Raw genomic sequence first — 55006 nt, 5'->3', positions numbered from 1 at the left:
GTCCGGAGGTGGCGGGGGCGGTCCCGGCAGTAGTTCGGGCGGCACGATCCCCTCAACAGGCCGGGAGCCCCCACAAGGGGTTCCCGGCCACCGCCGGGCCGCACACAGTGCTTGCTTATCTCATCCGGCGCCTGTTCGCCGTAGTCATCATGGTGCTCGTCGTACTGCTCGCGACGTTCGTCATCTTCTTCATGCTGCCCAAGTGGGCGGGTCAGGACGTCGCAGTCCTCTTCGCCGGCAAGGCCACGGGTGTCGAGCAGCTCCAGGGCATCCGGATCAAACTGGGTCTCGACGACCCCCTCCTCGTCCAGTTCTGGGACTTCGTCAAGGGCATCCCGATGGGACGCGACTACGCGAACGGTGCCGATGTCACCCACTGCGCGGCGCCCTGCTTCGGCTACTCCTTCCGCACGGAGGTCCCGGTCTGGACCACGCTCAAGGACGCGCTGCCCGTCACCGGCGCGCTCGCCGCGGGCGCCTGCGTCCTGTGGCTCCTCGGCGGCGTCGCCACCGGTGTGGTCTCCGCGCTGCGGCGCGGCAGCATCTGGGACCGTGCCGCGATGACCACCGCGCTCGCCGGTGTCTCGCTGCCGATCTTCTTCACCGGCATGGTCGCCATGGGCCTGTTCGTCCACAACTTCGGCTGGGTGAAGATCGCCGACAACCTCTCCACGGACGACGGCATCGGCACCTGGTTCCAGACCCTGATCCTGCCGTGGATCGTGCTCGCCTTCCTGAACGCGGCGATGTACGCCCGCCTCACCAGGGCCACCATGCTCGAAGTGCTCGGCGAGGACTACATCCGCACCGCCCGTGCCAAGGGGCTGGGCGAGGGCACCGTCATCACCCGGCACGCCCTGCGGTCCGCGATGACGCCGATCCTCACCGTCTTCGGCCTCGACATCGGCGTGCTCCTCGGTGGTGCCGTCCTCACCGAGTCCACGTTCAACCTGCCCGGTCTCGGGCTCGCCGCGGTCCAGGCGATCAGCAGCAAGGACCTGCCGGTGATTCTCGGCGTCACCCTGTTCGCGGCTCTCGCGATCGCCGTCGCCAACCTCGTCGTCGACATCATGTACGCCGTCATCGACCCGCGAGTGAGGCTGGGATGACCGAACTGCACAAGAGCGGTGCCGCGCTGGGCGAACCCTCCCCGGCCGGCTCGCCCGCTCCCACCGCCTTCCTCGAAGTGCGCGACCTCAAGGTGCACTTCCCGACCGACGACGGCCTGGTCAAGTCCGTCGACGGGCTCAACTTCCAGCTGGAGAAGGGCAAGACCCTCGGCATCGTCGGCGAGTCCGGCTCCGGCAAGTCGGTCACCTCGCTGGGCATCATGGGCCTGCACACCGCCGGCCAGTACGGCAAGCGCAAGGCCCAGGTCTCCGGTGAGATCTGGCTGGACGGCAAGGAGCTGCTGTCCGCCGACCCCGACGAGGTGCGCAAGCTGCGCGGCCGCGACATGGCCATGATCTTCCAGGACCCGCTGTCCGCGCTGCACCCGTACTACACGATCGGCAAGCAGATCGTGGAGGCGTACCGGGTCCACCACAGCGTCGACAAGAAGACCGCGCGCAAGCGGGCCGTCGAGATGCTCGACCGGGTCGGCATCCCGCAGCCCGACAAGCGCGTCGACAGCTACCCGCACGAGTTCTCCGGCGGCATGCGCCAGCGCGCGATGATCGCCATGTCGCTGGTCAACAACCCCGAGCTGCTGATCGCCGACGAGCCGACGACCGCACTGGACGTGACGGTCCAGGCGCAGATCCTCGACCTGATCCGGGACCTGCAGAAGGAGTTCGGCTCCGCGGTCATCATCATCACCCACGACCTGGGCGTCGTCGCCGAGCTCGCCGACGACATCCTGGTGATGTACGGCGGGCGCTGCGTCGAGCGCGGACCGGCTGAGAAGGTGTTCTACGAGCCCCGGCACCCCTACACCTGGGGTCTGCTGGGCTCGATGCCGCGCCTCGACCGCGACCAGACCGACCGGCTCATCCCGGTCAAGGGCTCCCCGCCGTCGCTCATCAACATCCCCTCGGGCTGCGCCTTCAACCCGCGCTGCCCGTACGCGGACGTGCCCAAGGACGACATCACCCGCACCGTACGGCCCGAGCTCCAGGAGGTCGGCAGCCGGCACTGGGCGGCCTGCCACATGTCGCCGGAGCAGCGGGAGCGTATCTGGACCGAAGAGATTGCGCCCAAGCTGTGAGCGAGGACAAGGCCGTGACGAGCGAGGACAAGGGCGTGGACGTTCCGGCGCAGAGGTCTGCCGGGCACGGCGCGCCGGCCGGTGACAGCGCCTCCCGCGAAGTGCTGCTCAAGGTGACCGGGCTGCAGAAGCACTTCCCCATCAAGAAGGGGCTGCTGCAGCGCAACACCGGTGCCGTGAAGGCCGTCGACGGGATCGACTTCGAGGTGCGCTCGGGGGAGACCCTGGGCGTCGTCGGCGAGTCCGGCTGCGGGAAGTCGACGATGGGCCGGCTGATCACCCGGCTGCTCGAACCCACCGCGGGGAAGATCGAGTTCGAGGGCAAGGACATCACGCACCTCGGCGTGGGCGGCATGCGCCCGATGCGCCGGGACATGCAGATGATCTTCCAGGACCCGTACTCCTCGCTGAACCCGCGCCACACGATCGGCACGATCGTGGGCGCCCCCTTCAAGCTCCAGGGCGTCACGCCCGACGGCGGGGTGAAGAAGGAGGTGCAGCGGCTGCTGGAGGTCGTGGGCCTGAACCCCGAGCACTACAACCGCTACCCGCACGAGTTCTCCGGCGGTCAGCGCCAGCGCATCGGGATCGCCCGTGCGCTCGCGCTCAACCCGAAGCTGGTCGTGGCGGACGAGCCGGTGTCGGCGCTGGACGTCTCGATCCAGGCGCAGGTGGTGAACCTGCTCGACGACCTCCAGAGCGAGCTCGGCCTCACGTACGTGATCATCGCCCATGACCTCTCGGTCGTCCGGCACGTCTCGGACCGGATCGCGGTGATGTACCTCGGCAAGATCGTGGAGCTGGCCGACCGCGAGTCGCTCTACAAGGCGCCGATGCACCCGTACACCAAGGCGCTGCTCTCGGCGGTCCCGATCCCCGACCCTAAGCGCCGTTCGGCCAAGAGCGAGCGGATCCTGCTCAAGGGCGACGTGCCTTCGCCGATCTCGCCGCCCAGCGGCTGCCGCTTCCACACCCGGTGCTGGAAGGCGACGGAGGTCTGCAAGACGCAGGAGCCGCCGCTGGCCGCGCTGAAGACCGGGCACCAGGTGGCCTGCCACCACCCGGAGAACGCACCCGACCAGGTGCCGGGCGAGACGGTGACGGCGGCGGCGCGCGAGGCGATCGAGATCGTCGAGGTGCACAAGCCCCCGGCGGACGAGCCCGATGCCGCCGAGCCGGAGGCCGCCGAGGCCGAGGCGGGCGGCGGCGCCGACTCGACCGATACGCCGGAGGACGGCACGAAGGAGTAGTACCGGCACAATTGCCCGGTGCTCAACGAACTGTTCACGCCCTCCGTCCAGCATGCGCTCGACATCGTCGGAATCTTCGTCTTCGCGATCTCCGGCGCTCTGCTCGCCGTACGCAAGAACTTCGATGTCTTCGGCATCGCGGTGCTCGCCGAGGTGACCGCGCTGGGCGGAGGGCTGTTCCGTGACATCGTGATCGGGGCGGTCCCGCCCGCGGCGTTCACGGATCTCGGCTACTTCACCACCCCGCTCCTCGCCGCCGTCCTGGTGTTCTTCCTGCATCCGCACGTCGAGCGGATCCAGGTGGGCGTCAATGTCTTCGACGCGGCCGGCCTCGGGCTGTTCTGCGTCACGGGCACGGTCAAGGCGTACGACTACGGCCTGGGCCTCACCGCGTCGGCCGCCCTGGGGCTCGCCACCGCGGTCGGCGGCGGTGTGCTGCGTGACGTACTGGCCAACGAGGTGCCCTCGCTGCTGCGCTGGGACCGTGATCTGTACGCGGTGCCCGCCATCGTCGGCGCCGCGACGACCGTGCTGTGCATCCGCTTCGGGGTGCTCGACGCGTTCACCAGCGGCACCGCCGTGATCGCGGCCTTCGTGCTGCGGCTGCTGTCGATGCGCTACCACTGGCGGGCCCCGCGCGCCTACAACCGGAAGTCCGCGACGGCCGAGGAGAGCTCCGCGACCACCTGAGGCGGGGCTGCGGCCCCAGCGATCCGGTGCTGTGATCCCCGCCAAAAAAGCTACCGCTCAGTAATACGATCGGTGTACGGTGCCTCGCATGGCACAGGCAGCAGAACAGGCAGCAGAGCGGGCGGCGCAGGCCGGACCGGCGACCATCGGGAACAGCGAGTTCGACCGCGACACCGCCGTGACCCTTCGCGAAGAGGGCGTCTACGACGCCGAGCTCTCCGCCGGCTGGACGATCATCAACGCCGTCAACGGCGGCTACCTGCTGGCCATGCTCGGCCGCGCGCTCGGCGAGGCCCTGCCGCACCCGGACCCCTTCTCCGTCTCCGCGCACTACCTCACCGCGTCCGTCCCCGGCCCCGCGGTGATCCGGACCCAGACCGTCCGCACCGGCCGCACGCTCTCCACCGGCCAGGCGTCCCTCTTCCAGTACACGGAGGACGGCACCGAGGTCGAGCGCATCCGGGTCATCGCCACCTACGGCGACCTGGACGGCCTCTCCGACGAGGTCCGCACCTCGGCGAAGCCGCCGGCCATCCCGCCGCTGGAGCACTGCCTCGGCCCGAGCGACGGCCCGGCCCCGATCCCCGGCAGCTCCGCGATCACCGAGCGGCTCGACATCAGGCTCGACCCGGCGACGATCGGCTGGGCCATCGGGCAGCCCTCCGGCAAGGGCGAGATGCGCGGCTGGTTCGGCCTCGCGGACGGCCGCGACGCCGACCCGCTCTCGCTGCTGCTCACCGTCGACGCGCTGCCGCCCACCTCGTTCGAGCTGGGCCTCAAGGGCTGGACGCCGACCATCGAGCTCACCACCCACATCCGCTGCCGCCCGGCCCCCGGACCGCTGCGTGTCTCCATCACCACCCGCAACCTCGCGGGAGGCTTCCTGGAGGAGGACGCGGACGTCTGGGACAGTGCGGACCGCCTGGTGGCCCAGTCCCGCCAGCTGGCGCGCGCACCGCGCTCCTGACGTCCGGCGGCGGCCGGGGGAGGGCGGGAGCAGAGGCGACGACGGGGGAAGCTGGTGAGGTGAAATCCGACCGGCTGCTCTCGATCCTCCTGCTGCTCCAGACCCGCGGCCTGGTGCCCGCCACCGAGCTCGCCGAGCGCCTCGAAGTCTCCGTACGCACCATCTACCGGGACATCGAGGCGCTCTCCGCCTCCGGCGTCCCGGTCTACGCCGAGCGGGGACGGCACGGCGGCATCGCGCTGCTGCCGGGATTCCGTACCGATGTCACCGGGCTCACCGCCGACGAGGCGCGCGCCCTCTTCGTCCTCGCCGCCGAGGGCGCCCATGCCGCGCTCGGCCTCGACGAAGCGCTCGGGTCGGCGCTGCGCAAGGTGATGGCGGCCCTGCCCGAACCGCACCGGCCCGCCGCCGAACTGACCAGCAGGCGGATCCTGGTCGACCCGGTGCGCTGGATGAGCGGCCCGCAGCCGGCCGTCGACGTGGCCGAACTCCACGAGGCCGTCTTCGCCGACCGGCGCTTGCGGCTGAGCTACCGCCACAGCGGTACGAGCACCCCGCGCACCTACACCGTCGATCCGTACGGCCTCGTCGTGAAGGCGGGTGTCTGGTACCTGGTGGCGGACCGGGACGGGGAGCCCCGGCTCTTCAGGGCCGACCGGGTGCGGCGCGCCACGCTCATGGACGAAACCGTCGTGCGCCGGCCCGGGGTGGAGCTGGCCGGCCTGTGGGACGCACTGCGCAGGCAGGTCGAGGAGCGGCCGGGGCGGGTACGGCTGCGGATGCGCGTGCACCGCTCCCGGCTCGACCTGTTCGTACGCCTGCACGCCGGGGTGCTGACGGGGGAGCCGTGCCCGGAGGAGAGCGGGGAGTGGCTGCGGGCCGAACTGGCCGTCGACTCGGTCGAGTGGGCCCGCTCCCTGCTCTCCTTCGGACCGAATGTGGAGGTGCTCTCGCCGCCCGAGGCGCGGGACGTCCTCGCCCGCCACGCGGCGGCGGTCGTGGCGCTGTACGGGCAGGCGGGCGCGCCCTGATCCGTACGAAAGACCCTAAGGGGTATCGACTCCGCCCGCGTCGTCCAGCCAGTGCAGCCTGCCGAGGGTGACCAGTCTCAGCCGGCGGCGGGCCACTCCGGCCACCTCGCGCTCGCCTTCCGGCCCCGCGTCCAGCAGTGCCGACGCGGTGATCACCATGTGGTCGACATAGAGGCCGCCGAGCATCAGCAGGTCCCTCTCGCTCCAGCCCCGGGACTCCGGCTCCTCGGCGAGCGCCGCCGCCACCTCCTCGGCGAACCGCCGCAGTTGGGCCGCTATGGCCTCGCGGACCGGGCCGACGCCGCCGTGCTGTTCACGGGCGATGAAGCGGAAGTGGGCGGGCTGTTCGCCGACATGGCGCATGATCAGCTCGATGCTGCGGTCCAGGCGCTCCTCGCTGTCACCGGTCTCGGCGAGCGTCGCCCCGATCATCCCGTGCAGGCTGCCCAGCGCCTCATCGACGAGCGCCACACCGAGCGCCGCGGTGTCGTCGAAGTGCCGGTAGAAGGCGGTGGGCGTGACGCCCGCGGCCCGGGTCACCTCGCGCAGCCCGAGGCTGCTGAGGCTCTGATGCTCCAGGAGTCCGAGTGCGGCATCCAGCAGTGCCTGACGGGTTCTCAGCTTCTGGGTCTGGCGGACGCCGACGGTGTGACTCATGCCATTCAGTAAACAACTGTTCTCCGGGGCGGGGAAGTGGTGAACGGGTCTAGACTGACAAGTCAGTGAACAGTCGTACTCTCAAGTGCTCGTGGAGAGCCTGCGGAAAGGCTGAACATGATCGTCCTCGTCGTCGCCCTGCTCCTGCTGGGGATCGTGCTGGGCGCGGTGGCCCAGATCCCGCCCGCGCTCTCCCTCGTGCTCGGTGCCCTGATCGGCTGCTGGCTGCTGGTCTTCGCCGTACGCGAGCGGCCGGGCGCGCGTCGCCGCTCCTCGTGAGACCGGCCGCACCGCCGCCGCGGCGCCCTGCGCACCGCACCCCGACCCGAAGGAGCCCGCCCCCATGACCCTCACCGCGATCGCCCGCCGCTCCGAAACCGCCGCACGGCCCCTCGCCTCCTGCGACCCGGCCGGCACCCCCGGCCCGGCCGCCCCCGCCCGGCGCCCCACCCGGGACGCCGACGGACTGGCCGTCGCCTCGTTCGTGCTCGGGCTCGTCGGCCTGCTGGTGATGAACATCCTGCTCGGCCCGGCCGCCATCGTGATGGCGGTCCTCGCCCTCGTCCGGTCCACCGCCCGCTGCGGCCGCGCCCTGTTCGGGCTCGCGCTCGGCGTCGCCGACCTCGTGGTCCTCGCCTTCCTCGTCACCGGAAACGGCGTCGTCGCCTGGAACTTCGGCGGCTGAACCGGGCGGAGCGGACCCCGCCGCAGTGCGCGGGCCCCGGGACACCATGCGCCCGCCGTACGTTCCGCCTCGGGCTCGCGAGAACTGTGTTGTCTTCTGATCGCCCGGCAGGGCCGCCCGCATCCTGTTCGATTTCGATCATGGATGGCACAGTGGGCGTCCGTTTGGGGTGGGCTGCGGGGAGGGAGAGGGCGCGTGCTGGAGATAGCGGGGATCGGGGCGGCGGAGGAGCGGGTCTACCGCCACCTGGTGGAGGTACGAGGCGCGGGCGTGGACGAGATCGTCCAACGGCTCCGCATCCGGGAACGCGAGGCGGCGTCGCTTCTGTCCTCCCTGCATGACAAAGGCCTGGTCGGGCGGCTGCCGGGCGACGGCGGCATGCGGTACGTACCCGTCCCGCCGGACGTGGCGCTGCAGCCCCTGCTGGCGCGTGGCCAAGAAGCGCTGGAGTGGGCGCGGCGTGGAGTGGAACAGCTGGCCGAGGAGTACCGGGCGGGCGCCCGGCGCCATGACGCCGGGCAACTGGTCGAGGTGATCACCGGGGCCGGCGCCATCCGTCAGCAGCTGCGCCAACTCGCCTACGGGGCCCGCAGCGACCTGCGGTGGTTCTGCAAGGCCGATCCCGTGGCGCTGCGCGCCCAGGACAACGACGAGGAGTTCGAACTGCTCGCCCAGGGCATCCGCTACGAGGCGATCTACGAACGTGCCTGCCTGGAACAGCCCGGCATGGTCGACAACGTCGCCCAGGGCATCCGCGCCGGTGAAACGGCCCGCGCCACCAGCACACTCCCCGTGCGCATGGTCATCGTCGACAGCTCTGTCGCCGTCTGCCCCCTGATGCCGAGCAGCACGACCGGCGCCCGCGGCGAGCCGACCGCCGCGATCATCCGCAGCAGTACTCTCCTGGACGCCCTCGTCGCCCTGTTCGACATCCAGTGGGCTGCGGGGACCCCGCTGCACGTCACGGAGGCGGGCGAGCTGGCCGACTTCGCCGGCGGCATGGGACCGGGCGGCAGTCTCGCCGACGACGAGCGCTACCTGCTCTCCCTGGTCGTCGCCGGCGTGGCGGACAAGGCGATCGCCACCCAACTGCGTGTCAGCCACCGCACGGTGCAGCGCCGGATCACCGCGCTGATGCAGCGGGCGGGCGCGAAGACGCGTACGCAGCTGGTGTGGCAGGCGGCGCGGCGCGACTGGCTGTCGTAGGACGCACGGAAGCCGCGACCGGGGCCGGTCGCGGCTTCCGGATCCCGCGTACTACCTCAGCGCGTACGCCCGCTCGATCTCCTGCGTCACCTCGTTGCCCGCGTCGTCCCAGGCGCGGACCCGCAGCGTGACGTACCCGCTGGTGCGAGCAGTCGAGGGGTGGGTGACCCGGACACGGTAGGCGCCGTCGCCCCGGGCGGAAGTCGTCGCCGCCCGCCAGTGCCCGCCGTCGTCGTACGAGACGGACACCTCCATGCCCTTCACGGAACGGCCCGTCAGACCGTCCTGGTGGCGGGCGCTCACTCCGAAGGCGAAGGACCCGGAGTCAGGGGCGGAGCCCTGGAGGTCGGTGGCTACGTCGTAGTCGAGCTGGAGGAGGGGAATCAGGGACTCCTTGCCCTCGGCCGGGCGAGGGGCCGTGAACGACCAGCGGGTGCTGGTGGCCCGCGAGAGGGTGCCCTCGGGGCTGGTGCGCTTCACGTCCAGGTCCAACCGGTAACGGCCGTCGTCCCCGCCCGCGGGGAAGGCGCCCCACGCGCGGGGGCCTTCAGCGAGGATCTCGCCGTCGCGACGCAGTACGGCGCGGGTCTCGTCGGGGTAGGGGGTGTCGGCGCCCGTGCGGGGCAGGGCGTAGCCGTAGTGGCCGAAGGCGGTGTCGGTGAACTCGGGTATCCCTATGGTCAGCTGGTCGCCCTTGCGGAGGGCGAGTCCTTCGACACCTCGGGGGATCGCCGGGCGCACCACGGGGGCGTACCAGCTCTCCGTGGCGTGCTCACCGGGCCGGTAGGTGCGCAGGGGGCCGAGCATGCCGGTCCCCACCGCGTGGATCGCCCAGGTGTTGCGGGGGTTGACCCAGTGCAGCCACCGGGTGTCGGCGGGACCGCTCAGGTACTCCGTCCGCGCCTGCCCGGTGCGGACGTACCGGGATCGCATGGGGAGGAACACCTGCTCGCCCTCCCACGGACGCCAGGACTCCCGGTTCTCCGTGACGTAGCGTGTCCCGCCCGTGTCCGGGTAGCGCGAGACCACGGTGGCCGTGTTCTCCGGCCCGACCTTGTGGACCACGCGCTCGGGGACGCGCTGTTCGGAGACCTGCACGACGTCGTAGAGGTAGGGGCTCTCCGGGCTCCCCTTCAACTCCAGCACGGTGCCCCGCGCGCGCAGCCGCTCCGCGGTGGCGGGGGAGGCGTACAGCCCGATCGCGGGCAGCCGCTGGCTCACCGGCTGCCAGGTCGCGGCCGCGTACCTGTTGCCGCCGGCGGTGGTGACGGCGGCCGCGGCTCCGGCTCTAGCGGCCGAGGCCACCGCCTCGTCGTACTCCACCCCTTCCAGTTCCACGAGCACCGCCGCTCCGCGGACGTCCGTGCCCCGTGCGCGCAGCGCCGCGTAGTCCTCGGGGCGTCCGTGCCCGGCGTCCACCACCCGCAGGCGCCGCACGCCTTCCACGGCGGGGGAGTTGTGGAGCAGACGGACAGGGGCACCGGCCGCGGCGGTGGCGGAGATCGCGCGTGCGCGGAGCATCGGTGCGGTCAGCTGCCAGCGGGAGGTGAACTCGAAGGTCCCCTCGGTGAACTCCTCGGTGGGCGTGACGTAGAGGAGCTGTCCGCCGCTGTGTCCGCTGGTGAAGAAGCTGGCGAACTCCCGGTCGCCGGTCTTCCAGTGGGTGGAGAAGACCAGCGGGCCCCGCTGCTCGGCCGGCTTGGGGGTCCGGATCTCCACGGGGACCGCCTTGCGTGCGTCGAGCACCAGGTCCGTGGCGCCGCTCACCCGCAGTCGGGGGTCGACCACCAGGCTGTTGGTGACGTTGTCCTCCGTCGCCTGCGTGATGACGCCGTGCAGGTAGTACATGCCCTCGGGCAGGTCCACCGTCAGGCTCTGCCCCGCCGGCACCTCCTGGATGACGTCGAAGCGGCCCGTGGGACCCAGCAGGATCAGCGGGAAGACGGTCGCCGGCTGCCCGGCGCGGTCGATGCCGCGCACGGTGACCTTGTGCGTGACCGGGTCCTTCGTCGCGGAGAGAACGGTGTGCGTGACGGTCTGCCCGTCGGCCGAGGTCGCGGTGAGGCGGCCGCCGTAGACGCCCTCCGGCAGCGCGGGCGGGTCGAGGGTCACGGCCACGTCGGCAGTGCCGTGGGCGGGTACGGTGACCTGCGCGGGGGTGCTCATGGCGGCTGCCGGGGCCGGGGAGCCGTAGAGCTTGTCGAAGGTGGTGTCCAGGGCGAGCGTGACGGGCGCGTCGCCGTCGTTGGTGTAGGTGACGCTCACCTGCCGCGGGCCCGCGTCCGGTGCCAGGGAGCCGAAGGTGGTGGTGCCGGTGGCGCGCACCTGCTGGCGCACCGAGCGGGCCACGTCCACCCGGCCGGTGCCCTGCTCGTAGGCCGTCTGGTCGGGGGCGGTACGCGTCGTGCTCATCAACGCGTCCTTGAGCTGCTGGCCGTTCCAGTCGGGGTGGCGCCCGGCCAGGATCGCCGCCGCGCCCGCCACGTGCGGGGTCGCCATGGACGTACCCGACGCGGCGGTGTAGGCCGCGTCCACCGGGTGGCCCATGGACGTGCCGGCCGCGCGGGCGGCGACGATGTCGACGCCGGGAGCGGTGAGGTCGGGCTTGGCACCGTTGTCACCGACGCGCGGGCCGCGGCTGGAGAAGGGGGCCAGCTTGTCGTCGCGGTCGACGGCGCCCACGGTCAGCGCGCTCGCCGCGGCGCCCGGGGAACCCACTGTGTAGTCGGAGCCCGTGTTGCCCGCCGCGACGACGAAGAGGGTGCCGGTCTCCTCGCTGAGGCCGTCGAGGACGAGGCTGAGGAGGTCCGTGCCGTCGGTGGGCTGGCCGCCCAGGCTCATGCTGACGATGTCGGCGCCCGAGTGGGCGGCCCAGTCCATGCCGCCCAGGATGGCGGAGTACGGGCCGGAGCCGCTGTCGTCGAGCACCTTGCCGATCAGCAGCCGTGCCCCCGGTGCCACGCCCTTGCGCGAGCCGCCCGAGGCGGCGCCGCTGCCGGCGATGGTGGAGGCGACGTGGGTGCCGTGGCCGTGGCCGTCGTTCGCGGTGGGCTCGTCGGTGAAGTTGCGTACTTCGCCGAGCTTCCCGGCCAGGTCGGGGTGGGTGGCGTCGACGCCGGTGTCCAGGACGGCGACGGTCGCGCCGTTTCCGTCGTAGCCGGCCTTCCACGCCTCGGGCGCACCGATCTGCGCGGTGCTGCGATCGAGGGAGGCGTGGACCTTCGCGTCCAGCCACAGTTTCTCGACGCCGCCCTCGAAGGCCGCGTTCTTGAAAGCAGAGTTCTTGGAAGAAGAGTTCTCGGCAGCGTTCTTCGCGCCGCCCTCGGCGCTGCTCCTGGCGAGCGCGTCGTCGTCGATGGCCTTCCAGAAGCGCCCGGCCTGCTTCTTGTCCGCCTTCAGTGCCGAGCCGCGCAGGCTCTTGATGACCAGGCCCTTGCGCGAACCGGTGGGCGCTCCCTTGGACGTGGGGTTCGTGCCGCCGGTGTAGCGGGCGATCAGCGGGATGGCGGAGGTGTGGGCGTCGTCGTAACCCTGCTTGACCAGGGAGGTGATGTTGAACAGCTGCCGGTCCAGTTTGCCGGAGGCGATGTACGGGAGCGCTGCGCGGGGCAGCACGTACAGCTGCTTGTCGATCTCCAGCTGGGTGAAGTCGGCCTGCGAAGCGCCCGAGGCCGGCTCGACGGAGACGGCCTTCCGGCCGCCGGGGAAGGTCTCCAGCCGCACCCGGTCACCGGTCACGAGCGTGACGGAGCTGACCTGGGGGCGGCCGGCGGAGTTCGCGCCGACGGAGGCGGGTGCCGGGGCGGCGATCGCGCCGGAGGAGAGGGGAGACAGGGTGGCGACGAGGACGCCTGCTGCCAGAACGGCGGCAGAGCGATGCCGTATGTGCATCGGAACCTTTCCAGGAGGCAAGGAAACGGACACGCGGTGCGGCTCAAGACTGGGGCCCCCATTGATCGCCGCACCAGACCTTTCCGGTGCCGTGCTTGCGACATGTCGCCAAAACGACACGGTGTGCTCCACCGCGCGTACCGGCGGAATCACCGGGGCCGAGCGGCCCCTCCTCATCACTGGCGACGGCCTCGTCGCCCGGAACTTCGCCGGCTGAACCGGGCGCGGAGCCCGACGCCCTCCCCGCCCGGACGGGCCCGGGAACGGGGCGAGGAAGACCGCACCCGGCCGTGCGCGGGTGCCGGGGCACCATGCGCCCGCCGTACGCCCCGCCCCGGGCTCGTAGAATCGAGCCCACCATGGCTTACCTCGACCACGCCGCGACCACGCCGATGCTTCCGGAAGCGATCGAGGCGTTGACCGCCCAGCTCGCCGTCACCGGCAACGCGTCCTCACTGCACGCCGCCGGGCGCCGGGCCCGCCGTACCGTCGAGGAGTCGAGAGAGACCCTCGCCGATGCCCTCGGCGCACGCCCCAGCGAGGTCGTCTTCACCTCCGGCGGCACCGAGGCCGACAACCTCGCCGTGAAGGGCCTGTACTGGGCCCGCCGCGACGCCGACCCCCGCCGCACCCGGGTGCTGGCCAGCCCCGTCGAGCACCACGCGGTGCTGGACGCCGTCGACTGGCTCGCCGGACACGAGGGCGCGAACGTCGAATACCTCCCCGTCGACCGGCACGGACGCGTCCACCCGGACGCGCTGCGCGAGGCGATCCTCCGTGATCCCGACGATGTCGCGCTGGCCACCGTGATGTGGGCCAACAACGAGATCGGCACCATCATGCCGGTACGTGAACTGGCTGCCGTGGCCCGTGAGTTCGACGTGCCGATGCACGCTGACGCGGTACAGGCGTTCGGGCAGCTGGAAGTCGACTTCGCCCGGTCAGGACTGGCCGCGATGACGGTGAGCGGGCACAAGATCGGCGGCCCGTTCGGCATCGGCGCGCTGCTGCTCGGCCGCGAATACACCCCCGTACCCGTGCTCCACGGCGGCGGCCAGGAGCGGCACGTCCGCTCGGGCACCCTCGATGTGCCGGCCATCGCCTCCTTCGCCCTCGCGGGGCGGCTGGCCGCCGACGGGCGGGAGGAGTTCGCCCGCGAGATCGGCGGGCTCCGGGACGAACTGGTCGCGGCCGTGCTGGCGGCCGTGCCCGACGCCGTCCTCGGCGGAGACCCGGCCCCGGGCGGCCGGCTCCCCGCCAACGCCCACTTCACCTTCCCCGGCTGCGAGGGCGACTCCCTGCTCCTGCTGCTGGACGCCCAGGGCATCGAATGCTCCACCGGCTCCGCCTGCACCGCCGGGATCGCCCAGCCCAGCCACGTACTGCTGGCCACCGGCACCGACCCGGACCTGGCCCGCGGCACCCTGCGCTTCTCGCTCGGCCACACGTCCACCAAGCAGGACATCGACGAGGTGGCCCGCGCGATCGGCCCGGCGGTGGAGCGGGCACGCACCGCGGGCCTCAGCTGAGCCCTGCAGGACCTGGCCTGTCCGGCGGCGACCGGACGGGCCCCGCGGTCACTTCTTGCCCGCCGCCCGGACCAGCTTCAGATACCGGTCCCAGTCCCAGTGCCTGCCCGGATCGGTGTGGTCCGTTCCCGGAACCTCCACGTGCCCGACGATGTGCTCCCGGTCCACCGGCATCCCGTACCGCCCGCATATCGCCGCCGTGAGCCGCGCGGAGGCCCCGTACATCGCCGCAGTGAAGTCCTGCGGCCGGTCCACGAAGCCCTCGTGCTCGATCCCCACACTGCGCTCGTTGTACGACCTGTTCCCCGCGTGGAACGCCACATCCAGCTCACGGATCATCTGCGTCACATGGCCGTCCTTGCGCACCACGTAGTGCGCAGCCGCTCCGTGTCCCGGGTCCTGGAAGACCTTCACCGCGCTTTGGTAGCTGCCCTGGGTGACATGGATGACGACCCGGTCGATGGTGTAGTCGTCGGGGCGGTCGGCCCGCCGCCAGTTCGCCGAGGACGCCGCTATCCACTGGGCCCGCGCGAAATCCACCTCGCCGGGCGTCCGGGGCTTCTCCACCCCGGGCAGCCGCCACCAGGCACGCTCCAGCTCCTCCCGCGCCAGCGCGGCGGCGCCCACGGCCGTGACGGCGGCGCCGATCAGCAGCCCGCGCCGGCTGACGCCGTGCCCGGACTTCGCGCCCCCGGAACTCTTGGCGCCCGGTGTCCCCTTGGTCCCCATGTGATCCACAACGCATATCCGAGAGCGTTCGGTTCCCGGCGCCCCGTACCCTGGTGGAGCTATGACTGAGACTTCCCAGCGCCCCCTCCGTGTGCTCGCCGCCATGTCGGGCGGTGTCGACTCCGCCGTCGCCGCGGCCCGCGCCGCCGAGGCGGGCCACGACGTGACCGGTGTGCACCTCGCCCTCTCCGCGAACCCGCAGTCCTTCCGTACCGGGGCGCGCGGCTGTTGCACGATCGAGGACTCCCGCGACGCCCGCCGCGCGGCGGACGTCATCGGCATCCCGTTCTACGTCTGGGACCTGGCGGAACGCTTCCGCGAGGACGTCGTGGACGACTTCATCGCCGAGTACGAGGCGGGCCGCACGCCCAATCCGTGCCTGCGCTGCAACGAGAAGATCAAGTTCGCCGCGCTCCTGGACAAGGCCCTCGCGCTGGGCTTCGACGCGGTCTGCACCGGCCACTACGCCACCGTCGTCCTGGGCGAGGACGGCAGCCGCGAGCTGCACCGCGCCTCCGACATGGCCAAGGACCAGTCGTACGTCCTCGGCGTCCTGGACGAGAAGCAGCTCGCCCACGCGATGTTCCCGCTCGGCGACACCCTCACCACCAAGGACGAGATCCGCGCCGAGGCCGAGCGCCGGGGCCTCGCGGTCGCCAAGAAGCCCGACAGCCACGACATCTGCTTCATCGCCGACGGCGACACCCAGGGCTTCCTGGCGAGCCGGCTCGGCACCGCCGAGGGCGACATCGTCGACGAGTCGGGCACGAAGGTCGGCACCCACGAGGGCGCCTTCGGCTTCACCATCGGCCAGCGCAAGGGCCTGCGCATCGGCCACCCCGCTCCCGACGGCAAGCCGCGCTACGTCCTGGACATCTCCCCGGTGAACAACACGGTGACGGTCGGCCCGGTCGAAGCACTGGACGTCACCGCCCTCACCGCCATCAAGCCCCGCTGGTGCGGCACCGCCCCGACCGCCCCCGGCACCTACACCGCCCAGCTCCGCGCCCACGGCGGCGAGACCGAGGTCACGGCGGAGCTCGTCGACGGCACCCTGCACGTCACCTTCACCGAGCCGGTACGGGGCGTGGCCCCCGGCCAGGCGGTCGTCCTCTACGACGGCACCCGCGTGGTCGGCTCGGCGACGATCGCCACGACGGTGCGGCGGGAGACGGCGGCGGTGGCGACGTCCGGCTGACCGGTTCCTGCCGGTCGCCGGAGCCACGCCCACACAGTGGTGTCCGGCCGGGGACGCGGCGGTGCCCCGCGCGGCCACGTCCGACCCCTGTACGGGCGTGAACACACGGGGCGCCGCCGCAGGTTCAGGACACCTGGCGCAGCGGGACGCTCCTGGCGAAGAACTCCGTCAGCACCGGGGCCACCGCCTGCGGGGCCAGGTCGCGGGTCTGGCCGGTCAGGGTGCGGTGGCGGGCGCGGGGGAGGGTCTCCGCGAGGGCGCGGGTGGACTGGCGGGCGGGGGTGGGGCTGGAACCGCCGCAGATCACCAGGGCGCGGGCCGTGACGGAGGCGAACCGGGCGGCCGGGATCGCGCCGTTGCCGAGCAGCGCGTCGTCGTACGCGAGGGTGTGGGCCATCGCCACCAGGTCGCTCCACAGCGGGGCGCGGCGCATCCGGGCGATCATGTCGGCCGGCACGCCCGTCACGGACAGGAACAGCTCGACGGCCCCCGCGCGGTCCCCGGTGGACAGCAGCCGGTGCAGGCGGGAGGTGCAGCACGCCTTGTACTGCAGGCCCGAGGCGCTCGGCGTGTAGGGCGGTTCGTACACCGCCAGCAGGTCCACGGGGAGGCCAGCGGCCTGCGCCTCCAGGGCCAGGGCCCCGCCGGCGCCCATGCCGAAGACGGAGGCCCGGCCGCCCGTCGCGGAGACGAGCGCGGCCAGATCCTCGATCTCGCGCTCCACCGCGTACGGGCCACTGTCGCCGCTGGAGCCGCGGCCGCGCCTGTCGTACGTGACGACGTGGAAGTGCGGCGCGAGCAGGCGCGCCAGCGGCGCCTCGGTCGCCGCCGTGCCCAGCGAGCCGCCCACGAGGATCACCGGCGGCCCTTCACCCCGGTGCCGGTACGCGATCATGGTGCCGTCGCGGGAGAGAATCTTGTCCATGCGAGGGTGGACCGCCGGGCCCGCGAAAACTCATCGCTCGGGCCGAAGTTTTTCTGAAGTTCTTCGATTGCCCAGGTCAGGACCGTTCTTGACGATCAGCCGGACGTGGTGTCGCTGACGGTCCCGGTGTCGTAGAAGCAGAAGTGGTCCTTGATCGCGGCGACTTCGGGCTTCGGCTCCGGGTAGGCCCAGACGAGATCCGCGGCGTCCGGGAGCGACCAGTAGGAGGCATCTCCCTTGAACGGGCAATGGGTTCGGGTGTCCGAGGCCGTGAGGAGTTCGGTACGGACGTCCTCGGGCGGCAGGTAGTAGCGGACCGGGCAGCCGGTCTCGCGCAGGACGAGCGGGCGCCGGCTCTCGGCGAGCACCTGCCCGTCGCGGACCACACGTACATGCTCGGTGCCGGGCTCGACCGTGATGCGGTGTCCTGGTGACGTAGTCATACAAGGGTCAGCCGTTTCGCGGACCGGATTCTTCCCCGGCCCTTCAAGGTGGCCGGTTTCCCACCGGGCGCCGGGGCTGTCGGTGGTGGCCCTTACGGTGGGTCCATGAAGATCTGCGTTTTTCTCTCCGCCGCCGACCTCGACGAGCGCTACACCCGGCCCGCCCGCGAATTCGCCGAGCTCATCGGCAAGGGCGGACACACCCTGGTCTGGGGAGGCTCGGAGAGCGGGCTGATGAAGGTCGTCGCCGACGGGGTCCAGGAGTCGGGCGGGCGGCTGGTGGGGGTGTCGGTCGACTTCCTGGCCGCGAAGGCGCGGGCCCACGCGGACGAGATGGTGTTCGCGCGCGATCTCGCCGAGCGCAAGGCACTGCTCCTGGAGAAGGCCGACGCGGTCGTGATCATGGTGGGCGGCACCGGGACGCTCGACGAGGCGACCGAGATCCTGGAGCTGAAGAAGCACGGCAAGCACGACAAGCCGGTCGTCCTGCTCAACACGGCGGGCTTCTACGACGGGCTGCGCCAGCAGTTCCAGCGCATGGAGGACGAGGGCTTCCTGCCCGTCCCGCTGGCCGAGCTGGTGTTCTTCGCCAAGGACGGCGTGGGCGCCCTGGCCTACCTGGAGGAGTGGTCCGGCCTGCGGTGACGGGGCGGCGGGGGTGAGATCATGGTCGGCATGCCCACTCATGTCATCACCGGTGCCGGCTCCGGCATCGGAGCCGCCGTCGCCCGTCGTCTCCTGGAGCGCGGTGACGAGACCGTGCTGATCGCCCGCGACGCCGGCCGTGCCAAGGAACTGGCCGGGATGCACCCCGGTGCCCGCACGCTCGTCGGCGACCTCTCCAATCCGGACCGGCTCTCGTGGGCGTTCGCCCAGCAGGCGATGCCGGAGCGGGTCGACTCGCTGCTGCACATCGCGGGCGTCGTGGAGCTCGGCAGCGTCGGCGACCTCACGCCCAAGGCCTGGCACTTCCAGCTCAACGCCAACCTGGTCGCGCCCGCCGAGCTGACCCGGCTCCTCCTGCCGCAGCTGCGCGTCGCCCAGGGCCACGTCCTCTTCGTGAACTCGGGCGCCGGCCTCGCCGCACACGCCGAGTGGAGCGCGTACGCCGCGAGCAAGCACGGCCTGAAGGCCCTCGCCGACTCGCTGCGCCACGAGGAGCACGCCAACGGCGTCCGGGTCACCTCCGTCTACCCGGGGCGTACCGCCAGCCCCATGCAGGCCAAGGTCCACCAGCAGGAGGGCAGGGAGTACGACCCCTCCCGCTGGATCGACCCGGAGTCGGTGGCCACCACGATCCTGATGGCCGTCGACCTGCCGCGCGACGCCGAGGTCAACGACCTCACGGTGCGCCCCGGACGCTGACCCCCGCAGGGCCGGGCGGCGACGCTTCCGAGGCGACGCCCTAGGCTTCCCGTGTGAGCGAGAAGAGCAAGTTCAGCGGTTGCCCGGCCAGCGGGATCGGGTCCATGCCCGGGGGAGACGCACGGGAGGCGGCGAAGACCGTCACCGGTTCCTTCGGGGACGGCGAGGGCCTGCCGTACCTGGCGGAACTGCCCGCCCGCGGGCCCGGTGCGGACATGATCGGGCGGACCGTCGGGCTGCTCGTCGACCTGTACGGGCACGTCGAGCCCAGCGGCTGGCGGATCAGCGACCGGCCCGGACGCGACACCCGGCGGGCCAGGTCCTGGCTCGGCGAGGACCTCGACGCCCTGGAGGAGTTCACCCAGGGGTACGAGGGACCGCTCAAGGTCCAGGCCGTCGGGCCCTGGACGCTCGCCGCCGCGCTGGAACGCCGGGGCGGGGAGGCCGCGCTCGGCGACCCGGGGGCCTGCCGCGACCTGGCGGGCTCGTTGGCGGAGGGGCTGCGCGCCCACCTCGCGGAGGTACGCCGCAGGGTGCCCGGCGCCGAGGTGATCCTCCAGCTCGACGAGCCGTCGCTGACCGGCGTGCTGCGCGGGCGGATCAGGACGGCCAGCGGCTACCGCACCTACCGGGCCGTGGACCGCCAGGTCGTGGAGGGCACCCTGCGCGACGTCCTGGCGGCGGGCGGGGGCGCGGCGACGCTCGTGCACACCTGCGCGCCCGAGGTGCCGTTCGCGCTGCTGCGCCGTGCCGGGGCCGAGGGCATCTCGTTCGACTTCTCGTTGCTCACCGAGCGTGAGGAGGAAGCGATCGGTGAAGCCGTCGAGGGCGGCACCCAGCTCTTCCTCGGAGTGGTGCCGGGCACCGACCCGGCCTCGGGCGGATTGTCGGACCCGGGCGGTAGCGTCATGGGTGTCAGGACGCTGTGGCGCAGGCTGGGGCTGAATCCGGGGACTCTTACGGAATCCGTGGTGATCACCCCGTCGTGCGGGCTCGCGGGTGCCTCGCCCGCGTACGCGCGCGCCGCGCTCGCCCACTGCGTCCGGGCCGCGAGATCGCTCGCAGACAACCCTGAGTAACGGGGCAACGGGTAACGGGAGGACGAGACGATGGCCGGCGAACAGCAGACGACGGTGCCCGCACAGGCCCAGGAGCAGCACATGCTCCTCGCCGAACAGGTTGAGGAGCACCGCTTCCGGTACTACGTGAGCGACCAGCCGGTCGTCAGCGACGCCGAGTTCGACCGGCTGATGCGCGAGCTGGAGAAGCTGGAGGAGGCGTACCCGCAGCTGCGTACGCCGGATTCGCCGACGCAGAAGGTCGCGGGCCCGTACCGGACGGAATTCACCTCCGTCGAGCACCGCGAGCGGATGCTCTCGCTGGACAACGCCTTCGACGACCTGGAGCTGGCCGCCTGGGGCGAGCGGATCGCCAAGGAGGTCGGCACCGGCGACTACCACTTCCTGTGCGAGCCGAAGGTCGACGGCCTCGCGGTCAACCTCACCTACGAGCACGGGCGGCTCACCCGGGCCGCCACCCGCGGCGACGGCCGAACCGGCGAGGACATCACTCCCAACGTCCGTACGATCGCGGAGATCCCGCACCGGCTGAAGGGCGAGCGCATCCCGGCGCTGGTCGAGATCCGCGGTGAGGTCTTCTTCCCGATGGAGGCCTTCGAGGAGCTCAACGCCCGGCTCGTCGAGGCAGACGACAAACCGTTCGCCAATCCGCGCAACGCGGCGGCGGGTTCGCTGCGCCAGAAGGACCCGAAGGTCACCGCCACCCGCCCGCTGCACATGGTGGTGCACGGCATCGGCGCCCGGGAGGGCTTCGACATCGACCGCCTCTCGCACGCCTACGAGCTGCTGCGTGAATGGGGCCTGCCCACCGCCAAGTACAACAAGGTGGTGGATTCCCTCGACGGGGTGCGGGAGTTCATCAGGTACTTCGGTGAGAACCGGCACTCCGTGGAGCACGAGATCGACGGGGTCGTCGTCAAGCTCGACGAGATCCCGCTCCAGGGCCGGCTCGGCTCCACCTCGCGCGCCCCGCGCTGGGCGATCGCCTGGAAGTACGCCCCGGAGGAGGTCAACACCAAGCTGGTCAACATCCGGGTCGGGGTCGGCCGGACCGGCCGGGTCACGCCGTACGCCCAGGTCGAGCCGGTCGAAGTGGCCGGCTCCGAGGTGGAGTTCGCCACCCTGCACAACCAGAACGTGGTGAAGGCGAAGGGCGTCCTCATCGGGGACACGGTGGTGCTCCGCAAGGCGGGCGACGTGATCCCGGAGATCCTCGGCCCGGTCGTCGACCTCCGCGACGGCACCGAGCGGGCGTTCGTCATGCCCGCCGAGTGTCCGGAGTGCGGTACGGAGCTGCGGCCCATGAAGGAAGCCGACATCGACGTCCGCTGTCCCAACGCCCGTTCCTGTCCCGCCCAGTTGCGCGAGCGCCTCGCCTATCTCGCGGGCCGCAAGTGCCTGGACATCGACCACTTCGGCTACGTCGCCGCCGCGGCCCTGACCAAGCCGCTGGAGCCCGCCGAGCCGCCGCTGCGCGACGAGGGCGATCTCTTCGGGCTGACCGTCGAGCAGCTGCTGCCGATCCGGGCCTATGTCCGGGACCAGGACAGCGGGCTGCCCAAGCGCGACCCGAAGACCGGCGAGGAGAAGACCGCCTGGGTCTTCGCCAACCAGCAGGGCGAGCCGAAGAAGAACGCCCTCGCCATGCTCGACGCCATCGCCGCCGCCAAGGAGGCACCGCTCGCCCGTATCCTCACCGGGCTGTCCATCCGGCACGTGGGACCGATCGCCGCCGCGGAGCTGGCCCGTCAGTTCCGCTCCATCGACCGGATCGACGAGGCGACGGAGCAGGAGCTGGTCGAGGCCGACGGGGTCGGGGCCATCATCGCCGCATCGGTGAAGCAGTGGCTCGCCGAGGACTGGCACCGGGAGATCCTGCGCAAGTGGCGGGAGGCCGGGGTCCGGATGGCCGACGAGGGGGCGGGGGAGGAGGAGGGGCCGCGCCCGCTCGATGGGCTCACCGTCGTCGTCACCGGCACGCTGGCCGGTCATACCAGGGATGGCGCGAAAGAGGCGCTCCAGAGCCGCGGAGCGAAGGTGACAGGTTCCGTTTCGAAGAAGACCTCCTTCGTGGTCGTCGGTGACAACCCCGGTTCGAAGTACGAAAAGGCCATGCAGTTGAAGGTGCCGGTGCTGGACGAGGACGGCTTCGCCGTACTGCTCGAACAGGGTCCGGATGCGGCGCGCGAGGCGGCCGTTCCCGTGGGAGAACCGGCGGAATAGGACAGATTCCTGTCCTGGACCGACGGCGCGGGGCAGGGACTTGGCGGCGGACGCTCCGGCAGGCACATGGAGAACAAGGAGGCGGATAAGGGGCGCGGCGGTACAGACAGGGGCAAGATTTTCGCGTGGTGTCCGGTTCACCCGATCGGCGCATAGCAGATGCTGACGGATGGTCGGTCCGCATTCGGGCAAGAGCGTCAGAGCGCTGCCCGTAGAAGCCTTCCGCGGCCTACTGTTGAGACGTGCACCTGCCGTGCCCGGCCGCGGGGTGGGAAACCGGGTCGTGGCGGCATGGAACGGAACCATCGGGTGACATCGGCACCGCCGGCTGTGAGAGGGACGGAATGAAACCGACCGAGAGCGCCGCACCGGTGTCGCGGCTGCAAGGTTTCGTCGGCCTCACACCAAAAGTGGGTGCCGTTGTCATCGCGATCGCCGTTGTTCAGATCGCGACCGGTTTCTACCGGACCGTGAACGAAGGGCATGCGCTCTTCCCCGACGGCCGAGCCGGCTGGTCCCTCGCCGTCCTGACCGGGATCATCGTCGGCCATCTCGTCGCGCTCGGACGCGACCGCTGGTGGGGCGGCACCGGCTCCGGGGCCTCCCTCACCCTGGCCGTGCTGCTGCTCTACGGCTGGGTGCCCGCCGGGCTGGTCAGCCTGGTCGTCGTCGTCCTCGTCGGCGTCGCCCGCAGACACCGGTGGTGGCAGGGGCTGCTGCACGGCGCGGTGGACATCCTGGGGATAGGCGCGGCGGCCCTGGTGCTCGCCGCCTTCGGCGAGGTGCAGACCGTCGAATCACCGTGGTACCCACTCCACTGGGGCATCGGTGCCGTCCCGGAGGTCCTCCTGGCCGCCTCCGCCTATCTCCTGGTCACCCGGGTCCTGCTGTGGTACGCCCAGGCTCCCCAGGGCGGCGGACTGCCCACCGTCGCCCGCACCGCCCTGCTGCGCCAGGGCCTGGTCGCGGTCGCCCTGCTCGGCATCGCACCGCTGATCTGCGTCGTCGCGATGGCCACCCCTCTGCTCCTGCCGCTCTTCGCGGTCCCGCTGATCGCCCTGGACTCCGCCCTCTGGATCGCGCGGGCCCGGGCCGAGGAGCAGCTGCGCGACCCGCTGACCGGACTGCCCAACCGGCAGTGGCTGCTGGAGCGCACCTGGACGGCCCTGGAGGACGCCGAGTCCGTCGGTGCCAGATCCGCTCTGGTCCTGATCGACCTCGACCGTTTCCGTGCGGTCAATGACACCCTCGGCCATCTGGCGGGGGACCGGCTGCTGTTGCAGATAGCGGAGCGCCTCCGGCTCGCGTTGCCCCGGGGCGCGGAGGCCGCGCGGCTCGGCGGCGACGAGTTCGCGGTGCTCCTGCCGACCGCCGACTCCACCACCAGCGCCCAGCGGGTCGCCCGCCATCTCGTCGCCGAGCTGTCCTCCCCGCTGGATCTCGACGGTCTGACCCTGGTGCTGGAGGCCAGCGCCGGGGTCGCCGTGTACCCGGACCACGCACTGGACGCCGAAGGGCTGCTCAGGCGCGCCGACGTCGCGATGTACCAGGCCAAGCGGGACCGTACGGGCGTCGAGGTCTACGAGTCGAAGCGGGACAGCAACACTCCGGACCGGCTCGGGCTCCTGGGTGATCTGCGCCGCGCGCTGGACGCCGGTGAGGTCGAGCTCCACTACCAGCCGAAGGTCCGCTTCGACGGCCAGGTCGCCGGCCTCGAAGCCCTGGTGCGCTGGGTGCATCCGGAGCGCGGCAGGGTCCCCCCGGACGAGTTCATCGCCATCGCCGAGTCGTCCGGCCTCATGCCGCACCTCACGGAGTACGTCCTGGAGACGGCGCTGGCCCAGGTAGCCCGGTGGCGGGCGCAGGGCCTCTTCGTCCCGGTCGCCGTCAACGTCTCCCCGCGCGACGTCCACACCCCCGGGTTCGCGGGCGGCGTCGCTGCCCGGCTCGCCCGGCACGGCGTCCCGGCCGGAGCGCTGCAGCTGGAGATAACGGAACACGTGCTGCTGGAGGACCCGCAGCGCGCCGCCGACACCCTCGCCGGACTGACCGGGCACGGCGTGAAGATGTCCCTCGACGACTTCGGCACGGGGTACTCCTCACTCGTCCATCTGCGACGGCTGCCCGTCAGCGAGCTGAAGATCGACCGCTCGTTCGTCGCCCGGCTGGCCGTGGACAATGAGGACGCGGAGATCGTCCGCTGCACGATCGACCTGGCCCACTCGCTGGGCCTGCTGGTCGTCGCGGAAGGCGTCGAGGACGACGAGACCTGGGAGCGGCTGCGCGATCTGCGCTGCGACGCGGTGCAGGGGTGGCTGGTCGCCGCGGCGATGCCGCCGCAGGAGACCACGGCCTGGCTGCGGGCGCGGGGCGAGCACGGCTGGCGGCGGCCGGCCGAGCTGGCCGCCGCGGCCGCCGCAGCAGCGGCCGCGGCCGGCGCTCCGCCGGAGCTGGAGCAGCGGCAGCCGGGCCGCCCGGTCAATTCACGGCCCGCGACGACCTGAGCCCGCGACGACCCGAGCCCGCGACGACCTGAGCCCGCAGGGGCCACCGGCGGCGCGTCCGGTGGCCCTCCGCCCCCGGGCGCGAGGCCGGGCCGGAGGCGGCGCGGGAGCCGGAGATCCTCGTCCGACCAGGGTGTTCGCCCGGGTGGCGGGAGTGGTGGCGGGCGACCCCATAGGATTGGGGGGCGGCGGCACATTTCCACCTGCCGCGCGACGCCTGGCACACACGCTCGCCGCGTTGCCGAATCGCCCACGTGGCTCCGCCACGAGGGCGCTCCGGCGCCTTGCGATCGCACGCACCAGACGCCGCGCGGCCCGTCCTCCGGACGGACGATGGAAATGTGCCGCCGGCCCCCGGCCAGAACCACACACCAACCCCTGAGGATCGCTGCATGCCTGGCATCACGCGCGAGGAGGTCGCCCACCTCGCCCGGCTGGCGCGTCTGGAGCTGAAGGGCGAAGAGCTCGATCACTTCGCCGGTCAGCTCGACGACATCATCGGCGCGGTCGCCCGCGTCTCCGAGGTCGCCGACCAAGACGTACCGCCGACCTCCCACCCGCTGCCGCTGACCAACGTCATGCGCGCGGACGAGGTCCGTCCGTCGCTCACCCCCGAGCAGGCGCTCTCCGGCGCCCCGGCCCAGGAGCAGCAGCGTTTCAAGGTGCCGCAGATCCTGGGGGAGGACTAAACAGCCATGACGGACAACAGCACCATCATCAAGCTCACCGCCGCCGAGATCGCCGCGAGGATCGCCTCCGGCGAGCTCACGGCCGTCCAGGTCACCGAGGCCCACCTGGCCCGGATCGACGCGGTCGACGAGAAGGTCCACGCCTTCCTGCACGTCGACCGCGAGGGCGCGCTCGCGCAGGCCCGCGCCGTCGACGCCAAGAAGGCGGCCGGCGAGAAGCTCGGCCCGCTGGCCGGCGTCCCGCTCGCGCTCAAGGACATCTTCACCACCCAGGACATGCCGACCACCGTCGGCTCCAAGATCCTGGAGGGCTGGATCCCGCCGTACGACGCGACCCTCACCAAGAAGCTGAAGGCCGCCGACGTCGTCATCCTCGGCAAGACCAACATGGACGAGTTCGCCATGGGGTCCTCCACCGAGAACAGCGCCTACGGCCCGACCGGCAACCCCTGGGACCTCACCCGCATCCCGGGCGGCTCCGGCGGCGGCTCGTCCGCCGCGCTCGCCTCGTACGAGGCCCCCCTCGCCATCGGTACGGACACCGGCGGCTCCATCCGCCAGCCCGCCGCCGTCACCGGCACCGTCGGCGTCAAGCCCACCTACGGCGGCGTCTCCCGCTACGGCATGGTGGCCTTCTCCAGCTCCCTGGACCAGGGCGGCCCCTGCGCCCGTACCGTCCTGGACGCGGCCCTGCTGCACGAGGCGATCGCCGGGCACGACCCGATGGACTCGACGTCCATCGACGCCCCGGTCCCGCCGGTCGTCGAGGCCGCCCGCAACGGCAGCGTCGAGGGCATGCGCGTCGGCGTCGTCAAGCAGTTCGCCGGTGAGGGCTACCAGGCGGGCGTCGTCCAGCGCTTCAACGAGTCGGTCGAGCTGCTCAAGTCGCTGGGCGCCACGATCGTCGAGCTGGACTGCCCGTCCTTCGACCTGGCCCTGTCGGCGTACTACCTGATCGCGCCGTCCGAGTGCTCCTCCAACCTGGCCCGCTTCGACGCCATGCGTTACGGGCTGCGCGTCGGCGACGACGGCACGCGCTCCGCCGAGGACGTCACCGCGCTCACCCGCGAGGCCGGCTTCGGCGACGAGGTCAAGCGCCGCGTCATCCTCGGTACGTACGCACTCAGCTCCGGCTACTACGACGCGTACTACGGCTCGGCGCAGAAGGTCCGCACCCTCATCACGCAGGACTTCGAGAAGGCCTTCGAGAAGGTCGACGTCATCGTCTCCCCGACGACGCCCACCACCGCCTTCGCGATCGGCGAGCGCGCCGACGACCCGATGGCGATGTACCTCGCGGACCTGTGCACCATCCCGACCAACCTCGCGGGCAACTCCGCCATGTCGCTGCCCTGCGGCCTGGCCCCCGAGGACGGCCTGCCGGTCGGGCTGCAGATCATCGCCCCCGCCATGAAGGACGACCGTCTCTACAAGGTCGGAGCCGCCGTCGAGGCCGCCTTCGTGGAAAAGTGGGGTCACCCGCTGCTGGAGGAGGCTCCGTCGTTGTGAGCGCACTGACCAAGGCCAAGGGCTTCAAGAAGTCCAAGACCGGAACGTACCTGTCCATCGGCACCACCGCCTTCGGTGCGGTCGGCGTGCTCAAGCAGGCCAAGAAGGCACGCCACGAGCACGACACGCTCCGACTGATCGACGCCGTTGTCTCCGCCGCCGCCATCGCCACCGGTGTCGCCCTGCTGCTGCGCGAGCTCAAGCGCCTCGGCGATGACGACGTACTGCTGGGCTGAGAGGGAAGTTTCACCGTGACTGTCACCGACCTGGTGTCGTACGAGGACGCGCTCGCGTCCTACGACCCCGTCATGGGCCTGGAGGTCCATGTCGAGCTCGGCACCAAGACCAAGATGTTCTGCGGCTGCTCCACCGAGCTCAAGCAGGACGCCAACTCCCAGACCTGCCCGGTCTGTCTCGGCCTGCCCGGCGCCCTGCCGGTCGTCAACGAGATCGGCGTCGAGTCCGCCATCAAGATCGGCCTCGCGCTGAACTGCGAGATCGCCGAGTGGTGCCGCTTCGCCCGGAAGAACTACTTCTATCCGGACATGCCGAAGAACTTCCAGACCTCCCAGTACGACGAGCCGATCGCCTACAACGGCTATCTGGACGTCCAGCTGGAGGACGGGGAGATCTTCCGGGTGCAGATCGAGCGCGCCCACATGGAGGAGGACACCGGCAAGTCGACCCACGTCGGCGGTGCCACCGGCCGTATCCACGGTGCGTCCCACTCCCTGCTCGACTACAACCGCGCGGGCATCCCGCTCATCGAGATCGTCACCAAGCCGATCGAGGGCGCGGGTGCACGGGCCCCCGAGGTCGCCAAGGCGTACGTCGCCGAGCTCCGCGAGCTCATCAAGGCGCTCGGCGTCTCGGAGGCCCGCATGGAGATGGGCCAGATGCGCTGCGACGTCAACCTGTCGCTGCGCCCCAACGGCACCGAGACCTTCGGCACGCGTTCCGAGACGAAGAACGTGAACTCGCTGCGTTCCGTCGAGCGTGCCGCACGGTTCGAGATCCAGCGCCACGCGGCCGTGCTGTCCTCCGGCGGCACGATCGTGCAGGAGACCCGGCACTTCCACGAGGAGGACGGCTCCACCACGGCCGGCCGCATCAAGGACAACGCCGAGGACTACCGCTACTTCCCCGAGCCCGACCTGGTACCGGTCGCCCCGGCCCGCGAGTGGGTCGAGGAACTGCGCAAGGGCCTCCCCGAACTGCCGCGGCTGCGCCGCGCGCGGCTCAAGGAGGAGTGGGGTGTCTCCGAGCACGACATGCAGTCCATCCTCAACGCCGGCGCGGTCGACCTGATCGTCGCCACGACCGACGCGGGCGCCCCCTCGGACCAGGCCCGCAAGTGGTGGATGGGCGAGCTGGCCCGTAACGCCAACGAGACCGGCCGCGGCCTCGACGAACTGCCGATCACCCCGGTGCAGGTCGCCAGGGTGGCCGAGCTCGTCACCTCGGGCGACCTCAACGACAAGCTGGCCCGCCAGGTCATCGAGGGCGTCCTCGCGGGCGAGGGCGACCCGGACACCGTCGTCGAGAAGCGCGGCCTGAAGGTCGTCTCCGACGAGGGCGCGCTGTCCACGGCCGTCGACGAGGCCATCGCGGCCAACGCGGCGATCGCGGACAAGATCCGCGGCGGCAAGGTCGCGGCGGCGGGCGCGCTCGTCGGCGCGGTCATGAAGGCCACCCGTGGCCAGGCGGACGCGGCCCGCGTGCGTGAGCTGATCCTGGAGAAGCTCGGCGTCGAGGGCTGAGCCCTCTCCGCAGGCTCGTCCCCGAAGGGGCGGCGCACCCACGACCACGGGTGCGCCGCCCCTTGGACTTTCCGGCAGGACCTGTTGGACGTTCACCATGGAGCCGTACGAAATCCTTCCGCAGGTCACCCGGCTTGATTAGCTTCCCGGCTGTACGACCTGACTCGGGAGGCTCAACTTGACCACGGACATTTCACGGCGACGGCTCTTCGCGCTGGGCGGCGGTGCGCTCGGCGCCGCGGCGGCGGGGTCGCTGCTGCCGCCTTCGCTGCAGGCCGCGATCGCCGCGCAGCCGGCACACTCGGCGGGGTCCGGTGGCCGGGACGGGCTCGGAGCCATCAAGCACGTGGTGATCCTGATGCAGGAGAACCGTTCCTTCGACCACTACTTCGGGACGCTCCGGGGCGTACGCGGCTTCGGTGACCGCAACGCCGTCGAGCTGCCCTCGGGCAAGCCGGTCTTCGAGCAGCCCGCGGCGCTCGGCACCTCCGTGCTGCCGTTCCCGGTGCGCGACGCCGCCGAGACGCAGAAGAAGGACCTCCAGTACATCGGCGCGCTCGACCACTCCTGGAGCGGTGGCGGCAAGGCGTGGGCCGGCGGGTGGATGAACGGCTGGGTGACCGCCAAGACGGCCGCCACCATGGCGTACTACGACCGCCGCGACATCCCGCTCCACTACGAACTGGCCGACACCTTCACGGTCTGCGACGCCTACCACTCCTCCATCCACTCCTCGACCAGCCCCAACCGCAACCACCTGTGGAGCGGGAAGACGGGCAACGAGCCGAACGGCAAGCGGGCCGTCGGCAACGACGCGTACGACGAGGCCACCCACCCCGGCTACGACTGGGGCACGTACGCGGAGCGGCTGGAGAAGGCCGGGCACAGCTGGCGCACGTACACCGAGTGGGAGAACTTCACCGACAACCAGATCGAGTTCTTCGCCACCTTCAAGGCGATCGCCCGCAAGGCGCTCGCGAAGACCGGCGGACACACGTACATGGAGTCGTTCTACGCCGCGGTGCGCGACGCGGACGCCACCGAGCGGGAGCGGCTGTTCGGCCTGCTGGAAGAGGGCGTCGCCACCCTCGACAAGGCCGAACGCAGCCTCTTCGAGCGGGCGTTGCGCCGGGTGGAGACCGGGACGCTGGCCGACGAGTTCGCCAAGGACGTGGCGGCGGGCACCCTGCCCGAGGTCTCCTACCTGGTGCCCTCGGCCGTCGACTCGGAGCACCCGAGCGTCTCCTCGCCGATCCACAGCGCGACGATCGTCTACAAGGTCCTGGACGCGCTGGGCAAGCACCCCGATGTGTGGCGGCACACCGCGGTCTTCATCAACTACGACGAGAACGACGGCTTCTTCGACCACGTGCCGCCGCCGGTCGCCTCGCCCGAGGTGACCGAGGAGCAGTGGGAGGGCAAGCCCACCGGTCTCGGCATGCGGGTGCCGATGCTCGTCGTCTCGCCGTGGACCATCGGCGGCTACGTCTGCTCCGAGGTCTTCGACCACACCTCCGTCATCCGCTTCCTGGAGCGCTGGACCGGGGTGAAGGAACCCAACATCGGCGACTGGCGGCGCACCGTCACCGGCGACCTGACCTCGGCCTTCGACTTCTCGCGCGCCCGCCGCCGGCCCGAGGTGGAGCAGCCGGGCGCCATCCCGCCGTTCAGCGGCCGCTGGGCGCCGAAGCCGCCGGCCGTGCAGCACATGCCCGAGCAGGAGCCCGGCGCACGCCCGGCCCGCGCGCTGCCGTACCAGCCGGACGCGCAGGCGAAGGTGGTGGACGGCGCGGTGCGGGTGGCCCTCAGTAACACGGGGCGCTCTTCGGCACACTTCGCGCTGTATCCGTACGCCGGTGAGTTCCCCGTACCGCAGCACCGGGACGTGAAGGGCACGGCGCAGTGGACGGTGCCGGTCACCGGTGCGGCCTACCGGTTCACGGTGACGGGGCCGAACGGCTTCCGCCGCGAGTTCGCCGGGCCCGCGAAGGACGGTGCCTCGGCCGGGGCCGAGGTGGCGTCGAGGGTCGACGCCCATGAGCGCGATCTGCATCTCACCCTGCGCAACACGGGGCGGACGACGCTCATCTTCACGGTGCGGCCACTGGGCTATGTCGACGAGGCGGACCTGCGGGACTGGACCCGGACCGTCAAGGTCAAGCCGGGGCGCAGCCGTACGGTGGTGCACTCGGCGGCCGACGCGCACGGCTGGTACGACCTGGACGTCACCGTCGACGGGGACGACGCGTTCCGGCGCCGGCTGATGGGGCACATCGAGAACGGCCGGGCGAGCGTCTCGGGCTGACGGACCGTCCGGCAGTTCCTTCGCACAGGAGTTCGGCGTCCGCCGGAACCACCGCGGCGAGGCCCGCGTGTCCCTGATCATGAACGAACTGATCGAGAAATGGGACGGAGTCACGGCGGGCGCCGCCCCCGAGAAGGCGGACCCCGTCGTCCTGGAGTGCGCCCGCCTGCTCGCCGCCGAACCGGACGGCGAGCAGGCGGTCCTGCTGACCTTCGGGCTGGTGAACATGGCGCGATACGTCCTCGGGCGACGCGGCGCGGCCGTCGAGCGGGCCGTGGTGGACGCGCTCGGCGCCGCCGCCGAGGCCATGGACGAGCAAGGTCTTCGGGCCGGCGGGTGCGGGCACGCGGCCCATCCGTACACCGACAGCCTGGAGGAGTGGGACACGGACACGGACGGGCTGCTCGACGCGCCGGACGTGCAGGTTCCGCTCGACGAGTGGGACGGGGCCGACGCCTGCCCCCGCAATGCCGCCGGATGGGCGCGGACGGCCGCCGATGTGATCCTGCCGGGCAGCACGGGCGGCATCCCCGAGATCATCCCCGAAGACCACCAGCGCTACATCCGCAGCCTGGGCAGTGTGCTCAACGACTATCCGAACGGTGATCCGTTCTGGGACCTGGACATCCACGCCGGACCGCCCGGCGATCTCTCCCGGGCCGCTCTCGCCGGCTATGTCGTCGTCGCCCACGCGAACTGCTGGTACGCGGGGTCGGGCCGGATCAGACAGCGGTCGCTGCTCGACGACATGATCGAGGGCCTGGAGTCCGTACTGCCGCTGCTGCCGGACGAGGACTGCGCGCACGCGGACGGCGAGCACCCGGCACTGCGCTCCGGCAGCGCCGAGCAGGCCTCCGAGGGCATCCACCTGCAGAGCCCCGGCGGCCGGGCCGTCCTGCGCGAGGAACACGAGGACGGATACGGGGCCTCGCCGGAGGCATGGACGTGCACCAGCTTCCTGCGCGCCCTCGCCGTCGAGGCCCGCGACCATCTGCGCGAAGCGGTCGACAGACTCTTCGGCACCCGGGAGACGGCACACCTGGATCCGGTGTATCTGCGCCCCGACGGCCGGCTCGACATCGAGCCGCTGAGCGAGCGGCACGTCCCGTTCAGGGACGAGACGGCCTCCGAGGAGGCGGCGCTCTGGGCGGCCCGGCGGTACGAGCAGCTCGGCCCGGACGGACCCGCGCTCGACCGGACCGTCCTGCTGCTCCTGATGGGCACGGCGGCCGATTCCCTGGAGCTGTCGTACGGAATCGCCCGCGAGATCCTCGGCATCCTCCGTACCGCTGCCACCACCCTGCCCGGCGGCGCATGCGACCACGAGGACGGTCATGCGCCCGGCCGTGAGCGCACGTCCGACCGCTTGGCACGCATCGCGCACCTCTACGCCCCCGACACATGCCCCGCCCCCGGCCCGGACTCCGGTCAGGGCTTCAGGAGCGAGACGCTGACCTGCCCCGCCCATCTGGCAAAGACCGTGACGAAGGGCATCTCGGAGATCGAGGAGCAGTTCGAGGAAGAACTGGAGGCGGAGGAACAACGGGCCGGGTGAGGTGGCCGGATCGCCGTTGCGAAGGGGGCCGCGGCAAGCCCCGCGGTCATTGTGAGTAAGGCCACGAAAGGGACAAAGAATCACTTTCGGCTGCCAGAGTGACGGTTCTCAGGTCATGTGTCCTTTGTGGGTCATTCATGCTTTGTACCGGCAAAGGACCACGAACCAGCAGGGAGCACGTCCGTTGGCTGCCATCGCCCGCTGGTGCATCAGGCACCGTCTCGTCGCCGTCCTCATCTGGCTGCTCGCCCTCGGCGGCACGGCCACCGCGGCGGGCTTCGCGGGTTCCGCGTACACCAACGACTACGAGGTGCCCGGTACGGAGTCCGGCCGGGCCACCGAGCTCCTCAGGAGCGGCTTCACGGATCTCGGCGGTGACACCGACACCATCGTCTGGCACACCTCCGACTCGACCGTGCGTGCCGACGACGTCCGGCAGACGATGACCCGGACCCTGCACGCGGTCGAGGAACTGCCCGGGGTCGGCGCGGTCACCGGACCCTACGGGGCGTCCGGCACCGCGCAGATCAGCGCCGACGGACACACCGCCTACGCCGCGGTCACCTTCGACCATCAGGTCGAGGACATCCCGGTGCAGCAGGTCAGGGCGGTCGTGGACACCGCGAAGGCGGCCGCCGGGGACCACCTCCAGGTGGAGCTGGGCGGCCCCGCCGTCGCCCTGACCGAGGCACCCTCCGTCCACCTCAGCGAGGCCGTCGGGGTCGTCGTCGCGGCGGTCGTCCTGTTCCTCGCCTTCGGCTCGCTCGCCGCCAGCATGCTGCCCATCGCCACCGCGCTGGTCTCCGTCGGCACCGCCTACGCGGGCACCGTACTGCTCGGCCATCTGATGACCGTCGCCGACTTCGCGCCCATGCTGGGCATGCTGATAGGGCTCGGCGTCGGCATCGACTACGCGCTGTTCATCGTCACCAGACACCGCAGAGGACTGCGCAGAGGCCTGTCGGTCACCGAGGCCGCGCAGACCGCCGTCGCGACGACCGGCCGCGCCGTCGTCTTCGCCGGGGCGACCGTCTGCATCGCGCTGCTGGGCATGCTGATCCTGCGGCTCGGCTTCCTCAACGGTGTGGCGATCGCGGCCTCGCTCACCGTCGTCCTGACCGTGGCCGCCTCCGTGACCCTGTTGCCCGCCCTGCTCTCCTTCATCGGCCCGCGGGCGCTGAGCCGGCGCGAGCGCAGACGGCTCGCCGAGCACGGACCGCAGCCCGAAGCGCCCACGGGCTTCGCGGCCCGCTGGTCCGCCTTCGTCGAACGCCACCCCAAGCTGCTCGGGGCGTGTGCCGCCGTGGTGATGCTGGTCCTCGCGCTGCCCACCTTCTCCCTGCACCTGGGCACCTCCGACCAGGGCAACAACCCCTCCTCGTCGACCACCCGGCAGGCGTACGACCTGTTGGCCGACGGATTCGGCCCCGGCGTCAACGGACCGCTGACCATCGCCGCACAGCTGGACGGCGCCGACGACCGGCTCGCGATGGACACCCTGCCCGCCGCACTGCGGTCCACAGAGGGCGTGGCCTCGGTCGGCCCGGTCACGTACAACAGCAGCGGCGGAACGGCCTTCGTCACCGTCGTACCGAAGTCGTCGCCGCAGTCCCGGGAGACCAGCGAGCTCGTCGACCGGCTGCGCACGGACGTCCTGCCGAAGGCCGAGGAGAACAACTCGCTCCGGGCCCACGTCGGAGGAGTGACCGCCGGCTACGACGACTTCGCCCGGGTCATCATCGGCAAGCTCCCGCTCTTCGTCGGCGTGGTCATAGGGCTCGGCTGTCTGCTTCTGCTGCTGGCCTTCCGGTCGATCGGCATTCCGCTGAAGGCCGCGGCGATGAATGTGGCCGCCGTCGCCTCCTCGTTCGGCGTCGTCGTCGCGATCTTCCAGTGGGGCTGGGGGAGCGAACTGCTCGGGCTCGGCAGCTCGGGGCCCATCGAACCGTTCCTGCCGGTGATCATGGTGTCCGTGCTCTTCGGGCTGTCCATGGACTACCAGGTGTTCCTGGTGGGGCGGATGTACGAGGAGTGGCTGGAGACCGGTGACAACCGGCGGGCCGTCCGGGTGGGCCTCGCCGAGACCGGCCGGGTGATCAACTCCGCGGCCGTGATCATGATCTCGGTCTTCCTCGCCTTCGTCCTCAGCGGGGACCGGGTCATCGCCATGTTCGGCATCGCGCTCGCCGCCGCCGTCCTGCTGGACGCCTTCGTCCTCCGTACGCTGCTGGTGCCCGCGCTGATGCACCTGCTGGGAGGGGCGAACTGGTGGCTGCCGCGCCGGCTGGACCGGCTGCTGCCGCGGATCAGCATCGAGCCTCCCGAATCCGGATCCGGGCCGCCGCATGCGAAGATCCCGCAGGCGGCGCAACCGGCACCGGTCGCGCAGGCGAGGCAAGCGGTTCGAGAAGGAGCATGATGTTCGCGGTATCCCTGGGCGACGACGGAGCGGAACTGCGGCCGCTGGAGATATGGCGGGCGCAGGAATTCCTCGACCACATGGACCGGGCCCGGGAGCTCGTCGATCCGTGGATCCCCTTCGCCTCCTTCGCCACCGACCTGGACTCGGCGCGAGCACTGCTGCGGAAGTACGCGGACAGGCAGGCGGCGGACACGGGACGGATCTACGGCATCTGGCTGGAGGGCACACTCGTCGGCGGTGTCATGTTCCCGGTCTTCGACGCGGAGTCGGGGAACTGCGAGATCGGCTGCTGGCTGGAGCCGGCGGGCCAGGGGCGCGGCCTGATCACCCGGGCGTCCCGGAAGCTGATCGACTGGGCGGTGTACGAGCGCGGCATGCACCGCGTGGAGTGGGACGCGTCCGCCGCGAACACCGCCAGCATCGCCGTCGCCGAGCGGCTCGGCATGACGCGCGACGGGGTGCTGCGCGAGAACTACCTGTACCGGGGCGAGCGGCACGACTCCGAGATCTGGTCGGTGCTGGCCCGGGAGTGGCGGGCGCGGAAGGACTGATCCGGACGAGAGGTCCTATGCGCCGGGGCCGAAGCTGGCCGGTACGTATCTGCTCTGGTGCTCGCGGTACGAGCGGGCCAGGTGGTGCTGGAGCCGGATGTGGCGGAACTGGTACACCGCGCCGGTCTGGCGCAGCACGCCCCGACGGTAGGCGTCGTCCAGGAACGCCAACGTGTCCCAGGGCAGCTTGCCGGTCAGGGGCAGCCAGACCCGCGACAGGACCAGCCAGCGTCCCCAGGCGGTGAACGAGAGCGCGTACGAGCACGTGCCGCCGATCCCGCCGACGGCACCGATGACGAGCCCGTCCGCCACGTTCCAGACCAGCGTTCCGAGGATGCCGTCGAGCAGGCCGGTGATCAGGTGCCCGCCGACCGCGATCGCCAGGGTGAGCATCGGGACCAGTACGAGAACCTGGCGGAGCACCGTCGCACGGTTCGCGGCCAGCAGGCCGGCCGGGGTGGCCGCCGAGGTGATGTCCAGCGGCGCTTCGAGCGCGGCCATGATCCCGAAGACGACTCCGGCGCCCGCCCCGAAGATCAGGCCGAGGACCAGCATGTTGATGAGCGTGCCCTTGATCACCAGCTCGTTCGCGAGCGGAATTCCGTAGTACAGCCGGCGCTGGAGGGCGAGGGCACACGCGCATCCGACGCCCATCACGAATCCGCCCAGCAGAACGGCACCGAAGCGGGCCACGAACGTACGCACCGGTCTGCGGCCGACGCCGGTGCCCGCGCCGGGCAGCCGCAGTCGCACATGGGCCGGTTCGAAGGCCGTGGTGCCGAACCGGGCCAGGATCGCGTGGACGCATCCGAAGGCCAGACCGGCGACCGCCCCCATCGAACCCCCCAACAGGAGGGCCTCGCCGACGGGGAACGGCAGGTTGATCACGTTGACGAACCACTCGGCGAGGGCGACGCAGAGCGCCGACGACACCACCACCGACAGAAGGCGCGTCGACAGCCGCAGCGAATCGCCGATCCGCCACCACGCGAGGTCCTGCTGCTCACGGTCGAGCCGGGCCAGATGGTGGGCGAGGTAGCCGAGCCAGCGCTCGGCGCGCTCCGGGTCCCGGTTCCGCTCCCGGCGGCCGACGGTGTTCCGCTCGGCGACGCGGCGCCGGTAGACCGTCGGTACGAAGCCCGCGAGCAGGTGTTCTTCAAGGGAGTTCTCGTCGGGGAACCGCTCGGCGTCCAGCAGCTCCGCCGGATTCCGGTCGGGTGCCTCGCTGTACATCGTCCGCGCCAGGATGATCATGAGCGGGGTGCTCAGGACCCTGGCCAGGGGGGTGCTCGCGCCGCTCTCCCCGGCGCGCAGCCGGTCCAGTACGGGGGTCCAGACCGCCGCGTTCCCGCCGTCGCCGCGGGGGACCGGCCGCGACGTCCTGGGCAGGTAGGCGCAGAGGTCGTCGAGGGTGAGATCGACGAGTTCGAGGCCGGCGGCCCAGACCAGCGGGGCATGCGTCCGCTGTACGGCCTCGGCGAACTCGCCGCGCCGACTGGTCAGGACGAGCGGGAGCGAGATGGAGTTGAGCACCTCCAGGGCCGTACTCCGCAGACCTTCGGCGATCTCGTCGAACCCGTCCAGGACCGGCAGTACGAGATCCGCGTCGACCAGGGCGGCCGCCAGCGTCGACCCGTCGGGGGCGCGGCGGGTGAGGTGCGGGTGGTCGCGCACCAGGCGGTCGATCAGCCAGTCCCGCAGCGCGACGGCCGAGGGATCCCAGGAGCCGATGCCGAAGATCACCGGCACCCGGTCGTGCGGCTCCCGGGCCTCCAGCTGGTCCAGGACGAACCTGATCGTCAGGATCGACTTGCCGGATCCTGCCCGGCCGAGGACCACCAGCCGCCCGGACCCGATCCGCCGGTAGACCTCGGCCACGCTGCCCAGATCGCCGCTCAGATCCATGCGGTCGGGAGCCGCTCCCGGCGGCAGACGCTGAATGTTCTCCGAATGGTCGGTCAGGGATTCGGGGGCGTCCTGCCAGCGCACGGGGAGCGGAAAGGGATCGTGGACGCGGCGGTGTTCCTCCTCGCGCTGCCAGCGGCGCCTGATTTCCCGTGCCAATTCGACGGCGGCGCCGGCGAGTTCGCTGTGAACCGGTAGCGGGAGGGGTGCGGGACGGGCTCCGGCCCCGGAATTCTTCCCGGAATTCGGCCCGGAATTCTGCGCGGGAATCGCGGCGGGAGCGGATTCGGGAACGGATCCGGGTCGGGGTCCGTGCGCCGGTCCGGGGTCCGGGGCCGCGGGGGCGTCGGCCGACCCGGCCTGCGACTTCGCGAGCGTGGCGGCGAGCCGCTGACGGTCCTCGGGTCCGGCCCCCAGCGCGTCCGCCAGCAGGTTGACCGTACCCAGCCGGTGATCGCCGGATCTTCCGTTCTCCAGTCTGCGGATCGTGCGCACGCTCACCCCGGAGCGTGCCTCCAGCTGCTCCTGCGTCAGCCCCGACCGATTGCGCAGCCGACGCAGCAAGGTGCCGAGCTGATCGGCCACTTCGACTTCCCTCCACCACCGGGCGCGGTCGCGACGACCCTACCGGTGACGACCGGTCATATATGGCCGGTCGCCTGTCCTGTTCGCCGATTGGCGCGAACCGCACGATCAGTGGTGCCCGGCCGGTGCGCCGACACGGGGCGGCGCACCCCGCCGGGCATCCGGGAAGCGCCTCGCACGGCTCTCTCCTGCAACGACTCATGAGGAGTTGACATGGCTTACCGGTTCTGGTGCGGCGAATGCGGATTCAAGACGCAGTGGCTCGCGGAATCCGAGGGCGCCCAGCGCCAATTGGACCACTACGTCAAACAGCACCCCGGGATTCCCGCCGGTGGCCATGTGGAGACCAACCGGAAGAATCCGAACGGTGGCTTCGGGTGCCTTCAAGCGGCGGGAATCATCGTCCTCTTGCTGCTCATCGCCGCCGCGTGCCGGCGCTGAGGCGCCGCCTGAATCGGACCGCACAGCCGGAATGACCGACCGACCGAAAGGGACAGGAAAGAAAATGAGCATGCTCGACGATTTCGCAGCAGGTGTCGCGGCCGCCCCGGCGAACCCGGACGCCGTCGGCGCGGCCGGGTGCCCCTCACCGGTGCGCCGGTACCGGCGCTGGCTGCTGCCGGTGGCCACCGCGGCCTGCCTGCTGATGACCGGTGTGGGCCCGGCGACCGCCGCAGCCCCGGCCACCGGCTCCTCGGCCACGGCCGCCGCGACCCCGGCCGACATCCTGCAGGCCGGGGCCCAGCAGGGCGTCGCCGACGGGTACCCGGGTGTCATCGGGATGGTCCGGCAGGGTGACACGGCCCAGTACGTGCACGCAGGCGTCGGCAACCGTGCGACCAAGGTGCCCGCGGACCCGAAGGCGAAGTTCCGGATCGGCAGCAACACCAAGGCGTTCATCTCCACCGTGCTGCTCCAACTGGAGGGCGAGAAGCGGCTCTCGCTGGACGACACCGTCGCCGAGTGGCTGCCCGGGGCGGTCGCGGCCAACGGCTACGACGGCGCCGGGATCACCATCCGTCAGCTGCTCAACCACACCTCGGGCCTGCCCGACTACCTCAGTGCCGTGCAGATCAACGCGCCGTACTTCCTCAACACCGACCCGAGGGGGGTCTACCCGCCGCAGAACCTGGTCGACGTCGCCCTCGGCATGCGCGCGCCGACGAGCACGCCGGGGGAGAAGTTCGGCTACTCCAACACCAACTACGTGCTCGCCGGCATGGTGATCAAGGCCGTCACCGGTTCGGAACCGGCCACGGAGGTCCAGCGGCGCATCATCGAGCCGCTCGGTCTGCGCGACACCGGCTTCCCCACCTCCGACCCCGCCCTCTACGGCAACTACCTCCACGGCTACGTGCTCCGGGCGATTCTCATCGACGACGCCACGGTCTCCAACGTGCAGGTCAGCGGGAGCGCCGGCGCCATGGTGTCGACCATGGACGACCTGGCCACGTTCTCCCGGGCGCTGATGACCGGCAAGCTCCTGGAGCCCGCGCAGCTGGCCGAGCTCAAGACCACCGTCCCGGTGAACGCCGATGCCGGTTACGGGCTGGGCATCGAACACGTGAAGCTGTCCTGCGGCAAGTGGGCCTGGGGACACAACGGCGCGGTGCTCGGCTACTTCAGCGAGTGGCTGAGCAGCGAGGACGGCACCGAGCAGGCGCTGCACGCGAACAACGAGTTCCACATGCTCGCCGGAACTCCGGGACAGGCCCACACGGGCAAGGCCATGACGGACGCGTTCTGCGCGCTCTGAGGACCGCGACCGGAAGCGCTCTCCCGGCGGCCGGGCCGATACCCGGCCCGGCCGCCGGGCCGGGGCCTTCACCCACAGCGAGAGCCGGGCGCTCTCGGAGAGGACACCCGATGGGAACACCACGGACCACCCGGCGGGCGCGGACGAGGGCGGCTGTCGCCGCCGCCGCGCTCACCGTGACCGCGATGCTCGCGAGCCCGCCCGCACACGCGGAGGGCGCCGCCCCTCCCGTGCTGACCGACGGATTCGGCCTGACCCAGGTCGCCGGGGGCACCGAGACGCACTCGGACACCGACTTCACCATCACCGTGACCACCCCGCAGGTGGCCGGGAAGCACCGGATCCGCATCTTCCTCCCCAGCGGCTATCGGGCCGACCCGGAAAAGCGGTGGCCGGTGGCGTACTTCCTGCACGGCGGACCCGGAAACCCGGACGACGCCGCGGCCGCCCCGGCGCTGCGCTCGGACTCGATGATCACCGTCGTGCCGGACGGCGGCCGGAAGGGCTGGTACGCCGACTGGGTCATGCAGAACACCGCCGAGGGCGCGGCGAACTGGGAGACCTTCCACCTGAAGCAGGTCGTCCCCTTCATCGACGCCAACCTGCGTACCGTCGCCGACCGGGCCCACCGGGCCGTCGTCGGCCTCTCGATGGGCGGCTTCGGCGCCCTGCACTACGGCGAGGCCCGCCCCGACCTCTTCGGCCACGTCGCCTCCCTGTCCGGCGGCATCGACCTCGGCATGGTGGAGGTCCGCGCGGCGGTCCTGGCCACGGAACTCAACCTGACCGGCGCCTGGTGCGCGGTGAGCACCTCCACCCCGTCCGGGACCGGCCGGTGCACCGGATACGGGCCCACGGTCGACAGCGACGCGATCTTCGGCTCCCCGTACCCGGTCCTGGACGCGGACCGGATCTGGAAGGCGGTGGACCCGGCGGCCCCGGTCAACCTGGCCAGGCTCGCCGAAACCGACGTCACCCTCTACACCGGCGACAACGACGTGATCGACCACTTCACCGCGATCGCCGCCAGGAACGTCAAGACCCGCATGGACACGCTCGGTCTGCCCAGCCGCCTGGTCGACTACGGCGACGGGTCGACGCTGGCACCCACCTGCGACGGCGGTCACAACTACGGCTGCTGGGCCGCCGCGCTGGCCGACTGCATCCCCCGGCTCCAGGACTCGTTCGACACGGCGGGCCGACCCCCGAAGGGAACGGACCCGGCCCCCGGCCATCGGGCGCCCGCCCGTCGGCCGGGCGGTCGTTAAGGGCGCTCTCATCCGGGCCGCCTAGCGTGCGGAACATGAACCCCACGACTTCCGCGAACCCCACCGACCCCACCACCCCCTCGGCATCCGATGCCGAGGAGACCGCGACCGAGGACGCCGCGTACGACATGGTCAAGAAGGACGAGGTCGCGGACGAAGCCGATGGAGCCGCCGGAACCGACGGAGCCGACCGGGCCGGCGAGGCCTTCGCCGAGGACGACGACCCGGACCCGGACGACCTCGACGACTCGGCGAAGCGGTCCTCCGGCCTCGGCTCGGCGGCCGCCGCCGTGGCCGCGGCCGGTCTGGGCGTCGTCGCGCTCACCGGGTCCTGGACCGGCAAGGTCGTCGCCGAGCGCGAGACCCTGATCGGCCAGATCAAGACCTCGGCCGGTGGCAGCGCCGCCCAGCAGATCTCCGAGATCTACGGCGACGCCTGGCACTCCACCGCACTGGTCAACGGACTCTTCGCCCTGCTCGCCCTGCTGGTCGGAGTCTTCGCCCTGGTCCGCCCGGCCTTCGGCGCACCCTCCGCCGACCCGCAGCCCGGCTGGGTGCGCGCCGTCGCGACCGCCGGCATCGCGCTCGGTGTCCTCGGCCTGGTGATCTCCGCGGGCATGTACTTCGACCTCATCGTGCCGCTGCCGACCGCGGGCGCCGCCGGCTGAGCACAGCGGCCGCGGGACACGGCATAGGGCATCCGCCCGGGGGACCCGGTCCCGCATACGGCAGGGGCCGGGATTCCCTAAGGCTTCCCGCCCGTGAAGATGCGGATCCTGCCCGATGCGGCGACACCTCCTGGGGGACGACAGTGAGGGCACGGCAGAACCACTGCCGGCCCCATCAGGCCCGAACGGGCCGTCGTCCTCCGGGAGAAACACATGTACACCTTCGAACTCCACACGCTGCACATGGCCGAACTGCGCCGCCGGGCCGAGCAGGAACGACTCGTCCGGGAGGCCGCTCGCGCCCGCCGGGTTGCCCGCAGGGCCGCCCGGCATCCCGGATCCAGGGAAGCGGAGGGGCCGGTGAGTACGGACCGGGAGCGATTCGTCCATGCCGCGTGAGAGCCGGGTGACGGAGCCCCGTGTCCGGCGGACCGATGACTGCCGCACCGGCGCCCGACGGCCCCGGACCGATGCCCGACGGCCCTGGTCCGGGGCCGGACAGTCCTGGTCCGGGACCCGCGCGGCCGGACCCGTGTGCGATGCTCGGCGACGTGGAGACCAGGTCCGTCAGTCCCGTGTTCGTCGGCCGTGAGGGCGAGTTCGCCTCGCTCGTCGACGCGCTCGCCCGCGCCGGAGCGGAGGGCTCCGGCATCCCGGGCGAACCGCAGGCGCTGCTCGTCGGTGGTGAGGCGGGGGTCGGCAAGACCCGGCTGGTCGAGGAGTTCCTCGCTGCCGCGGTCCGCCGCGGAGCGGCCGTCGCCGTCGGCGGCTGCGTCGAGATCGGTGCCGACGGCCTGCCCTACGCCCCGTTCTCCACCGCGCTGCGGGCCCTGCGCCGCACCCTGCCCGAGGAGGTCGCCGCGGCCTGTGCGGGGCAGGAGGGCGAGCTGGCCCGGCTGCTTCCCGAACTCGGCGAGGCCGACCGGGACGCGACCGACGAGCACAGCACCGCCCGTCTCTTCGAACTCACCGCCAGACTCCTGGAACGCATCTCCGCCGAACGCGCCGTCGTGTTCGTCCTGGAGGACCTGCACTGGGCCGACGCCTCCACCCGCCACCTCCTCGCCTACCTCTTCCGCACCGTGCGCAACGGCCGCCTCGTCGTGGTCGGCACCTACCGCTCCGACGACATCCACCGCCGCCACCCGCTGCGCCCCCTCCTCGCCGAACTGGACCGGCTGCGCACCGTCCGCCGCATCGAACTCGCCCGCTTCAACCGGGCCGAGGTCCACCGCCAGCTCACCGGCATCCTCACCGCCGCCCCCGAGGCCGCCCTCGCGGACGAGATCTTCGAACGCTCCGACGGCAACGCCTTCTTCGTCGAGGAACTCGCCTGCAGCCTGGAGAGCGGTGATCACTCCCGGCTCTCCGACTCGCTGCGCGACCTCCTGCTCGTACGCGTCGAGGCGCTCCCCGACGACGCCCAGCAGGTCGCCCGGATCGTCGCCGAGGGCGGCTCCACCGTCGAGTACGGACTGCTCGCCGCGGTCGCCGGGCTGACCGAGGACCAACTCATCGAGGCGCTGCGGGCGGCCGTCGGCGCCAACCTGCTGCTCACCACGCCGGAGGGCAACGGCTACCGCTTCCGGCACTCCCTGGTCCGCGAGGCCGTCAGCGACGACCTGCTGCCCGGCGAGCGCTCCCGGCTCAACCGGCGCTACGCACAGGCCCTGGAGGCCGACCCCGCCCTCGTCCGCACCGGGGAGCGCGCCACCCGCCTCGCCAGCTACTGGTACGGCGCCCACGATGCCGCCAAGGCGCTGCCCGCCGTGCTGAAGGCCTCCGTCGAGGCCCGCCGCCGCTACGCGTTCTCCGAACAACTCCGCCTGCTGGGAAGGGCGATGGAGCTGTGGGACGAGGCCCCCGAGGATGTGCGCCGCACCCTGCGGCCCATCGACTACGCCGAGAGCTACCCGGCCTGCGGCTGCGACCCCGACACCACGCCGCTGCGCTATCTCGACCTGATGGCCGAGGCCACCGTCGCCGCCCGGTTCGGCGGGGAGCGCGAACGCGCCCTGGCCATCGCCAAGAAGGCCATGCGGGTCCTGGAGGGCGAGAACGACCCGTTGCGCGCCGCCTGGTTCTGGGTCCAGCGCTCCCGGCTGATGCAGGACCTCTCCCGCGGCGACGGCCGCGAGGAACTGGCCACCGCCCAGAAGCTCGTCAGCGGCCTGCCCCCGTCCGCCGTCCACGCCGATGTCCTGATGAGCGTGGCGGGCTGGGGCGCCCTGCACCGCCCCGGCGCCGAGACCCTGCTCGCCGCCGACCGGGCGGTGGAGTACGCCAGGCTCGTCGGCGACGAGTACATCGAGCTGCACGCCCGGCTCACCCGCGGCTGGCTCACCGCCGAGGCGGGCGGCGTCGACGAGGGCATCGCCGAGATGTACGCCGTCCGCGACCGCGCCGACGAACTGCACCTGGTCGGCATCATGAGCCGGGCCGGCATCAACCTCCCCTCCACCCTCGAATCCATGGGCCGCTCCCTGGAGGCCGTGGCCGCCGCGGACCACGGCATCGAGATCAGCCTCAGCCACGGCATCGCCGATATGGAGGCCTGGGTCCGCTGCAACCGGGCGGACTCGCTGTTCTCCCTGGGACACTGGGACGAGAGCCGGACCACCACCGACGCGGCGGCCCGCGCCGCCCGGTCCGGCAAGGCGCAGGGAATCGTGGCCTCGCGCCGCACCGAACTCGCCCTGGCCCGGGGCGACCTGGCCGAGGCCGAGGCGCAACTCGCCCTGGCCCGACGCAGTTTCGGCTCCCGCGACCCACAGCACCAGCATGTGATCGCCCCCGCCCGCCATGCCATGACCCTCGCCGTGCAGCAGGGCCGACTGGCCGATGCGCGGGCCGAGTTCGAGGCCCGGTCGGAGCAGGGATTCCCGCCCGGCACCCAGCGGTACGCCCTGCCGCTGCTCCACGTCGCGGCCGCCGCCGAGGCCGACGCGCGGGGCCTGCCCGCCGCCGATCCGGGCCGGCCGGCGATTCTCGCCCGCATCCGCGCCCACCTGAAGGGGCTGCCGATGCTCGTCCCCGTCTGGGCCGCCCATGGTCTCCTGATCGATGCCGAGCTGGCCAGGGCGGAGGGCCTCGACACCCCCGACCACTGGTCCCGGGCGGCGGCCGCCTTCGCGTCCCTGCACCGCCCGTACGAGCTGGCCCGGATCCAGCACCGCTGGGCCGAGGCCCTCCTCGTCGCCGCCGGCGACCGGTCCACCGTCACCGCCCTGCTGCGCGAGGCGCACGCCACCTCCGTGCGGCTCGGCGCGCGCCCGTTGACCGAGACCGTGGAACTGCTGGCCGGCCGTGCCCGCATCGCCCTCACCGCCCCGGACCGTGACACCGCCCCCGAGATCCCGTCGGCCGTCACCGTCCCCGCCGAGGACGGCGCCGGCGACGGTGCCGTCGACCGGGAGCGCACCGAGGACCGATTGCGCGAGGCGGCCGCGGCGGCGGTGGAGTCCTTCGGGCTGACGCGACGCGAACAGGACGTGCACCGGCTGGTCGCGGCGGGCCACACCAACCGCAGGATCGCCGAGGAGCTCTACATATCGCCCAAGACCGCGAGCGTGCACGTCTCCAGCATTCTCGCCAAGCTCGGCGTCTCAAGCCGCGGCGAGGCGGCCGCCCTCGCCCACCGGCTCCGTCTGTACCCCACCCGGGACACCTCCTGACCGGGGCCGGTCCGCACCGCTCCCTCAGGCCCGGGCGTCGGGGGCGTCGGGCTCCTGATCGGGCCCCCGGTCCGTGCCGGTGTCGGCGTCGGTGTCCGTGCCGGGCGCTCTGACGACCACCTTTCCGGAGGCCAGGTCTATCGGCCCGCGCCCCGGGTCACCGACGCCGAGGTCCACCCGGGTCAGCTCCAGCCGCTTCTGCTCCTCGGCGGCGTGCTTGCGGCCCGGTGCGAAGAGTTCCTCGAAGAAGTTGAACACCGGTCGCACGCCCTTTCACCTGCTGTAGCCGCTACCGCACCGCCAGCTCCAGGATCCTGTCGTCTCCAGGCTTGGGGGTGCCACGGGTGTCCGTATTGCTCGTGACGAGCCAGAGCTTGTCGCCGCCCGCGGCGAGCACGGTACGCAGACGGCCGTATTTCCCTTCCAGGAACGACTGCGGGGCGGCGAGAGGTTCCCTCCCGCCGCTGCCGGACAACGGAATCCGCCAGAGCCGCTCCCCGCGCAGGCCGGCCATCCACATCGAACCCTTGACGAAGGCGATCCCGCTCGGGGACGCCTCGGACGTCTTCCACTGTGCCACGGGATCGATGAGACCCTTCCGCCCCGCCCGGCCCTCGGCCTCCGGCCAGCCGTAATCGCCGTCCGGCACGATCCGGTTCAGCTCGTCCCAGGTGTCCTGTCCGAACTCGGAGGCCCACAGCTGCTGCTGCCCGTCCCAGGCCAGCCCCTGCACATTGCGGTGGCCGTACGAATACACCACGGAGTCGGCCGCCGGATTGCCGTGCAGCGGTTCCCCGTCCGGGGTCATCCGCAGGATCTTGCCGGCCGGCGACTTCTTGTCCTGGGCGAGAGCGTCGTCGCCCGTCTCCCCGGTGCCCGCGTACAGCATGTGGTCGGGGCCGAAGGCGATCCGCCCGCCGTTGTGGATCGCCCCCTTGGGGATGCCGCGCAGGATCGTGTCCGGCGCGCCCAGCAGCCGGCCCGGCGTGGTGCCGTTCTCGTCGTACTGCATGCGGGCGATGCGGTTGTCGGACTCGGTCGTGAAGTACGCGTACACCAGGTGGTCCGCGCCGTACGTCGGGGAGACCGCGATCCCCAGCAGTCCGCCCTCACCGGCGGGAGACACCCCGGGCACCGCTCCCAGCAGGGTCTTCTTGCCGGTCTTCCCGTCGATCCGGGTGATCGTGCCCTTGTCGCGGGAGGAGACCAGCAGGTCACCGCCGGGCAGCGCCGCCAGCCCCCAGGGCGAGTCCAGGCCCTCGGTGAGCGTCGACACCACCCGCACCGAGCCCTTCGCGGGCGGCAGGGACCGCGAGGCGGACGGCTTCGGGGCGGCGGAGGAGCGGGCGACCGGTGGCGTCCCGCCGACGCCCGCCGTGCCGGCGGAGCCGCCGTCCGAGGAGCACCCCGCGATCAGTACCAGCGAACCGGCGGCCAGCGCGGCCACCGTCCCCCGACGCGGGCCACGACGGCGGCTCCGCGGCCCGGCGGGGCCTCGTACAGATCCGAACAGAACACCGCGCACAGCACCGATCCCTTCGACGGCCACCTGACTACTGTTCTTACACCGCGGCCCCGCCCCGGGGTTCCCGACGCCCGCCAATTGCGCCGGCCGGTGCCCGCGGCGGGGCGGATCTCAGTCCCAGGATCCCTGCGCCCCGGGCAGCGCGGCGATCTCCGCCAGGTCCCGTGCGGTCAGGGTCAGCCCGGCCGCCCCCGCGTTCTCCACCGCCCACCGCTCCCGCTTGGTGCCCGGCACCGGCACCACGTGCGGCCCCTGCCGCAGCACCCAGGCCAGCGCCACCTGAGCGGCACTGGCCCCGTGCCGCTCGGCGATCCGCCGCAGCCCGACGACCACCGGCTGGTTCGCCGCCATCATCTCCGCCGTGAACCGGGGATGCCGGGCGCGCAGGTCCTCCGGCTCGAAGCCCTGCCCGGGCGTCAGCGTGCCGGTCAGATAGCCGCTGCCCAGCGGCGTCGCCGCCAGCAGCCCGACACCCCGCGCCGTGCACCACGGAAGCAGCGACTCCAGCGCCTCCGGCGACCAGACCGAGAGCTCCGCCTGCACCGCGCTCACCGGGAAGACCTGCTGCACCCGCTCCAGCTGACGGATCGTTTCGTCGTACATTCGCGAACCCGGCCGGCGCGAGGCCCGTGCCCCGACCGCGCAGAGCCCGAGCGCCCGCACCTTTCCGGCGGTCACCAGCTCCGCCATCGCACCCCAGGTCTCCTCGACGGGCACCTCGGGGTCGGCCCGGTGCAGCTGGTACAGATCGATCACATCGGTCTGGAGCCGCCGCAGCGAGGCGTCGCAGGCCCGCCGCACATAGCCGGGACGGCCATTGGCCACGATGTGCTGATCACCCACCAGCAGCCCGCACTTGGTGGAGACGAACGCGTCCGACCTGCGGCCCTTCAGCGCCCGCCCCACCAGCAGCTCATTGGTGAACGGGCCGTACATGTCGGCCGTGTCGAGCAGTTGGACGCCCGCGTCGAGCGCGGCGTGCACCGTACGCAACGCACGGTCACCGCGCTGCTGCGAGGCGCTGTACGCCCAGCTCATCGGCATGCAGCCGAGACCGACCGCCCCCACGGCGAGCGCCGCCGCACCGAGACTCCTGCGCTCCAACTCCCCGATCCTCCCCAGGCCCTGCCGTCGAACCGGGCCCATGCCCCGCCGTCCACGGGACCGCACCGCACCCCAAAGTAACCTCTGCCGCCCGCCGCCCCTCGCACGGCCTCCGCCGATTAGCCTCCTGACCATGACGAAGACTCCCGACGTGACGAAGACGCCCGACGTATGGCTGCCGTTCCCGGCCGACGAGATCGAAGGGCTCCCCGAGGGGCTCGACTACCGGTTCTGGGACGGCGAACCGGACTACCCCGCCGACCCCGCCGACTGCGCCTTCTACGTCGTGCCGTACATGAAGGGCTCCGAAGTCGCGGTCCGGCCGCTCGGCGACATGGCGGGCGTCCGGGTCGTGCAGACGCTCTCCGCGGGCATCGACCACGTCGAGCCCGGGCTCGGCCTGCTCCCGGCCGGGGTGCGGCTGTGCAACGCCAAGGGGGTCCACGAGGCGTCCACCGCCGAGCTCGCCCTCACGCTGATCCTCTCCTCCCTGCGCGGCGTCCCCGGGTTCGTCCGCGGCCAGGACAAGGAGGAGTGGCGGTCCGGCTTCTATCCCGCGCTCGCCGACAAGTCCGTGCTGATCGTGGGGTACGGATCGATCGGCGCCGCCATCGAGGACCGGCTCGCGGCCTTCGAGTGCGCGCGGGTGGCGCGCGTCGCGCGCTCCGCGCGGACAGCCGCACGCGGCCCCGTGCACACGCTCGACGACCTGCCGGCGCTGCTGCCCGAGGCCGATGTCGTCGTGCTGTCCACCCCGCTGAACCCGTCCACACAGGGGCTGGTCGACGCGAAGTTCCTCGCCGCGATGCGGGACGGGGCGCTGCTCGTGAACGTCGCACGCGGCGGCGTCGTCGACACCGGGGCACTGCTGCTCGAACTCCGGTCCGGCCGGCTCCGGGCCGCCCTCGACGTCACCGACCCGGAACCGCTCCCCGCCGGCCACCCGCTCTGGCATGCTCCGAACGTCCTGATCACTCCGCACGTGGGCGGCAGCACATCGGCCTTCGAGCCACGCGCCAAGCGCCTGCTGGCCGCGCAGCTGCGCCGGTTCGCCGCGGGAGAGCCGGTGCGGAACGTGGTACGCACCATCGACTGACCACGCTGCGGAGCCCCTCGGTCGCACACCGTTCCGGACAACACCCCTGGTCGTCACGGAGAGTAGAGGAACTATGTCCCTGTGTGACCACTCTGGTGTATCGTCCCGAAAGGGGCGCTGCGCCGTGGAAGGGGACGGCGCCGGGGAGGACGCGACACGCGAGGGGGCGACGGGCGATGTACGGCCGATGGGTGCATGATCCGACACCGCCGGACAGCCGACGGGGGATGGCGGGCCGCCGGGTGCGAGCGCACCCGACGACACCGGGGGCGCCCCGGTGAGCGCGCCGGCCGACGCCCTCGGCGCGCTCCTCTCCCGGAGGACGGCCGCGGGTGGCGCGTCCGCGGTGGTCTGGCAGATCCTGCTCGGCGTCGTCTGGGCCGGATATGCCGCGGGAGCGGCCCTCGGCTGGGGTTCGCCTCAACTGGCTCTCGTCATGGGGGATTTCGGTCTCAGCGCGGCGGCGCTGATCGCCGCCGTCTCCTGCTTCCGCTACGCGCGGGCCGGCAGCAGCCGGTTCCGGCCCGCCTGGCTGCTCTTCTCGCTCTCCTCGTTCATGGCCTCCGCGGGCAACGCCGTCTGGGGCTGGTACGAGGTCGTGCTCGGACTCCCGGTGCCCACCCCCTCCCTGGCCGACGTCTTCTTCGTCTGCTTCGCGCCGCCCGCCATCGTCGGGCTGCTCGTCCTCGCCAAGCGCCCCGTCACCCGGGCCGGGTGGCTCTGCCTCGCGCTGGACTCGTGGCTGATCGGCGGATCGCTCCTCACGCTCTCCTGGAGCCTCGCCCTCGCCCACACCGCGCATCTGGTGGACGCCGAGGGCGTGAGCGTGGCCCGCGCCGCGCTCGCGCTGGCCTATCCGCTGCTCGACATCGTGCTGGTCTCCATGGTGCTGGCCCTGCACTTCCGGCGGTCCAACGTCAACCGCTCCGCGGTGAACACCGCCGTCGCCGCGCTCGCCCTGACGGTCCTGTCCGACGCCCTGTTCACCTCACCGCTGCTGCGCCAGACCTACCACTCCGGTCAGATGCTGGACGCGGGCTGGTTCGCCGGCTCGCTGCTCCTGGCGTACGCCCCCTGGGGCGCGAACAGGGCCGCGGACAACGCCCTCCCGCCGCGGAGCACGCTTCCCGCCAGCCGCCCCATCGCGGGATCGCTGGCCGCGCTGACGCCCTATCTCGCCGCCGCCGTCTGCACCCTCGGCATTCTCTACAACGCCGTCGAGGGCCGCCGGGTTGACCGCGTCGTGATCCTCACCGGCTGCACGGTGGTGCTCGCGCTGGTCGTCCGGCAGGGCATCATGCTCGTCGACAACATCGCCCTCACCCAGGAACTGGCGCAGAAGGAGAACCACTTCCGCTCCCTGGTGCAGGGCTCCAGCGACGTCATCATGATCGCCGCCCCCACCGGTGTGCTGCGCTACGTCAGCCCCGCCGCCGCCGGGGTGTACGGGCGCGAAGCCGACGACCTGGTCGGCGCCGAGCTCGCCTCGATCATCCACCCCGAGGACCTGGGGCGGGTGGTCCACGAGGTGCGCCGGTTCCTCGCCGCACCACCGAGCGAGGAGCCCACCACCCGGATCGAGTGCCGCTTCAGATCCGGTACGGGCGACTGGCTCAACGTCGAATCCACGGTCAACCGCCACCAGGGCGGGCTGATCCTCAACAGCCGCGACGTGACCGAACGGGTCCGGCTGCAGGCCCAGCTGCAGCACAACGCCGAGCACGACCCGCTCACCGACCTGCCCAACCGGGCCCTGTTCACCAAGCGGGTCCGCCAGGCCCTCGGAGGCCGCCGCTCCGGCGACTCCGGCACCGCCGTGCTCTTCATCGACCTCGACGGCTTCAAGGCGGTCAACGACCGCCTCGGTCACCAGGCCGGCGACGAGCTCCTCATCCAGGCCGCCCGCCGCCTCCACGAATCCGTCCGCGCGGGCGACACCGCGGCCCGCCTGGGCGGCGACGAATTCGCGACGATCATCCTCGGCGACGGCACCCGCGACCAGTCCGCCCGGGAGTGCCAGGTCCACGAGATCGCCGACCGGCTGCGCCTCACCCTCTCCCAGCCGTACCGGATCGGCGCCGGGGAGGTCCGGGTCGCCGCGTCCATCGGGGTCGCCTTCGCCGAGCCGGGCATCACCCCCAGCGACCTCATGCGCAACGCGGACCTCGCCATGTACCGCGCCAAGGCGGCCGGCAAGGACCGCGTCGAGCTGTACGCCCCGCAGATGCAGGCCGAGGTGGTGCGCCGCTCCGAGCTGGCAGCCCGGCTGCGCAACGCCCTGCGCGACGGCGAGTTCGCCCTGCTCCACCAGCCCGTCGTGCACCTCGCCAGCGGCAGGGTCGCCGCCGTGGCCGCCCAGGCCCGCTGGCGTTCCGCCCAGGGCATCCTGTTCACCCCGGCCGAGTTCCTCCGCGTCGCCGAGGACAGCGACCGCACCGCCGAGCTCGGCCGCTGGCTCCTCGAAGAGGCGGTCGAACAGGCAGCCGACCGGGCCAGGGACGGACACCCGGTCTCCGTCGCCGTGCGCCTGTCCGCCCGCCGGCTCGTCGACAAGGGGATGCCGTTCGGCTCGGTCGAGGCACTGCTCACCCGGCACGGCCTGCCCTCCGGAGCCCTGATGATCGAGGTCGCCGACAGCGACCCCCGGATCTCCTTCGACGAACTGGAGCAGCGTCTCGTGGCCCTGCGCCGCATCGGTGTCCGTATCGCGCTCGACGGCTTCGGCAGCGGCTACGCCGCGATCAACGCCCTGCGCCGGCTCCCCATCGACGTACTGAAACTGGACCGCGGCCTCGTCGAGGGCGTGGTGGAGTCCGCCCGGCTGCACAAGATCACCAGCGGCCTGCTGCGTATCGCCTGCGATCTCGGCATGCAGTCCGTGGCCGACGGGGTCGACGTACCGGAGCAGGTCCTCGCGCTGCGCGCCATGGGCTGTACGCACGGGCAGGGAATGGCCTTCTCCGGTCCGCTCGACGAGTACCGGCTGCGTCGTGCCCTGGCCCGCGGCGAGTTCCCGGTGCCGGGCAGCACCCTGGCTCAGCCGGTCCTGACCGGCGGCTCCGTCCCCCTCCTCAGCGGTTCACATACTGAGACGCCCGTCCCACCCACTTGACACGTCGAGTGCGTCGGAGAGAGGGTCAATGCCATGCGCACCCGAATTCTCGTACTTGGAAAGCGCGTCGGCTGAAGCAGAGTCCCACCAGGCACTCTGCAGACCGCACCGACGCGCTCCCCTCGCTTGCCTCACGGCACGAGGGGTTTTTTGTTGCACCGGCACCACGCAAATTGTTGCAAAACACCCGCAGAAACCCTCAGCTTCGAGAAGAGAATGCCGATGACCGAGCAGGCCACCGGGGCCCACCATCCCCAGCCGCGGGCCCGTAACGGCGGACCGTCCGCCGCCACCGTTGAGCACGTCACGGGCGCGCAGTCCCTCATCCGCTCCCTCGAGGAGGTGGGGGCCGACACGGTATTCGGCATTCCCGGCGGCGCCATCCTTCCGGCGTACGACCCGATGATGGACTCCACCCGGGTCCGCCACGTGCTGGTCCGCCACGAGCAGGGCGCCGGACACGCCGCCACCGGCTACGCGCAGGCCACCGGCAAGGTCGGCGTCTGCATGGCCACCTCGGGCCCCGGCGCCACCAACCTGGTCACCCCGATCGCCGACGCCCACATGGACTCGGTGCCGCTGGTCGCGATCACCGGCCAGGTCGCCTCCAAGGCGATCGGCACGGACGCCTTCCAGGAAGCCGACATCTGCGGCATCACCATGCCGGTCACCAAGCACAACTTCCTGGTCACCAAGGCCGAGGACATCCCGCACACCATCGCCGAGGCCTTCCACATCGCCTCCACCGGCCGCCCGGGACCGGTCCTCGTCGACATCGCCAAGGACGCCCTCCAGGCGCGGACCACGTTCAGCTGGCCGCCCACCCAGGACCTGCCCGGCTACCGCCCGGTCACCAAGCCGCACGCCAAGCAGATCCGCGAAGCCGCCAAGCTGATCACCCAGGCCAAGCGGCCGGTGCTGTACGTCGGCGGCGGCGTCATCAAGGCGGGCGCCACCGCCGAACTGAAGGTCCTCGCAGAGCTCACCGGAGCGCCCGTCACCACCACACTGATGGCGCTCGGCGCATTCCCCGACAGCCACCCGCTGCACGTCGGAATGCCGGGCATGCACGGTGCGGTCACCGCCGTCACCGCGCTGCAGAAGGCCGACCTGATCGTCGCCCTCGGAGCCCGCTTCGACGACCGCGTCACCGGCAAGCTGGACAGCTTCGCCCCGTACGCCAAGATCGTCCACGCCGACATCGACCCCGCCGAGATCGGCAAGAACCGCGCCGCCGACGTCCCGATCGTCGGGGATGCCCGCGAGGTCCTGGCCGACCTGGTCCAGGCCGTCCAGGCCGAGCACACCGAGGGCCATGTCGGCGACTACACCGCCTGGTGGAAGGACCTCAACCGCTGGCGCGACACCTACCCGCTCGGCTACGACCTGCCCGAGGACGGCAGTCTCTCGCCGCAGCAGGTCATCCAGCGCATCGGCCGGCTCGCCCCCGAGGGCACGATCTTCGCGGCGGGCGTCGGCCAGCACCAGATGTGGGCCTCGCACTTCATCCAGTACGAGCAGCCCGCCACCTGGCTGAACTCCGGCGGCGCCGGAACGATGGGGTACGCGGTCCCGGCCGCGATGGGTGCCAAGGCCGGCATGCCGGACCGCACGGTCTGGGCGATCGACGGCGACGGCTGCTTCCAGATGACCAACCAGGAACTCACCACCTGCGCGCTCAACAACATCCCGATCAAGGTCGCGATCATCAACAACGGCGCGCTCGGGATGGTCCGCCAGTGGCAGACCCTGTTCTACAACCAGCGGTACTCCAACACCGTGCTGCACTCCGGCGCGGACACCGAGGGCGTCCCGGCGAAGGGCACCCGGGTCCCGGACTTCGTCAAGCTGTCCGAGGCCATGGGCTGCTACGCGATCCGCTGCGAGGACCCGGCCGACCTGGACAAGGTCATCGAGGAGGCCAACTCCATCAACGACCGCCCCGTCGTGGTGGACTTCATCGTCCACGAGGACGCCATGGTGTGGCCGATGGTCGCCGCCGGCACCTCCAACGATGAGGTCATGGCCGCCCGCGGGGTCCGTCCCGACTTCGGCGACAACGAAGACGACTGAGAGACAGAGAGAGACCGACTCCATGTCCACCAAGCACACGCTCTCCGTCCTGGTCGAGAACAAGCCCGGTGTCCTCGCCCGGATCACCGCCCTGTTCTCCCGCCGCGGCTTCAACATCGACTCGCTCGCGGTCGGCACCACCGAACACCCCGACATCTCCCGCATCACGATCGTCGTGAGTGTCGAGGACCTGCCCCTGGAGCAGGTGACCAAGCAGCTCAACAAGCTGGTCAACGTCCTGAAGATCGTCGAACTCGAGCCCTCCGCTGCGATCCAGCGCGAGCTCGTCCTGGTGAAGGTCCGCGCCGACAACGAGACCCGCTCCCAGATCGTCGAGATCGTCAAGCTGTTCCGCGCCAAGACCGTGGACGTCTCCCCGGAGGCCGTCACGATCGAGGCGACCGGCGGCGCCGACAAGCTGGAGGCCATGCTCAAGATGCTGGAGCAGTACGGCATCAAGGAGCTGGTCCAGTCCGGCACCATCGCCATAGGGCGCGGCGCGCGCTCGATCACCGACCGTTCGCTGCGCGCCCTCGACCGTACGGCGTAGTAACCGCCACCTCGCCGCTCGTATGGCGAGACCCGAAAACGTATCTGACGCACCCCGCCGTACGGTGGGACGCAACACCTGCACACCAAGGAGAAACCCAGTGGCCGAGCTGTTCTACGACGACGATGCCGACCTGTCCATCATCCAGGGCCGCAAGGTCGCGGTCATCGGCTACGGCAGCCAGGGCCACGCCCACGCGCTGTCGCTGCGCGACTCGGGTGTCGACGTCCGGGTCGGTCTGCACGAGGGCTCGAAGTCGAAGGCGAAGGCCGAGGAGCAGGGCCTGCGCGTGGTGACCCCGTCGGAGGCCGCGGCCGAGGC

At 71.6% G+C, this 55006-nt stretch carries 44 protein-coding genes; 35 read left to right on the top strand and 9 right to left on the bottom strand.

The features are described 5' to 3' along the window. Positions 1–107 precede the first annotated feature (107 nt). The 6 genes from ACWCPY_RS35095 to ACWCPY_RS35070 all read left to right on the top strand — a co-directional run bounded on the left by ACWCPY_RS35095 (position 108) and on the right by ACWCPY_RS35070 (position 6144). Positions 108–1109, top strand: coding sequence for an ABC transporter permease (locus ACWCPY_RS35095; RefSeq protein ID WP_451271914.1), 1002 nt, complete (start codon positions 108–110; stop codon positions 1107–1109). Further along, the gene (locus ACWCPY_RS35090) at positions 1106–2206 is read left to right on the top strand and encodes an ABC transporter ATP-binding protein (protein WP_356086330.1); all 1101 of its coding nucleotides are present in this window, start codon (positions 1106–1108) and stop codon (positions 2204–2206) included. Before ACWCPY_RS35095 ends, ACWCPY_RS35090 begins: the two co-directional genes overlap by 4 nt. Positions 2207–2241: 35 nt before the next feature. Next, positions 2242–3456, top strand: a complete 1215-nt coding sequence (locus ACWCPY_RS35085) for an ABC transporter ATP-binding protein (protein WP_451271920.1) — start codon at positions 2242–2244, stop codon at positions 3454–3456. Between the two features lie 18 nt (positions 3457–3474). Continuing rightward, positions 3475–4146 (top strand): trimeric intracellular cation channel family protein, encoded by a 672-nt coding sequence (locus tag ACWCPY_RS35080; protein ID WP_451271911.1) that lies wholly within the window; start codon positions 3475–3477, stop codon positions 4144–4146. A gap of 88 nt (positions 4147–4234) precedes the next feature. Beyond that, the gene (locus ACWCPY_RS35075) at positions 4235–5113 is read left to right on the top strand and encodes a thioesterase family protein (protein WP_451271909.1); all 879 of its coding nucleotides are present in this window, start codon (positions 4235–4237) and stop codon (positions 5111–5113) included. 59 nt (positions 5114–5172) lie between these two features. Next, a complete protein-coding gene (locus ACWCPY_RS35070) occupies positions 5173–6144 on the top strand; it encodes a helix-turn-helix transcriptional regulator (RefSeq protein ID WP_451271907.1) in 972 nt (323 codons plus the stop codon). Positions 6145–6159: 15 nt separating this feature from the next. On the opposite strand, the gene ACWCPY_RS35065 is transcribed toward ACWCPY_RS35070, so the two are convergent. Further along, positions 6160–6801, bottom strand: a complete 642-nt coding sequence (locus tag ACWCPY_RS35065; protein ID WP_451271905.1) for a TetR family transcriptional regulator — start codon at positions 6799–6801, stop codon at positions 6160–6162. Positions 6802–6918: 117 nt separating this feature from the next. On the opposite strand from ACWCPY_RS35065, the gene ACWCPY_RS35060 reads away from it, so the two are divergent. The 3 genes from ACWCPY_RS35060 (at position 6919) to ACWCPY_RS35050 (ending at position 8692) form a co-directional block, all read left to right on the top strand. Next, entirely contained in the window at positions 6919–7080 is a 162-nt protein-coding gene (locus ACWCPY_RS35060) for a hypothetical protein (protein WP_451271903.1), read from the top strand. 64 nt (positions 7081–7144) lie between these two features. Then, entirely contained in the window at positions 7145–7486 is a 342-nt protein-coding gene (locus ACWCPY_RS35055) for a DUF4190 domain-containing protein (protein WP_451271902.1), read from the top strand. A 195-nt stretch (positions 7487–7681) separates the two neighbouring features. Next, on the top strand, positions 7682–8692 hold the full coding sequence (locus ACWCPY_RS35050) for a helix-turn-helix domain-containing protein (protein WP_451271900.1): 1011 nt from the start codon (positions 7682–7684) through the stop codon (positions 8690–8692). Positions 8693–8743: 51 nt separating this feature from the next. Here the strand turns inward: ACWCPY_RS35050 and ACWCPY_RS35045 are convergent, their stop codons facing one another. Then, entirely contained in the window at positions 8744–12583 is a 3840-nt protein-coding gene (locus ACWCPY_RS35045; protein ID WP_451271898.1) for a S8 family peptidase, read from the bottom strand. Between the two features lie 359 nt (positions 12584–12942). On the opposite strand from ACWCPY_RS35045, the gene ACWCPY_RS35040 reads away from it, so the two are divergent. Next, positions 12943–14112 carry a cysteine desulfurase family protein gene (locus ACWCPY_RS35040; RefSeq protein WP_451271896.1) on the top strand — a complete coding sequence of 390 codons (1170 nt, stop codon included), beginning with the start codon at positions 12943–12945 and terminating at the stop codon, positions 14110–14112. A 48-nt stretch (positions 14113–14160) separates the two neighbouring features. On the opposite strand, the gene ACWCPY_RS35035 is transcribed toward ACWCPY_RS35040, so the two are convergent. Continuing rightward, the gene (locus ACWCPY_RS35035) at positions 14161–14841 is read right to left on the bottom strand and encodes an N-acetylmuramoyl-L-alanine amidase (protein WP_451271894.1); all 681 of its coding nucleotides are present in this window, start codon (positions 14839–14841) and stop codon (positions 14161–14163) included. A 61-nt stretch (positions 14842–14902) separates the two neighbouring features. Here ACWCPY_RS35035 and mnmA point away from each other — a divergent pair, with 61 nt between their 5' ends. Beyond that, positions 14903–16039 carry a tRNA 2-thiouridine(34) synthase MnmA gene (gene mnmA, locus ACWCPY_RS35030; protein WP_451271892.1) on the top strand — a complete coding sequence of 379 codons (1137 nt, stop codon included), beginning with the start codon at positions 14903–14905 and terminating at the stop codon, positions 16037–16039. 124 nt (positions 16040–16163) lie between these two features. Here the strand turns inward: mnmA and ACWCPY_RS35025 are convergent, their stop codons facing one another. Both ACWCPY_RS35025 and ACWCPY_RS35020 read right to left on the bottom strand, forming a co-directional pair. Continuing rightward, entirely contained in the window at positions 16164–16964 is an 801-nt protein-coding gene (locus tag ACWCPY_RS35025; RefSeq protein WP_451271890.1) for an alpha/beta fold hydrolase, read from the bottom strand. Between the two features lie 95 nt (positions 16965–17059). Continuing rightward, complete coding sequence (locus tag ACWCPY_RS35020) at positions 17060–17407, bottom strand: DUF427 domain-containing protein (RefSeq protein WP_451271888.1); 348 nt, start codon at positions 17405–17407, stop codon at positions 17060–17062. Positions 17408–17512: 105 nt separating this feature from the next. Between ACWCPY_RS35020 and ACWCPY_RS35015 the strand changes: the two genes are divergently transcribed. The 13 genes from ACWCPY_RS35015 to ACWCPY_RS34955 all read left to right on the top strand — a co-directional run bounded on the left by ACWCPY_RS35015 (position 17513) and on the right by ACWCPY_RS34955 (position 35369). After that, on the top strand, positions 17513–18052 hold the full coding sequence (locus ACWCPY_RS35015) for an LOG family protein (RefSeq protein ID WP_451271886.1): 540 nt from the start codon (positions 17513–17515) through the stop codon (positions 18050–18052). A 30-nt stretch (positions 18053–18082) separates the two neighbouring features. Beyond that, entirely contained in the window at positions 18083–18772 is a 690-nt protein-coding gene (locus ACWCPY_RS35010) for an SDR family oxidoreductase (RefSeq protein WP_451271884.1), read from the top strand. 53 nt (positions 18773–18825) lie between these two features. Then, the gene (locus ACWCPY_RS35005; protein ID WP_451271882.1) at positions 18826–19851 is read left to right on the top strand and encodes a methionine synthase; all 1026 of its coding nucleotides are present in this window, start codon (positions 18826–18828) and stop codon (positions 19849–19851) included. A 30-nt stretch (positions 19852–19881) separates the two neighbouring features. Next, positions 19882–22074: an NAD-dependent DNA ligase LigA gene (ligA, locus tag ACWCPY_RS35000; RefSeq protein WP_451271880.1), complete on the top strand. Its 2193-nt coding sequence runs from the start codon at positions 19882–19884 to the stop codon at positions 22072–22074. A gap of 344 nt (positions 22075–22418) precedes the next feature. Next, entirely contained in the window at positions 22419–24578 is a 2160-nt protein-coding gene (locus ACWCPY_RS34995) for a putative bifunctional diguanylate cyclase/phosphodiesterase (protein WP_451271878.1), read from the top strand. Between the two features lie 392 nt (positions 24579–24970). Further along, positions 24971–25267 carry an Asp-tRNA(Asn)/Glu-tRNA(Gln) amidotransferase subunit GatC gene (gene gatC / locus ACWCPY_RS34990; protein ID WP_015036350.1) on the top strand — a complete coding sequence of 99 codons (297 nt, stop codon included), beginning with the start codon at positions 24971–24973 and terminating at the stop codon, positions 25265–25267. 6 nt (positions 25268–25273) lie between these two features. Continuing rightward, the gene (gene gatA / locus ACWCPY_RS34985) at positions 25274–26776 is read left to right on the top strand and encodes an Asp-tRNA(Asn)/Glu-tRNA(Gln) amidotransferase subunit GatA (RefSeq protein ID WP_451271876.1); all 1503 of its coding nucleotides are present in this window, start codon (positions 25274–25276) and stop codon (positions 26774–26776) included. Next, positions 26773–27012, top strand: coding sequence for a hypothetical protein (locus ACWCPY_RS34980; protein ID WP_072486848.1), 240 nt, complete (start codon positions 26773–26775; stop codon positions 27010–27012). The genes gatA and ACWCPY_RS34980 overlap by 4 nt, the downstream gene beginning before the upstream one ends. A gap of 15 nt (positions 27013–27027) precedes the next feature. Continuing rightward, complete coding sequence (gene gatB / locus ACWCPY_RS34975; RefSeq protein ID WP_124716235.1) at positions 27028–28536, top strand: Asp-tRNA(Asn)/Glu-tRNA(Gln) amidotransferase subunit GatB; 1509 nt, start codon at positions 27028–27030, stop codon at positions 28534–28536. A gap of 178 nt (positions 28537–28714) precedes the next feature. Further along, positions 28715–30841 (top strand): phosphocholine-specific phospholipase C, encoded by a 2127-nt coding sequence (locus ACWCPY_RS34970; RefSeq protein ID WP_451271873.1) that lies wholly within the window; start codon positions 28715–28717, stop codon positions 30839–30841. 67 nt (positions 30842–30908) lie between these two features. Next, positions 30909–32396 (top strand): hypothetical protein, encoded by a 1488-nt coding sequence (locus ACWCPY_RS34965; protein ID WP_451271871.1) that lies wholly within the window; start codon positions 30909–30911, stop codon positions 32394–32396. A gap of 184 nt (positions 32397–32580) precedes the next feature. Then, the gene (locus tag ACWCPY_RS34960) at positions 32581–34815 is read left to right on the top strand and encodes an MMPL family transporter (protein ID WP_451271869.1); all 2235 of its coding nucleotides are present in this window, start codon (positions 32581–32583) and stop codon (positions 34813–34815) included. Beyond that, entirely contained in the window at positions 34815–35369 is a 555-nt protein-coding gene (locus ACWCPY_RS34955; protein ID WP_451271918.1) for a GNAT family N-acetyltransferase, read from the top strand. Before ACWCPY_RS34960 ends, ACWCPY_RS34955 begins: the two co-directional genes overlap by 1 nt. Positions 35370–35384: 15 nt before the next feature. Here ACWCPY_RS34955 and ACWCPY_RS34950 read toward each other — a convergent pair whose 3' ends face one another. Beyond that, complete coding sequence (locus ACWCPY_RS34950) at positions 35385–37859, bottom strand: helix-turn-helix domain-containing protein (protein ID WP_451271867.1); 2475 nt, start codon at positions 37857–37859, stop codon at positions 35385–35387. A gap of 213 nt (positions 37860–38072) precedes the next feature. On the opposite strand from ACWCPY_RS34950, the gene ACWCPY_RS34945 reads away from it, so the two are divergent. The 6 genes from ACWCPY_RS34945 to ACWCPY_RS34920 all read left to right on the top strand — a co-directional run bounded on the left by ACWCPY_RS34945 (position 38073) and on the right by ACWCPY_RS34920 (position 45225). Further along, entirely contained in the window at positions 38073–38300 is a 228-nt protein-coding gene (locus ACWCPY_RS34945) for a hypothetical protein (protein WP_451271865.1), read from the top strand. A 64-nt stretch (positions 38301–38364) separates the two neighbouring features. Next, positions 38365–39615, top strand: coding sequence for a serine hydrolase domain-containing protein (locus ACWCPY_RS34940; RefSeq protein ID WP_451271863.1), 1251 nt, complete (start codon positions 38365–38367; stop codon positions 39613–39615). Between the two features lie 110 nt (positions 39616–39725). Beyond that, a complete protein-coding gene (locus tag ACWCPY_RS34935; protein WP_451271861.1) occupies positions 39726–40883 on the top strand; it encodes an alpha/beta hydrolase in 1158 nt (385 codons plus the stop codon). A 35-nt stretch (positions 40884–40918) separates the two neighbouring features. Next, positions 40919–41551 carry a hypothetical protein gene (locus ACWCPY_RS34930; RefSeq protein ID WP_451271859.1) on the top strand — a complete coding sequence of 211 codons (633 nt, stop codon included), beginning with the start codon at positions 40919–40921 and terminating at the stop codon, positions 41549–41551. A gap of 213 nt (positions 41552–41764) precedes the next feature. Continuing rightward, a complete protein-coding gene (locus ACWCPY_RS34925; protein ID WP_451271857.1) occupies positions 41765–41950 on the top strand; it encodes a hypothetical protein in 186 nt (61 codons plus the stop codon). Between the two features lie 140 nt (positions 41951–42090). Next, entirely contained in the window at positions 42091–45225 is a 3135-nt protein-coding gene (locus ACWCPY_RS34920; protein WP_451271855.1) for a helix-turn-helix transcriptional regulator, read from the top strand. 24 nt (positions 45226–45249) lie between these two features. On the opposite strand, the gene ACWCPY_RS34915 is transcribed toward ACWCPY_RS34920, so the two are convergent. The 3 genes from ACWCPY_RS34915 to ACWCPY_RS34905 form a co-directional block, all read right to left on the bottom strand. Next, the gene (locus ACWCPY_RS34915) at positions 45250–45492 is read right to left on the bottom strand and encodes a DUF6191 domain-containing protein (RefSeq protein WP_451271853.1); all 243 of its coding nucleotides are present in this window, start codon (positions 45490–45492) and stop codon (positions 45250–45252) included. Between the two features lie 22 nt (positions 45493–45514). Next, positions 45515–46750 (bottom strand): PQQ-dependent sugar dehydrogenase, encoded by a 1236-nt coding sequence (locus ACWCPY_RS34910; RefSeq protein ID WP_451271916.1) that lies wholly within the window; start codon positions 46748–46750, stop codon positions 45515–45517. A 111-nt stretch (positions 46751–46861) separates the two neighbouring features. Then, the gene (locus tag ACWCPY_RS34905) at positions 46862–47854 is read right to left on the bottom strand and encodes an aldo/keto reductase (protein WP_451271851.1); all 993 of its coding nucleotides are present in this window, start codon (positions 47852–47854) and stop codon (positions 46862–46864) included. A gap of 133 nt (positions 47855–47987) precedes the next feature. Between ACWCPY_RS34905 and ACWCPY_RS34900 the strand changes: the two genes are divergently transcribed. The 5 genes from ACWCPY_RS34900 to ACWCPY_RS34880 all read left to right on the top strand — a co-directional run. Continuing rightward, positions 47988–48950: a 2-hydroxyacid dehydrogenase gene (locus ACWCPY_RS34900; RefSeq protein WP_451271849.1), complete on the top strand. Its 963-nt coding sequence runs from the start codon at positions 47988–47990 to the stop codon at positions 48948–48950. A gap of 277 nt (positions 48951–49227) precedes the next feature. Continuing rightward, a complete protein-coding gene (locus tag ACWCPY_RS34895) occupies positions 49228–52062 on the top strand; it encodes a putative bifunctional diguanylate cyclase/phosphodiesterase (protein WP_451271847.1) in 2835 nt (944 codons plus the stop codon). A gap of 216 nt (positions 52063–52278) precedes the next feature. Continuing rightward, complete coding sequence (locus tag ACWCPY_RS34890; RefSeq protein WP_451271845.1) at positions 52279–54135, top strand: acetolactate synthase large subunit; 1857 nt, start codon at positions 52279–52281, stop codon at positions 54133–54135. A gap of 22 nt (positions 54136–54157) precedes the next feature. Continuing rightward, positions 54158–54685: an acetolactate synthase small subunit gene (gene ilvN / locus ACWCPY_RS34885; RefSeq protein ID WP_148839397.1), complete on the top strand. Its 528-nt coding sequence runs from the start codon at positions 54158–54160 to the stop codon at positions 54683–54685. A gap of 100 nt (positions 54686–54785) precedes the next feature. Beyond that, on the top strand, positions 54786–55006 hold a 221-nt coding region (locus ACWCPY_RS34880; RefSeq protein ID WP_451271843.1), incomplete at its 3' end, for an NAD(P)-binding domain-containing protein.

The organism is Streptomyces sp. NPDC002403, assembly GCF_053593015.1.
The sequence above is the reverse complement of the archived record's forward strand: the minus strand, read 5'-3'. Positions and strand labels throughout refer to the sequence as shown.

Coding starts and splice junctions, on each gene's coding strand:
- ACWCPY_RS35090 (WP_356086330.1), top strand. CDS start 1,106: ATGACCGAACTGCACAAGAGCGGTGCCGCGCTGGGCGAACCCTCCCCG.
- ACWCPY_RS35075 (WP_451271909.1), top strand. CDS start 4,235: ATGGCACAGGCAGCAGAACAGGCAGCAGAGCGGGCGGCGCAGGCCGGA.
- ACWCPY_RS35065 (WP_451271905.1), bottom strand. CDS start 6,801: ATGAGTCACACCGTCGGCGTCCGCCAGACCCAGAAGCTGAGAACCCGT.
- ACWCPY_RS35060 (WP_451271903.1), top strand. CDS start 6,919: ATGATCGTCCTCGTCGTCGCCCTGCTCCTGCTGGGGATCGTGCTGGGC.
- ACWCPY_RS35055 (WP_451271902.1), top strand. CDS start 7,145: ATGACCCTCACCGCGATCGCCCGCCGCTCCGAAACCGCCGCACGGCCC.
- ACWCPY_RS35045 (WP_451271898.1), bottom strand. CDS start 12,583: ATGCACATACGGCATCGCTCTGCCGCCGTTCTGGCAGCAGGCGTCCTC.
- ACWCPY_RS35040 (WP_451271896.1), top strand. CDS start 12,943: ATGGCTTACCTCGACCACGCCGCGACCACGCCGATGCTTCCGGAAGCG.
- ACWCPY_RS35035 (WP_451271894.1), bottom strand. CDS start 14,841: ATGGGGACCAAGGGGACACCGGGCGCCAAGAGTTCCGGGGGCGCGAAG.
- mnmA (WP_451271892.1), top strand. CDS start 14,903: ATGACTGAGACTTCCCAGCGCCCCCTCCGTGTGCTCGCCGCCATGTCG.
- ACWCPY_RS35025 (WP_451271890.1), bottom strand. CDS start 16,964: ATGGACAAGATTCTCTCCCGCGACGGCACCATGATCGCGTACCGGCAC.
- ACWCPY_RS35020 (WP_451271888.1), bottom strand. CDS start 17,407: ATGACTACGTCACCAGGACACCGCATCACGGTCGAGCCCGGCACCGAG.
- ACWCPY_RS35015 (WP_451271886.1), top strand. CDS start 17,513: ATGAAGATCTGCGTTTTTCTCTCCGCCGCCGACCTCGACGAGCGCTAC.
- ACWCPY_RS35010 (WP_451271884.1), top strand. CDS start 18,083: ATGCCCACTCATGTCATCACCGGTGCCGGCTCCGGCATCGGAGCCGCC.
- ligA (WP_451271880.1), top strand. CDS start 19,882: ATGGCCGGCGAACAGCAGACGACGGTGCCCGCACAGGCCCAGGAGCAG.
- ACWCPY_RS34995 (WP_451271878.1), top strand. CDS start 22,419: ATGAAACCGACCGAGAGCGCCGCACCGGTGTCGCGGCTGCAAGGTTTC.
- gatC (WP_015036350.1), top strand. CDS start 24,971: ATGCCTGGCATCACGCGCGAGGAGGTCGCCCACCTCGCCCGGCTGGCG.
- gatA (WP_451271876.1), top strand. CDS start 25,274: ATGACGGACAACAGCACCATCATCAAGCTCACCGCCGCCGAGATCGCC.
- ACWCPY_RS34955 (WP_451271918.1), top strand. CDS start 34,815: ATGTTCGCGGTATCCCTGGGCGACGACGGAGCGGAACTGCGGCCGCTG.
- ACWCPY_RS34945 (WP_451271865.1), top strand. CDS start 38,073: ATGGCTTACCGGTTCTGGTGCGGCGAATGCGGATTCAAGACGCAGTGG.
- ACWCPY_RS34940 (WP_451271863.1), top strand. CDS start 38,365: ATGAGCATGCTCGACGATTTCGCAGCAGGTGTCGCGGCCGCCCCGGCG.
- ACWCPY_RS34935 (WP_451271861.1), top strand. CDS start 39,726: ATGGGAACACCACGGACCACCCGGCGGGCGCGGACGAGGGCGGCTGTC.
- ACWCPY_RS34930 (WP_451271859.1), top strand. CDS start 40,919: ATGAACCCCACGACTTCCGCGAACCCCACCGACCCCACCACCCCCTCG.
- ACWCPY_RS34925 (WP_451271857.1), top strand. CDS start 41,765: ATGTACACCTTCGAACTCCACACGCTGCACATGGCCGAACTGCGCCGC.
- ACWCPY_RS34920 (WP_451271855.1), top strand. CDS start 42,091: ATGCTCGGCGACGTGGAGACCAGGTCCGTCAGTCCCGTGTTCGTCGGC.
- ACWCPY_RS34900 (WP_451271849.1), top strand. CDS start 47,988: ATGACGAAGACTCCCGACGTGACGAAGACGCCCGACGTATGGCTGCCG.
- ACWCPY_RS34890 (WP_451271845.1), top strand. CDS start 52,279: ATGCCGATGACCGAGCAGGCCACCGGGGCCCACCATCCCCAGCCGCGG.
- ilvN (WP_148839397.1), top strand. CDS start 54,158: ATGTCCACCAAGCACACGCTCTCCGTCCTGGTCGAGAACAAGCCCGGT.